This is a genomic window from Mycobacterium sp. D16R24, assembly GCF_002013385.1.
In the GTDB taxonomy this organism is placed as follows: Bacteria; Actinomycetota; Actinomycetes; order Mycobacteriales; family Mycobacteriaceae; genus Mycobacterium.
Genome location: NZ_MAEV01000001.1, coordinates 1 through 57,671, shown reverse-complemented (window position 1 = coordinate 57,671; position 57,671 = coordinate 1). Strand labels below are relative to the sequence as shown.

The 57,671-nt window shown below is 64.7% G+C and carries 50 protein-coding genes (1 of these 50 running past the window's edge); 20 read left to right on the top strand and 30 right to left on the bottom strand.

The window, feature by feature from the left end; translation table 11 throughout:
* A protein-coding gene (locus B4383_RS00255; RefSeq protein WP_078287465.1) for an oxygenase MpaB family protein crosses the window boundary here: on the top strand, positions 1–558 show its 3' portion. Its footprint begins 489 nt before the window's first position; only the last 558 of its 1,047 coding nucleotides appear in the window; the start codon falls outside the window, past its left edge; it ends in the stop codon at positions 556–558.
* 4 nt (positions 559–562) lie between these two features.
* On the opposite strand, the gene B4383_RS00250 is transcribed toward B4383_RS00255, so the two are convergent.
* The 4 genes from B4383_RS00250 to B4383_RS00235 all read right to left on the bottom strand — a co-directional run bounded on the left by B4383_RS00250 (position 563) and on the right by B4383_RS00235 (position 4,546).
* A complete protein-coding gene (locus B4383_RS00250; RefSeq protein WP_078287805.1) occupies positions 563–994 on the bottom strand; it encodes a DUF2752 domain-containing protein in 432 nt (143 codons plus the stop codon).
* A gap of 142 nt (positions 995–1,136) precedes the next feature.
* The gene (gene ilvC / locus B4383_RS00245) at positions 1,137–2,138 is read right to left on the bottom strand and encodes a ketol-acid reductoisomerase (RefSeq protein WP_170914906.1); all 1,002 of its coding nucleotides are present in this window, start codon (positions 2,136–2,138) and stop codon (positions 1,137–1,139) included.
* A 57-nt stretch (positions 2,139–2,195) separates the two neighbouring features.
* Positions 2,196–2,699, bottom strand: coding sequence for an acetolactate synthase small subunit (gene ilvN, locus B4383_RS00240; protein WP_078287463.1), 504 nt, complete (start codon positions 2,697–2,699; stop codon positions 2,196–2,198).
* The gene (locus tag B4383_RS00235) at positions 2,696–4,546 is read right to left on the bottom strand and encodes an acetolactate synthase large subunit (protein ID WP_078287462.1); all 1,851 of its coding nucleotides are present in this window, start codon (positions 4,544–4,546) and stop codon (positions 2,696–2,698) included. The genes ilvN and B4383_RS00235 overlap by 4 nt, the downstream gene beginning before the upstream one ends.
* Positions 4,547–4,845: 299 nt before the next feature.
* On the opposite strand from B4383_RS00235, the gene B4383_RS00230 reads away from it, so the two are divergent.
* The gene (locus B4383_RS00230; protein ID WP_078287461.1) at positions 4,846–5,238 is read left to right on the top strand and encodes a PH domain-containing protein; all 393 of its coding nucleotides are present in this window, start codon (positions 4,846–4,848) and stop codon (positions 5,236–5,238) included.
* Here the strand turns inward: B4383_RS00230 and B4383_RS00225 are convergent.
* Genes B4383_RS00225 through B4383_RS00215 form a run of 3 tightly spaced genes read right to left on the bottom strand, consistent with a single transcriptional unit; the run spans position 5,235 to position 8,352 of the window.
* On the bottom strand, positions 5,235–6,461 hold the full coding sequence (locus B4383_RS00225; protein WP_078287460.1) for a saccharopine dehydrogenase C-terminal domain-containing protein: 1,227 nt from the start codon (positions 6,459–6,461) through the stop codon (positions 5,235–5,237). The two genes, B4383_RS00230 and B4383_RS00225, sit on opposite strands and share 4 nt — an antisense overlap.
* A gap of 2 nt (positions 6,462–6,463) precedes the next feature.
* Positions 6,464–7,849 carry an aspartate aminotransferase family protein gene (locus tag B4383_RS00220; protein ID WP_078287459.1) on the bottom strand — a complete coding sequence of 462 codons (1,386 nt, stop codon included), beginning with the start codon at positions 7,847–7,849 and terminating at the stop codon, positions 6,464–6,466.
* Complete coding sequence (locus tag B4383_RS00215) at positions 7,846–8,352, bottom strand: Lrp/AsnC family transcriptional regulator (RefSeq protein ID WP_078287804.1); 507 nt, start codon at positions 8,350–8,352, stop codon at positions 7,846–7,848. The genes B4383_RS00220 and B4383_RS00215 overlap by 4 nt, the downstream gene beginning before the upstream one ends.
* Positions 8,353–8,474: 122 nt before the next feature.
* On the opposite strand from B4383_RS00215, the gene B4383_RS00210 reads away from it, so the two are divergent.
* Positions 8,475–9,950: a gamma-aminobutyraldehyde dehydrogenase gene (locus tag B4383_RS00210; RefSeq protein ID WP_139360460.1), complete on the top strand. Its 1,476-nt coding sequence runs from the start codon at positions 8,475–8,477 to the stop codon at positions 9,948–9,950.
* On the opposite strand, the gene B4383_RS00205 is transcribed toward B4383_RS00210, so the two are convergent.
* Positions 9,947–10,417, bottom strand: coding sequence for a MarR family transcriptional regulator (locus B4383_RS00205; protein ID WP_078287457.1), 471 nt, complete (start codon positions 10,415–10,417; stop codon positions 9,947–9,949). The two genes, B4383_RS00210 and B4383_RS00205, sit on opposite strands and share 4 nt — an antisense overlap.
* A gap of 77 nt (positions 10,418–10,494) precedes the next feature.
* Between B4383_RS00205 and B4383_RS00200 the strand changes: the two genes are divergently transcribed.
* Positions 10,495–11,667 (top strand): FAD-dependent monooxygenase, encoded by a 1,173-nt coding sequence (locus B4383_RS00200; RefSeq protein ID WP_078287456.1) that lies wholly within the window; start codon positions 10,495–10,497, stop codon positions 11,665–11,667.
* On the opposite strand, the gene B4383_RS00195 is transcribed toward B4383_RS00200, so the two are convergent.
* Both B4383_RS00195 and B4383_RS00190 read right to left on the bottom strand, forming a co-directional pair.
* A complete protein-coding gene (locus B4383_RS00195) occupies positions 11,664–13,358 on the bottom strand; it encodes an APC family permease (RefSeq protein WP_078287455.1) in 1,695 nt (564 codons plus the stop codon). The two genes, B4383_RS00200 and B4383_RS00195, sit on opposite strands and share 4 nt — an antisense overlap.
* A gap of 119 nt (positions 13,359–13,477) precedes the next feature.
* Positions 13,478–14,284, bottom strand: a complete 807-nt coding sequence (locus tag B4383_RS00190; RefSeq protein WP_078287454.1) for a DoxX family protein — start codon at positions 14,282–14,284, stop codon at positions 13,478–13,480.
* 70 nt (positions 14,285–14,354) lie between these two features.
* On the opposite strand from B4383_RS00190, the gene B4383_RS00185 reads away from it, so the two are divergent.
* A complete protein-coding gene (locus B4383_RS00185; RefSeq protein WP_078287453.1) occupies positions 14,355–15,518 on the top strand; it encodes a PQQ-dependent sugar dehydrogenase in 1,164 nt (387 codons plus the stop codon).
* Here the strand turns inward: B4383_RS00185 and gatB are convergent, their stop codons facing one another.
* From gatB to gatC, 5 genes are all read right to left on the bottom strand, one after another.
* Entirely contained in the window at positions 15,519–17,018 is a 1,500-nt protein-coding gene (gene gatB / locus B4383_RS00180) for an Asp-tRNA(Asn)/Glu-tRNA(Gln) amidotransferase subunit GatB (protein ID WP_078287452.1), read from the bottom strand. It lies immediately after the preceding gene.
* A gap of 191 nt (positions 17,019–17,209) precedes the next feature.
* A complete protein-coding gene (locus tag B4383_RS00175; RefSeq protein ID WP_078287451.1) occupies positions 17,210–18,241 on the bottom strand; it encodes an ATP-dependent 6-phosphofructokinase in 1,032 nt (343 codons plus the stop codon).
* Positions 18,242–18,278: 37 nt separating this feature from the next.
* Entirely contained in the window at positions 18,279–19,775 is a 1,497-nt protein-coding gene (locus B4383_RS00170) for a carboxylesterase/lipase family protein (protein ID WP_078287450.1), read from the bottom strand.
* 273 nt (positions 19,776–20,048) lie between these two features.
* Entirely contained in the window at positions 20,049–21,527 is a 1,479-nt protein-coding gene (gene gatA / locus B4383_RS00160; protein WP_078287448.1) for an Asp-tRNA(Asn)/Glu-tRNA(Gln) amidotransferase subunit GatA, read from the bottom strand.
* On the bottom strand, positions 21,524–21,832 hold the full coding sequence (gatC, locus tag B4383_RS00155; RefSeq protein WP_078287447.1) for an Asp-tRNA(Asn)/Glu-tRNA(Gln) amidotransferase subunit GatC: 309 nt from the start codon (positions 21,830–21,832) through the stop codon (positions 21,524–21,526). Before gatC ends, gatA begins: the two co-directional genes overlap by 4 nt.
* Positions 21,833–21,884: 52 nt before the next feature.
* On the opposite strand from gatC, the gene B4383_RS00150 reads away from it, so the two are divergent.
* Both B4383_RS00150 and B4383_RS00145 read left to right on the top strand, forming a co-directional pair.
* Entirely contained in the window at positions 21,885–22,541 is a 657-nt protein-coding gene (locus tag B4383_RS00150) for an amino acid-binding protein (protein WP_139360459.1), read from the top strand.
* An 80-nt stretch (positions 22,542–22,621) separates the two neighbouring features.
* Positions 22,622–24,490 (top strand): glycosyltransferase family 39 protein, encoded by a 1,869-nt coding sequence (locus B4383_RS00145; RefSeq protein WP_078287445.1) that lies wholly within the window; start codon positions 22,622–22,624, stop codon positions 24,488–24,490.
* A 104-nt stretch (positions 24,491–24,594) separates the two neighbouring features.
* Here B4383_RS00145 and ligA read toward each other — a convergent pair whose 3' ends face one another.
* Positions 24,595–26,640 (bottom strand): NAD-dependent DNA ligase LigA, encoded by a 2,046-nt coding sequence (ligA, locus tag B4383_RS00140; RefSeq protein WP_078287444.1) that lies wholly within the window; start codon positions 26,638–26,640, stop codon positions 24,595–24,597.
* Between the two features lie 52 nt (positions 26,641–26,692).
* Here ligA and B4383_RS00135 point away from each other — a divergent pair, with 52 nt between their 5' ends.
* The 6 genes from B4383_RS00135 to B4383_RS00110 all read left to right on the top strand — a co-directional run bounded on the left by B4383_RS00135 (position 26,693) and on the right by B4383_RS00110 (position 31,328).
* Complete coding sequence (locus B4383_RS00135) at positions 26,693–27,100, top strand: MmcQ/YjbR family DNA-binding protein (RefSeq protein ID WP_078287443.1); 408 nt, start codon at positions 26,693–26,695, stop codon at positions 27,098–27,100.
* A gap of 201 nt (positions 27,101–27,301) precedes the next feature.
* Entirely contained in the window at positions 27,302–28,087 is a 786-nt protein-coding gene (locus B4383_RS00130) for a hypothetical protein (RefSeq protein ID WP_078287442.1), read from the top strand.
* 36 nt (positions 28,088–28,123) lie between these two features.
* Complete coding sequence (locus B4383_RS00125) at positions 28,124–28,780, top strand: hypothetical protein (protein ID WP_139360458.1); 657 nt, start codon at positions 28,124–28,126, stop codon at positions 28,778–28,780.
* Positions 28,781–28,929: 149 nt separating this feature from the next.
* Complete coding sequence (locus tag B4383_RS00120) at positions 28,930–29,769, top strand: hypothetical protein (RefSeq protein ID WP_078287440.1); 840 nt, start codon at positions 28,930–28,932, stop codon at positions 29,767–29,769.
* A 5-nt stretch (positions 29,770–29,774) separates the two neighbouring features.
* Positions 29,775–30,455 carry a hypothetical protein gene (locus B4383_RS00115; protein ID WP_078287439.1) on the top strand — a complete coding sequence of 227 codons (681 nt, stop codon included), beginning with the start codon at positions 29,775–29,777 and terminating at the stop codon, positions 30,453–30,455.
* A gap of 18 nt (positions 30,456–30,473) precedes the next feature.
* Positions 30,474–31,328: a crotonase/enoyl-CoA hydratase family protein gene (locus B4383_RS00110; protein ID WP_078287438.1), complete on the top strand. Its 855-nt coding sequence runs from the start codon at positions 30,474–30,476 to the stop codon at positions 31,326–31,328.
* Here B4383_RS00110 and bluB read toward each other — a convergent pair.
* The 3 genes from bluB to B4383_RS00095 are packed head-to-tail and all read right to left on the bottom strand — an operon-like array spanning position 31,325 to position 34,417.
* Positions 31,325–31,948: a 5,6-dimethylbenzimidazole synthase gene (gene bluB / locus B4383_RS00105; RefSeq protein ID WP_078287437.1), complete on the bottom strand. Its 624-nt coding sequence runs from the start codon at positions 31,946–31,948 to the stop codon at positions 31,325–31,327. The genes B4383_RS00110 and bluB overlap by 4 nt on opposite strands.
* Complete coding sequence (locus B4383_RS00100; RefSeq protein WP_286143939.1) at positions 31,948–32,958, bottom strand: methionine synthase; 1,011 nt, start codon at positions 32,956–32,958, stop codon at positions 31,948–31,950. Before B4383_RS00100 ends, bluB begins: the two co-directional genes overlap by 1 nt.
* A gap of 10 nt (positions 32,959–32,968) precedes the next feature.
* On the bottom strand, positions 32,969–34,417 hold the full coding sequence (locus tag B4383_RS00095) for an NCS2 family permease (protein ID WP_078287435.1): 1,449 nt from the start codon (positions 34,415–34,417) through the stop codon (positions 32,969–32,971).
* A gap of 241 nt (positions 34,418–34,658) precedes the next feature.
* Here B4383_RS00095 and B4383_RS00090 point away from each other — a divergent pair, with 241 nt between their 5' ends.
* A complete protein-coding gene (locus B4383_RS00090; protein ID WP_078287434.1) occupies positions 34,659–35,645 on the top strand; it encodes an acyl-ACP desaturase in 987 nt (328 codons plus the stop codon).
* 93 nt (positions 35,646–35,738) lie between these two features.
* Positions 35,739–36,593, top strand: a complete 855-nt coding sequence (locus B4383_RS00085) for an SGNH/GDSL hydrolase family protein (protein WP_078287433.1) — start codon at positions 35,739–35,741, stop codon at positions 36,591–36,593.
* Here B4383_RS00085 and mnmA read toward each other — a convergent pair.
* The 6 genes from mnmA to B4383_RS00055 form a co-directional block, all read right to left on the bottom strand.
* Positions 36,590–37,660 (bottom strand): tRNA 2-thiouridine(34) synthase MnmA, encoded by a 1,071-nt coding sequence (gene mnmA, locus B4383_RS00080; RefSeq protein ID WP_078287432.1) that lies wholly within the window; start codon positions 37,658–37,660, stop codon positions 36,590–36,592. The two genes, B4383_RS00085 and mnmA, sit on opposite strands and share 4 nt — an antisense overlap.
* On the bottom strand, positions 37,657–38,880 hold the full coding sequence (locus B4383_RS00075) for a cysteine desulfurase family protein (protein WP_078287431.1): 1,224 nt from the start codon (positions 38,878–38,880) through the stop codon (positions 37,657–37,659). Before B4383_RS00075 ends, mnmA begins: the two co-directional genes overlap by 4 nt.
* Positions 38,881–38,926: 46 nt before the next feature.
* On the bottom strand, positions 38,927–39,781 hold the full coding sequence (locus B4383_RS00070) for a lysophospholipid acyltransferase family protein (RefSeq protein ID WP_078287430.1): 855 nt from the start codon (positions 39,779–39,781) through the stop codon (positions 38,927–38,929).
* A gap of 2 nt (positions 39,782–39,783) precedes the next feature.
* Positions 39,784–40,659, bottom strand: coding sequence for a GNAT family N-acyltransferase (locus B4383_RS00065; protein WP_078287429.1), 876 nt, complete (start codon positions 40,657–40,659; stop codon positions 39,784–39,786).
* Positions 40,660–40,803: 144 nt separating this feature from the next.
* Positions 40,804–41,184: a cupin domain-containing protein gene (locus B4383_RS00060; protein WP_286143938.1), complete on the bottom strand. Its 381-nt coding sequence runs from the start codon at positions 41,182–41,184 to the stop codon at positions 40,804–40,806.
* Between the two features lie 17 nt (positions 41,185–41,201).
* Positions 41,202–41,945 (bottom strand): SDR family oxidoreductase, encoded by a 744-nt coding sequence (locus B4383_RS00055; protein WP_078287428.1) that lies wholly within the window; start codon positions 41,943–41,945, stop codon positions 41,202–41,204.
* An 83-nt stretch (positions 41,946–42,028) separates the two neighbouring features.
* Here B4383_RS00055 and B4383_RS00050 point away from each other — a divergent pair, with 83 nt between their 5' ends.
* The gene (locus B4383_RS00050; RefSeq protein WP_078287427.1) at positions 42,029–44,869 is read left to right on the top strand and encodes a LuxR family transcriptional regulator; all 2,841 of its coding nucleotides are present in this window, start codon (positions 42,029–42,031) and stop codon (positions 44,867–44,869) included.
* Here B4383_RS00050 and B4383_RS00045 read toward each other — a convergent pair.
* From B4383_RS00045 to B4383_RS00035, 3 genes are read right to left on the bottom strand one after another with little or no spacing between them, the layout of a single operon-like run.
* Positions 44,866–45,636: a hypothetical protein gene (locus B4383_RS00045; RefSeq protein ID WP_139360456.1), complete on the bottom strand. Its 771-nt coding sequence runs from the start codon at positions 45,634–45,636 to the stop codon at positions 44,866–44,868. The genes B4383_RS00050 and B4383_RS00045 overlap by 4 nt on opposite strands.
* An 8-nt stretch (positions 45,637–45,644) precedes the next feature.
* Complete coding sequence (locus B4383_RS00040) at positions 45,645–46,601, bottom strand: electron transfer flavoprotein subunit alpha/FixB family protein (RefSeq protein WP_078287425.1); 957 nt, start codon at positions 46,599–46,601, stop codon at positions 45,645–45,647.
* 34 nt (positions 46,602–46,635) lie between these two features.
* Positions 46,636–47,427 carry an electron transfer flavoprotein subunit beta/FixA family protein gene (locus B4383_RS00035; protein ID WP_078287424.1) on the bottom strand — a complete coding sequence of 264 codons (792 nt, stop codon included), beginning with the start codon at positions 47,425–47,427 and terminating at the stop codon, positions 46,636–46,638.
* A gap of 238 nt (positions 47,428–47,665) precedes the next feature.
* Between B4383_RS00035 and B4383_RS00030 the strand changes: the two genes are divergently transcribed.
* From B4383_RS00030 to car, 4 genes are all read left to right on the top strand, one after another.
* Positions 47,666–48,454, top strand: a complete 789-nt coding sequence (locus B4383_RS00030; protein WP_078287423.1) for a class I SAM-dependent methyltransferase — start codon at positions 47,666–47,668, stop codon at positions 48,452–48,454.
* Positions 48,455–48,497: 43 nt separating this feature from the next.
* Complete coding sequence (locus B4383_RS00025) at positions 48,498–50,021, top strand: glycoside hydrolase family 57 protein (RefSeq protein WP_176126615.1); 1,524 nt, start codon at positions 48,498–48,500, stop codon at positions 50,019–50,021.
* Positions 50,022–50,049: 28 nt separating this feature from the next.
* Entirely contained in the window at positions 50,050–51,294 is a 1,245-nt protein-coding gene (locus tag B4383_RS00020) for a glycosyltransferase family 4 protein (protein WP_078287421.1), read from the top strand.
* 172 nt (positions 51,295–51,466) lie between these two features.
* On the top strand, positions 51,467–54,883 hold the full coding sequence (gene car / locus B4383_RS00015; RefSeq protein WP_286150507.1) for a carboxylic acid reductase: 3,417 nt from the start codon (positions 51,467–51,469) through the stop codon (positions 54,881–54,883).
* 302 nt (positions 54,884–55,185) lie between these two features.
* Here car and B4383_RS26105 read toward each other — a convergent pair whose 3' ends face one another.
* Together B4383_RS26105 and B4383_RS00005 are read right to left on the bottom strand one after the other, a co-directional pair.
* Positions 55,186–55,845 carry a hypothetical protein gene (locus tag B4383_RS26105; RefSeq protein WP_139360455.1) on the bottom strand — a complete coding sequence of 220 codons (660 nt, stop codon included), beginning with the start codon at positions 55,843–55,845 and terminating at the stop codon, positions 55,186–55,188.
* A 523-nt stretch (positions 55,846–56,368) separates the two neighbouring features.
* Complete coding sequence (locus B4383_RS00005; protein ID WP_078287802.1) at positions 56,369–56,980, bottom strand: MspA family porin; 612 nt, start codon at positions 56,978–56,980, stop codon at positions 56,369–56,371.
* Positions 56,981–57,671 lie beyond the last annotated feature (691 nt).

Here is a 57,671-nt window from a genome sequence, read left to right as displayed (position 1 = left end):
CTCTTCGCGCACGTGACGATCATGCATGCGGCGCTACGTATCTACGAGAACACACCCGCGCCGGGGCGTCTTATCCCCCGGCGTCTTCCCAAAGCCGAACGCGACCAATTCTTCTCGGAAGTCAAGACATTCGCCGAGCTCATGGGAGCCGATCCGGACACCGTGCCGGTGACCTCCGAGGAGGTGGAGGCCTACTACGACTCCATCGAATCCGAATACCGGATGGTGAAAGGCTTTGTGCCGGGCGGCATGCGATTCGCCTTGTCGGTGATCAGAAACGCACGGGGCTTCGGCGGGCTGACGGCGGCGGCGGTTGCCGCGATCACCCTGGTCACCGCCGTACCCTCGGTAGCGGTGGTGCCGCCAAAGGTACGGCGCCATTTGGGGATTCCGCGAATCGCGGACCCGATGCTGGCGATGCTCCTGCGCCTTGCCCAGCCCGCCTTTGTACCGTTCACACTCGAGCCGCTGGCCCGCGAGATCTCCCGCCTGTTCATCGGTGACGACGGCATTACGTTGGGAGAGAACGCTCGCGAGCTTATGGAGCAGTCCGCCTAGGCCCTCACACTCGGAGCGCGGTGAACGGCGCGATCGGAATCAGCCTGATGGCAAACCAGGCCACGAATACCACCACGATGATCGTCGGCACCCATCCGTGCAACCATGGCGGATTCCAACCGGTCTCTCCTCGCCAGCGGCTACGCGTCCATGCGACAAAGCACACCGTGAGGAATCCCAAGGCCACCAACGCAACCGCGTTGTAGCGCAACGCACCGAGCACGTCGCCGTGCATCAATGAGTAGACCATCCGCAGACCGCCGCACGCGGGGCAGTCAAGGCCGGTGAGGGCCTTGAACGGACACACCGGAAGCACTCCCCCGGGTGTTGTCGGGTCTCCGAGCCAGATCGCCGCACAACCCGCGACCGCCACCGCACCCACAACGACGGGCGCGGCGAGTCGGGAGGCGACGGAGGTCGAACGGGAGGTGGTCATCGAGTTCCAGTATCCACCGAACCTCGGCATGACTACCGTCGCATACTCGATGGACACCATTCCTATTGAACGTCGACCGCGGAAAACGCAAAAGCCCCCGTCACTCCGAAGAGTGCGGGGGCCTTGCGGTAGCGGCTAGAGACTAGGCGGTTTCGGTGATCGGCCGATCGACCCAGCTCATCAGGTCGCGCAGCTTCTTGCCGGTGACCTCGATCGGGTGCTCGGCGTTCTCCTTGCGCAGGCCCTCGAGCTCCTTGTTGCCGCCCTCGACGTTCGCGACGAGGCGCTTGACGAAGGTGCCGTCCTGGATGTCCTTGAGGATGTCCTTCATCCGCTGCTTGGTGCCGGCGTCGATGACGCGCGGGCCCGACAGGTAGCCACCGAACTCCGCCGTGTCGGACACCGAGTAGTTCATGCGGGCGATGCCGCCCTCGTACATCAGGTCGACGATCAGCTTGAGCTCGTGCAGCACCTCGAAGTACGCCATCTCGGGGGCGTATCCGGCCTCGACCATGACATCGAACCCGGTCTTGACCAGTTCCTCGGTGCCACCGCAGAGCACGGCCTGCTCACCGAACAGGTCGGTCTCGGTCTCTTCCTTGAAGTCGGTCTTGATGACGCCGGCGCGGGTGCCACCGATGCCCTTGGCGTAGGACAGCGCGAGGGCCTGGCCCTCACCCTTCGGGTCCTGGTGCACGGCGATGAGCGCGGGAACACCCTTGCCATCGACGAACTGACGACGCACCAGGTGGCCGGGACCCTTCGGGGCGACCATGGCAACGGTGACGTTGGCCGGGGGCTTGATCAGACCGAAGTGGATGTTCAGGCCGTGCCCGAAGAACAGCGCGTCGCCGTCCTTGAGGTGCGGCTCGATCTCGTTCGTGAAGATCTGGGCCTGCGCGGTGTCGGGCGCGAGGATCATGATGACGTCGGCCCACTTGGCAACGGCTTCGGGGGTATCGACCTCGAGGCCCTGCTCGGTGACCTTCTCGCGCGACTTGGAGTCCTCGCGCAGACCGACCTTCACCTGGACGCCGGAGTCGCGCAGGCTCAGCGAGTGCGCGTGTCCCTGGCTGCCGTACCCGATGACGCCGACCTTGCGGCCCTGAATCAGGGTGAGGTCCGCATCATCGTCGTAGAACATCTCAACTGCCACAGTTCTTTTCCCTTCTTACTTCTTCTTCTGATGTCTTTATGATTTCTACTTCGCGGCGGCGATGGACCGCGGGCCACGCGACAGCGCGACCACGCCGGATTGCACGATCTCCCGAATACCGTACGGGTCGAGCATCCGCAGCAGAGCATCCAGTTTGGACTGGGTGCCCGTCGCCTCGATGGTCACCGACTCCGGCGACACATCCACGACCTTGGCGCGGAACAGGTTCACCACTTCGATGACCTGCGCGCGCACCGTCGCATCGGCCCGCACCTTGACGAGCATCAGCTCGCGGGCGACCGAATTCTCCTCGTCCTGTTCGACGATCTTGATCACGTTGATGAGCTTGTTGAGCTGCTTGGTGACCTGCTCGAGCGGAAAATCGTCGACGGTGACGACGATTGTCATGCGCGAAATACCTTTGAGTTCGGTCGGGCCCACCGCCAGCGACGCGATGTTGAAGCCGCGCCGCGAGAACAGCGCCGAGACGCGGGCGAGTACACCGGGACGGTCCTCGACCAGAACGCTCAGGGTATGGGTGCTGGTCATCGTGACCCTTCCTGCTCCGCAGTTTCATCATCGTCGAACAGCGGCCGGATGCCCCGGGCCGCCTGGATCTCGTCATTGCTGGTGCCGGCCGCGACCATCGGCCACACCTGGGCGTCGGCACCGACGACGAAGTCGATGACCACCGGGCGATCATTGATGGCCCGCGCCTCTTCGATCACCTTGGCCACATCCTCTTCACGCTCGCAACGCAATCCGACGCAGCCGAGCGCCTCGGCCAGCTTCACGAAATCGGGGATGCGACGCGAGTGTGTCGCCAGGTCGGTCTGCGAGTAGCGCTGGTCGTAGAACAGGGTCTGCCACTGACGCACCATGCCCAGGTTGCCGTTGTTGATGAGCGCCACCTTGATGGGCACGCCCTCGATGGCACAGGTGGCCAGCTCCTGGTTGGTCATCTGGAAGCAGCCATCACCGTCGATGGCCCACACCTCGGCCTCCGGCCGCGCCATCTTGGCACCCATGGCCGCGGGCACCGCGAAGCCCATCGTGCCCAGGCCACCGGAGTTGAGCCAGGTACGCGGGTTCTCGTACTTGATGAACTGCGCGGCCCACATCTGGTGCTGCCCAACGCCTGCCACGTAGACCGCGTCGGGACCGGCGATCTTGCCCAGGGTTTCGATGACGAACTCCGGGCCCAGGCTGCCGTCGTGCTGTGCGTCGTAGCCCAGCGGGTAGGTCGAGCGGATACCCGAGAGGTACCCCCACCACTCGGACAGGTCGGTCGTCGCACCGGTGGCGCGATCATTCCGGATGGCCTCGGTCAGCTCGGCGATGACGTTCTTCACGTCCCCGACGATCGGCACATCGGCGTGGCGGTTCTTACCGATCTCGGCGGGGTCGATATCGGCATGAATCACCTTGGCGTCCGGCGCGAACGAGTCCAGCTGCCCGGTGACGCGGTCGTCGAAACGCGCGCCCAGGGTGATCAGCAGATCGCTGCGCTGCAGTGCAGCCACCGCGCCGACGGTGCCGTGCATCCCGGGCATACCCATGTGCAGCTCGTGGCTGTCGGGGAATGCACCGCGCGCCATAAGGGTGGTGACGACGGGGATGCCGGTCAATTCGGCCAATTCCTTGAGTTCCGGGGACGCGTCCGCACGGATGACACCGCCACCGACGTACAGCACCGGACGCTTGGCGGCGGCGATCAGCCGGACCGCCTCACGGACCTGCTTGCCATGCGGCTTGGTGACGGGCTTGTAGCCGGGCAGGTAGATCTGCGGCGGCCAGCTGAATGTCGTCTGCGCTTGCAGGACGTCCTTGGGGATATCCACGAGGACCGCGCCGGGACGACCGCTGAGGGCGATGTAGAAGGCCTCGGCCATGACCCGTGGGATCTCCTCGGCGTTGTTCACCAGGAAGTTGTGCTTGGTGATCGGCATGGTGATGCCGGAGATATCGGCTTCCTGGAAGGCGTCGGTGCCGATGAGGCCCCGCCCCACCTGCCCGGTGATCGCGACCACCGGGATGGAGTCCATCTGCGCATCGGCCAAGGGGGTGACCAAGTTGGTGGCACCCGGGCCGGAGGTCGCCATCATGACGCCGACCTTGCCGCTGGCGTGTGCGTACCCACTGGCCGCGTGCCCGCCACCCTGCTCGTGCCGCACCAGGACGTGCCGAACCTTGACCGAGTCGTACAGCGGGTCGTACACGGGCAGCACCGCACCACCGGGAATGCCGAAGATGACCTCGACGCCGAGCTCCTCAAGCGACCGCACTACCGACTGCGCGCCGGTGACGCGCTGGGGTGCGACGGTGTTCGATTCCGGAGCTGCCGCTGGGGTCAGCCCAGAAGCAGAAGCCGGCTTGGGCTTTGCAGGTGCGCTCATGGTGGTCTGTCCTCTTGTTGTGTCCGTACTGAAAACCTATGGCAACAAAAAACCCCCGCCAGCGGTCTGCTGTACGAGGGTTGCGCGTCGAGTGTGCGCGAGTTGCCTTGGACTCGGGCTACGCGTCGACGCGCATACCGATTACTACGAGCAAGGCGGGGTTGTTCACACCGCGTACGGTAGCCGTTTCTGGAGGTCCGAGTCAAATCCCTGCTAGAAGCGGCTTCGCCGAGCGTGAAGCCACGGCGAGTTCCGGGCCGGATTCTCGCCACGGCCTCGCTGTCGGCGACAATGGGTGGATGACCGAGGAGAAACGCACAGTGATCAGGACATCGCCGATGGCGCATTTCATGTCCGGGTTTCTGGCGCTCGGCATCCTGACATTTGTCCTGTATCTCCCGGTCCTCGCGCCACTGCTGGTCATCCCCGTCGTCTTCTCCTACGCGGTCTTTCGGTATCAGACCGCGGTCGACACGCAATCGGTGCAGGTACGAACACTGACGGCCACCCGCAAGCTGCCGTGGACGCAGGTCAAAGGGATCGGATTCGACAAGCACGCCTGGGCACGGGCAGAGCTGGTGGACGGCACCTCGCTGCGCCTGCCTGCGGTCACCTTCTCGACGCTGCCCATCCTGTCGGCGGCCAGCAATGGCCGGGTGCCGAATCCCTATCAGGGACTCGAGCGGGGTTAAGCGGCCGCACGCTCCTGCATGCCCCACGGCGCGCCGAAGGTATTGAGTCGGTCCAGGAACGGCACGCTGTCGAAGGCCTCCGGCCCCAACACCCCCGTGCCGCTCCACGCACCCTCGGCGAGCAGCTCCAGGGCCACAATCGGGTTCACGGCGGTCTGCCACGCTACACATTGCGCGCCGTCGCGGGCCATCGTCCATTCGTTGTCGACGACGTGGTGCAGATAGACCTCGCGTGGTCTGCCGTCCTTGCCGGTGCCGGTGACCCACAGACCCGCACACGTGGCCCCGCGCATCAGATGCCCCAGCCCCGCCGGATCCGGTAGGCACGCCGCCACCACATCGCGAGGGCTGACGGTGGCGTCACCGCCCTGCGCGTGCACGCTCACCGGGGCGGTGCTATCCAGCCCGACCAGACGCAGAGTGCGCAGCACATTGATGAACTCGGCACCGAGGCCGTACTTGAACGTCACCCGCCGGGCGTTGACCCAGCGCGGCATGAGCACCACTTCCTCGTGCTCGACATTGACGCATTCGACAGGGCCGATGCCTCCCGGGAAGTCGAAAACCTCGGGTTCACTGAAGGGTTCGGTGGTGAAGAACCCCCTATCGCGTTCCCAGATCAACGGCGGATTGAGACATTCCTCGATGGTCGTCCAGATGGAGAACGACGGGGCGAACCGGTGACCCTGTACCTCAAGGTTGGAGCCGTCCCGGGTGCCCAGCTCGTCGATCTCGGAGAACAGGTGGTCGGCGGCGTACCGCGCGAACACATCGCTAAGGCCCGGCTCCACTCCTATGCCCACCAACGCCAACAACCCCGCGGACTCCCACTTTTGGGCCACGGCGAACTGTTCGTCACCGAGCATCACCCCGGGCAGCTCGTAGGGCCTGTCCGGATGGCGATGCGACAGGCTCATCGCCATATCGAGGTAGGTGACCCCCGCGGCGAAACATCCCCCGAAGACGCTCATGACGAATCGAGGATCAACCGCGTTGAGCGCATGGGTGATTCGATGCTCGCGGCACAGCGCCGCGACATCGTCGGCCGAGGAGGCATCGATGCGGGCCGCAGTGAACCGTGGATCGCCGAGACGATCCACCACTGCCTGCGCCCGTGCCATGTCGTAGTCCGCGATCACCAGCGCCTCGAAGAACTCTCGACGGGCCGCGATGAACGCGGCCGCGCTGCCCACTCCCCCGGCACCCACGATGAGGACTCTCATACCTATAACCGCGCCCAAGCATCGGTGAGCACGCCACGCAGGATCTGCTCGATCGCATCGAACTCCGGTTTCCCGGAAATCAGCGGTGGCGCAAGCTGAATCACGGGGTCACCACGGTCGTCGGCGCGGCAGTACAGGCCCGCATCCCACAACGCCGCCGACAGGAAGCCGCGGAGCAGCCGCTCGCTCTCCTCACCGCTGAACGTCTCCTTGGTCCCCTTGTCTTTCACCAACTCGATCCCGTAGAAGTACCCCGCGCCGCGCACGTCACCGACGATCGGCAGGTCGAGAAGTTTCTCCAGGGTGGCCCGGAACACCGGCGCGTTCTCCCGCACCCGGTCGTTGAGTCCCTCGCGTTCGAAGATGTCGAGATTGGCGAGCGCCACCGCCGCCGAAACAGGATGTCCGCCAAAGGTGTATCCATGCGGGAAGGTCGTCTTGCCGTCATTGAACGGCTCGAACAGACGATCCGTGGCAATCATCGCCCCGATCGGCGAGTACCCGGATGTCATGCCCTTGGCACAGGTGATGATGTCCGGCTGGTACCCGAAATCCTCGCAGGCGAACATCGATCCGATGCGACCGAAGGCGCAGATCACCTCGTCGGACACCAGCAGCACGTCGTACTCGTCACAGATTTCGCGCACCCGCTCGAAGTAGCCCGGCGGCGGAGGGAAACAACCGCCCGCGTTCTGCACGGGTTCAAGGAACACCGCCGCGACGGTATCGGGCCCCTCGAATTCGATCGCCTCGGCAATCCGGTCGGCGCAGTATCGCCCGAATGCCTTGGCATCGTGGGCATATGGTTCCGGTGCCCGATAGAAGTTGGTGTTCGGTGCGCGGAACCCACCCGGGGTCAGCGGCTCGAAGGGCGCCTTGAACGCCGGCAGGCCGGTGATGGCCAGTGCACCCTGCGGAGTTCCGTGATACGCGATGGCACGCGAAACAACCTTGTGCTTACCGGGTTTCCCGGTCAGCTTGAAGAACTGCTTGGCCAGCTTCCACGCACTCTCCACCGCTTCTCCTCCACCGGTGGTGAAGAAGACACGATTCAGGTCGCCCGGGGCGTATCCGGCGATGCGGTCGGCCAGCTCGATCGCGGTCGGGGTGGCGTAAGACCACAGCGGGAAGAAGGCAAGCTTCTCGGCTTGCCGGGCCGCGGCCTGCGCCAATTCGGCGCGTCCGTGCCCGGCCTGTACGACGAACAATCCGGAAAGGCCGTCGAGGTAACTCTTGCCGCGATCATCCCAGATCCTCACCCCCTCACCGCGCGTGATGATGGGCACGGAGATGCCCTCACCGTGCCGGGCGAAGTGACCCCAGAGGTGACGGGATGCCTTCTGCTGCAGGTCGCCGAAAATATCATGTGCTACATCGACGGTTGTCACCGGGTACCCCAATTGTATTGCTGCTTCACTAATTTCAGATAGACCAGGGTCTCCGTGGAGGTCACCCCGGGCACCGCACGGATCTGCTTGTTCAGCAGAACCAACAAGTCGTCATCGTCCTCGCAGACCACCTCGACGATCGCGTCGAAGGTTCCGGCCGTCAGCACCACGTAGTCGACGGCATCGAGTTCCGCCAGACGATCGGCCACCTCGGTGGTGTCACCGGAGCATTTGATGCCGATCATGGCCTGGCGCGCGAACCCCAGCTGCATGGGGTCGGTCACCGCCACGATTTGCATGACACCGGCGTCGATCATGCGCTGTACGCGTTGCCGCACGGCCGCCTCCGAGAGCCCCACCGACTTGCCGATGGTCGCGTAGGCACGCCGCCCGTCCTGCTGAAGCTCCTCGACAATCGCCTTGGACGCGTCATCAAGCTGGAATGCCGCAGAGCCGTTACCCGGATCGGCGACCCGCAACAAGCGTCGTTTCGTGTTGGTCACGAGCTCGATTGTGCACGGATTCCATCGTTTCATGCAACGTTTTACGACGAATTACCGCAAATAGCGGACTATTGACGATGGAATCCGTGGCTTCAGGCGCTGGTTTTCGATACCGTAGCCAGGTGATCGTTCCCAGCAGCTGGATCAATGGCCACCCCGTCACGACCCACGGCGAAGCGCACCGCGTCATCAACCCGGCGACCGGCACGACCGTCGCAGAGTTAAGCCTCGCCACCCCTGCCGATGTGGATGCGGCAGTGGCGGCGGCCAAGGCCGCGGGGCCCGCCTGGGCGTCCGCGACACCCGTCGACCGCGCGAATGTCCTGGCCAGACTCGCCGCCGTGATGGCTGCCAGTGCCGACACACTGGTGGCCGAAGAGGTCGCCCAGACCGGTAAACCCGTGCGGCTGGCCTCCGAGTTCGATGTGCCCGGAAGCATCGATAATATCGAGTTTTTCGCCGGTGCCGCAAGGCATCTGGAGGGCAAGGCAACGGCCGAATACTCGGCCGACCACACCTCCAGCATCCGCAGGCAGGCCGCCGGGGTGGTCGCCACCATCACCCCCTGGAACTACCCGCTGCAGATGGCGGTGTGGAAAGTGTTACCCGCACTGGCGGCGGGATGCACGGTGGTGATCAAACCGAGCGAGCTGACACCACTGACCACGCTGACTCTGGCACGCCTGGCCGTCGAGGCCGGACTACCCCCTGGCGTGCTCAACGTCGTCACCGGGCGCGGCGATGACGCCGGTGGTGCACTCGCCGGCCATCCCGACGTGGATTTGGTGACCTTCACCGGGTCCACCGCCATCGGCCGAAAGGTGATGGCGGCAGCGGCAGTTCATGGCCGCCGAACACAATTGGAGCTCGGCGGCAAGGCCCCCTTCGTGGTGTTCGACGATGCCGACTTGGACGCGGCGATCCAGGGCGCGGTTGCCGGAGCGATCATCAACTCCGGTCAAGACTGCACGGCCGCGACGCGGGCCATCGTCGCCCGCGATCTGTACGACGACTTCGTCGCCGGGGTCTGCGAGGTGATGAGCAAGGTCGTCGTCGGCGACCCGATGGACCCCACTACCGATATCGGACCGCTCATTTCGGCCGCGCACCGCGCCAAGGTGTCGAGCATCGTGGACCGCTCCCCCACCCAGGGCGGCCGAATCGTCACCGGCGCAAGCTCTCCTGATCTGCCGGGATCCTTCTACCGGCCCACACTGATCGCCGATGTCACGGAGACGTCCGAGGTCTACCGCGACGAGATCTTCGGCCCGGTGCTCACCGTGCGCTCATTCACCGATGACGACGACGCGCTGCGGCAGGCCAATGACACCGCCTACGGTCTTGCCGCCTCGGCATGGACACGCGATGTCTACCGCGCGCAGCGGGCATCGCGGGAGATCAAGGCGGGTTGCGTATGGATCAACGATCACATCCCCATCGTCAGCGAGATGCCGCACGGCGGATTCGGCGCATCCGGATTCGGCAAGGATATGTCCGACTACTCCCTTGAGGAGTACCTCACCATCAAACACGTCATGAGCGACATCACCGGAACCGCCGAAAAAGACTGGCACCGAATTATTTTCGCGAAACGCTAGGCGCGCGCGTCCACATTGTCATTGATGAGCGCCGCGAGCCGGGTGAGGCTGGCGGTCATGGTACGGCGATCGGCACTGGTCAGTTCCGCGAAGACCCCGTGCTGTCGCGCCCGAAAGGCCGCTTGCGCCTTAATGACCTGCGCACGCCCGGTGGAGGTCAAGCCCACCAGGACCAGCCGGTCATCCGATGGCGATCGAGCGCGCTCGATCACCCCTCGCTCCTCCAGCTGCTTGAGCGCCCGGGTGGCTGTCGGCACCGCCACTCCCGCCGTCCCGGCGAGCTGGCTCACGGACATCGAATCCTGGTCGAGCAGCGGCGCCATCAGCTCAAGCTGAGAGCGGCTCAAGCCCGCCTGAGTACCCGAGGGCGACGTTCGCCCCCGGCGCATCGCGAAGTACAGCGCATCTGTGGCCGCGACAAGCTCTTCGATCTCGCGCGCACTGTTTCCACTCGGTTGTCCTGGCACTCCAACAGTCTAAGGGTTAGCATGGCAATAGTTAGCATGCTAACGTTATGCATCGGAGCCAAGGGAAGGACGAACTCATGCGGGTAGCGATCATCGGCGCCGGAATTGGCGGGCTGACGGCAGCAGCTGCATTGCGCGCCAACGGTAGCGACGTCGTCGTCTACGAGAAGGCACACGAACTGCGCGAGGTGGGCGCGGGCGTGGTCATTGCGAGCAACGGTCTGCGCGCCCTCGACGCAGTGGGCCTTGGCGATCGAGTGCGCGCGGTGGGCACCCCCATCGAACGCACCCTCTGGCGCACGTGGCAAGGAGAAAGCGTGCCGGTGCCCCCGGCGTGGCCATCGGTGAGCCCGGATCGCCCGGTGACCTCCCTACCCGTGCACCGCGGCGAACTGCAGCAAGCATTGTTGAGCGCACTACCCGAGGGAACCGTTCACCTCGGACGCCCCTGCCAGGACATCGTCGAGACGGCCAACGAGGTGCGCATCGTTTTCGCCGACGGTTCCGAGGAACGTGCCGACATCGCGGTGGGAGCTGACGGTATCCACTCGGTGGTGCAGCGCGTGGTGACCGGCCCGGCTGAGCTGTCCAGTGACGGCGTCATGGCCTATCGCGGCCTGATCCCGGTGAAACGCCTCGGTGGCGCGGTCGATCTGGACAGCATGCAGATGTGGCTCGGCCCCGGGCGCAGTTTCCTGATCTACCCGGTCTCCCAACGTCGGCTGCTCAACGTGGTGGCCTTCACCGCGAGCAATCTCGACGCCGAGGAATCCTGGACCGCGCCCGGCGACGTCGCGGAGCTCGCCGTCGAATTCGCGGGGTGGGATCGGCCGGTGCAGCGCGTCGTCGAGGCGATGACCGAGACCTTCCGCTGGGGTCTGTATGACCGAAAGCCGCTGAGCCGATGGACCACCGATCGCATCGCGCTGCTGGGTGACGCCGTGCATCCGATGACCCCCCACCTCGGCCAGGGCGCGAACATGTCGATCGAGGACGCCGTCGTGCTGGCCACCGTGTTGGCAGGAGCCTCGGCCGCTGACGTCCCCCGGCGGCTGGCCCTGTACGAGTCACGGCGGCGTGATCGCACCACCCGAGTTCAACAGAACGCCCGTCAGACAGGGCACGTCTATCGCTCTGTCGACATGACTCCGCGGCAGCAAGCGGCACAGCTCATCGAGATCCTCACCGGCAACTGGATTCCCGACTACGACGCCGCTGCTGCTGCCGGCGCGGCGCTTGCCTCGCTCTAATCCCTGCTGAATTCCTCACCCGTCTGCGGATTCACCGCGACCTCCCCTTCCGGAAGATTGGACAGATCGCCGGCGATCACGGTCTGCTGCGCCTCCACCGCATCGGGCAGTCCAAAGTGTGCCGTGGCCCCGGCAGGAGCAAGCACCAGGTCGGCACTGCGCCGTGGCAGCGTCGTCCCCTGGAAGAACGGCGGCGCCGCCACCCGCCACAGCAGCATCAGCACGACGCCGAGCACCAACGCGCCGATGCCGACTACCGCCACGGCCCCGAATCCGAAGACGGTGACGTTGTTACCGGCGTCATCGATGAGCCAGTTGGGCTTGGCGTACTGAATCAACCCGTAAGCGAAGATGACCGTCAGCGCGATGCCGCCAAGCAAGGGGATCGCACCTCGCATCATGAAATTGCGTGCACTCTGGGTGAGGGTCCGGCGATAAAACCACACACACGCGAAGCCGGTGAGCCCGTAATAGAAGGCGATCATCAGGCCGACCGATCCGATCAGGGCGGTGAGCAGATTGGTGCTGATGATCGTAAAGAGCACGTAGCACGCGATCGAGACCGCACCCATCGCCACGGTGGAGGTAGTGGGCGTCAGATACCTGCGGTGGATCGATGCGAACGAATCCGGCAGCGCCTTGTAGACACCCATCGACAGGGTGGTGCGGGCCGTCGGCAGGATCGTGGTCTGGGTGCAGGCCGAGGCCGACGTGAGGATGGAGGCGGACAACAGCAGCATCCCCACATGCCCAAGGAAGCTATCGCCGAACAGTTCGGGACCGATGGCCGCGAATACATCCGCGGCATTCTCCTGATTGCCCAGGCCTATCCCCTCGGTGCCGACGCCCGCGAACGCCACAGCTGCCACGCTGACCAGTGCATAGGTGGCCAGCAGCAAGAAGGTGGACAGCACCGCGGCGCGCCCGGGTGTGCGTCCCGGGTCATCGGACTCCTCGTTACAGGCCACCGCGGTATCCCAACCCCAGTAGATGAAGATCGTCGTCAGGACGGCGGGCGCGATGACGGTGCCGAAATCCATGCCTCCGGGCCAGAACCAGGACAACGAGGGCAGCAGTGAGTATGCCTCGGCGTTATGGGTATAGACCTTGATCAACGCGATGATCGACACGGCGACCAGCACAACCATCTCGACCAGTAAGAGCCCGTACTGCAGGCGCACCGAGACTTCGATACCGCGGTAACAGATGTAAGTCATGATCACGATCCAAAGAACGCCTGCCACTGTCGACCACAGGGTGCTGTCGGCCAGGCTCGCTGCCGCGGTCCACCCCAGATCACCGACAAACGTGAACGAATAGGCACCTGCGATCTGGGCGAGGTTGGCCATCACGATGACGTCGGCGGCGATGATCCCCCAGCCGCCGAGCCATCCGACTATCGGCCCGAAGGTGCGGGACGCCCAGGTAAAAGTGGTGCCGCAGTCCGGCTCGGCCTTGTTCAGCTCCTGATAGGCCACCGCGATGAGATAAATCGGGATGAACGAGATCAGCACGATGGCGGGTGCCTTGACCCCGGCGAGCAGGGCGCCACCGCTGGCGACGATCAAACCCAGGGTGGCAGCCAGGCTGTAGGCCGGTGCTGTGGACGCGAGCCCAACGACCACGCTGGACAGCAGCCCCATCGCGCCGCCCTTGAGCCCCTTGCTCTCGACGGGGGTGTCTGAACTCATACGCGTCTCCCTGCTCGGCGGAATGCGAGCAGAATACGGTTTCCGTTGAGATTTCGCCCAACATGAGTGGAATCCGTCACCGAAATCGGGTTTAGCTCCGAATTCGGCAGATTTGCAGATTAGGCCAGCGGATTTGTTCCGTTGAGGAACACCCAGATGGCGGCCGCAGCACCCAGGCCCAGCAGCAGTGCGGCGAAGGACCCCACAAACGGCCTGCGAGCCCAGCCCCGTCCGGCGTCAAACCCGTACCGGCCAGGGCCGACGAGGATCACGGCGATGATCGCGACGATCATCAACAGCTCGAACTCGTGCCCATCGGGCCAAAAGATCGCGTAGCGGTTCGCCTTGTCGGACACCATGTCGGACAGCAGCACGTTGACCATGAAGGCCAGCGCGGCCGCACCGGCCAATGGCGTGAGCAGGCCGAGAACCAGCAGTACTCCGGCGCCAAGCTCCGCCGTCACGCCGATATACGTAAGGATGTCGGCGTATTTGAAGCCCCGATCACTCAGGGTTGCTTCGAATCCATTGAGTCCGGTCCCGCCCCACCAGCTGAAAACCTTGCGCAGCCCATGCGCGATGAGCACCGCGCCGACGCCGACACGCAGCAACAGCAGTCCGAGATCTTGAGTGCCGCGACGATCGCCCGTCGGATCCTGAGTGCCCCACGGCGCGGCATGTCGCGCCTGCACCGCCTCAGAGGATATTTGCGTGGTAGCAGGTTCGGCATAGGGCAGCGGCGCTGGATCGTACAACGGTCCAACCTCTTTCACATCGTGGGAGCTCGTCAGCTTCTCCGCCTGGTAATGCGGGATTGCCGTGGTCTCGAAATCGCCGCCATAGGTGGCCGACGGCACATCGTCCTCAGGGTCGACCAGCTCGGGCGGCTTACGCCACGCCTGCGGATCGTCCGAATGACCGGTCACGGGCTCAGCGTAAGTCCATTGGAGCCCCGAATGTGGCGAGCAACGCCGTAAGGTCCGTAATCTTGCGGGCATGCTCATTCGCTCCAGCCCCTCGACGGGACCGATCAATGAGCCATCGGGGAAAAGACTGCTTGTCGGTTCGATGGCGGCGTTGGCCGGAACGGTGACGCTGTTATCGGGATGTGTGCGGTTCGATCCGACCCAGGATCAGCCGTTCACCGAGGTTCCCCGGCGCGGGGTTGCCCAGACCACGACCACCCCGCCGCCGCCATTACCGGGTAAACCGTTCCCCAAGCAGTGCCCCGCCGACGGTGTGATGCAGGGATGCCTGGAGGCCACCAGCGGGCTCATCATGGGCAGCGACGGCAAGACCGCATTGGTCGCCGAGCGCGCGACGGGTGTCATCAAAGAAATCGCGACGAGCGCCGAGCCGAAGGTGAAGACGACCATCCCCGTCGACCCGTCGGGCGACGGCGGACTGTCCGATATCGTGCTCTCCCCCTCCTACCAGCAGGACCGGCTGATGTACGCCTACATCAGCACCCCCACCGATAACCGGGTGATACGTGTCGCCGATGGCGACGTACCCAAGGACATCCTCACCGGAATCCCCAAGGGACCCAACGGCAATGCGGGATCGCTGGCGTTCATCAGCCCCACCACACTGGTGGTACAGACCGGCACCGGCGGCAATGCGGCCGCAGCCAATGATCCGAACTCTTTGGCCGGCAAGGTGATCCGCATCGAGCAGCCCACCACTATCGACCAGGCGGCGCCGACGACCGCGATCAGCGGCCTGGGTGACGGCGGCGCCATGTGCGTGGATGCCGCCAACGGCGCGCTGTATGTCACCGACCGCGCACCCGCGGGCGATCGACTGCAAAAGCTCACCAAGGACGGCAAGATCTCAACGGTGTGGACGTGGCCGGACAAGCCCGGGGTGGCCGGTTGCGCCGCACTGGACAGCTCGGTGATGGTCAATCTGGTGTTCAACCAGACCACAGTCGTGGTGCGCCAGAACCCCGAAACCGGTGCGGTCACGGGCGATCCCGAGGTGCTCCGCCAGAAGGAGCAGCACGGTCATGTGCGGGCGCTGAAGCTCTCTGCCGACGGAAACGTCTGGGGCGGTTCCATCAACAAGGACTTCGGCACCGCCACCCCCACCGAGGACGTGGTGTTCCCACTGTTCCCGAAGGGCGGCGGATTCCCCCGGGCCAACGACGACCTGGACTAGCTAGCCCTGGCCGCAGGCCTTGAGCACCAGGTCCTTGACCAGCGCGGCGTCGGCCTGACCCTTGGTCGCCTTCATCACCGCGCCCACGATGGCGCCTGCGGCTGCCACCTTGCCGTCGCGGATCTTCTGCGCGACATCGGGATTGGCGGCCAGCGCCTCATCGACGGCGGCCTGGATCAGCGAATCGTCGCGCATAACCACCAACCCGCGAGCGGTCATCACCTGCTCGGGCTCACCCTCACCGGTAAGCACCCCGTCGATCACCTGTCGCGCCAACTTGTTGGACAGCTTGCCATCGTTGATCAACGTGACAACGGCGGCCACCTGAGTCGGTGTGATCGGAAGCTCGGACAGCTCGACCTCCCGCGAATTGGCCTGCTGCACTAAGTAGTTGCCCCACCACGAGCGTGCTTCTTCGCTACTGGCTCCCTCGGCGACGGTGGCTTGTACGAGTTCGACCGCACCGTTGTTCACCAAATCGCGCATCACCTCATCGGAGACGCCCCACTCCTGCTGAATACGCCCCAGCCGCAGCCAGGGCAGCTCGGGAAGGGTGCCGCGCAGCCCCTCGATCAGCTCAATACTCGGCGCGACGGGCTCCAGGTCCGGCTCCGGGAAATACCGGTAGTCCTCGGCAGTCTCCTTACGGCGCCCGGCACTGGTGGAGCCATCCTGCTCCAGGAAGTGTCGCGTCTCCTGAATGACTTCCTCACCCGCATCCAGAACAGCTGCCTGGCGGCGCATCTCGTAGCGGACCGCTACCTCGACGCTCTTGAGCGAGTTGACGTTCTTGGTCTCGGTACGAGTGCCGAACTCGCCGGCACCGGTCGGCATCAGCGACACATTCGCATCGCAGCGCATCGACCCGTGATCCATACGCACATCGGAAACATCCAAGGCGCGCAACAGGTCCCGCAACGCCGTCACGTAGGCGCGAGCGATCTCCGGGGCCCGTTCCCCGGTGCCCTCGATGGGCTTGGTCACGATCTCGACGAGCGGCACACCGGCACGGTTGTAATCGAGCAGGGATTCGGTGGCCCCGGAGATGCGACCGGTCTCGCCGCCGATATGCGTCAGCTTGCCGGTGTCCTCTTCCATGTGGGCGCGCTCGATCTGCACCCGCCAGGTGGTGCCGTCGTCCAACGGAACGTCGAGATAGCCGTTGAACGCGATCGGCTCGTCGTACTGGGAGATCTGGTAGTTCTTCGGCTGGTCCGGGTAGAAGTAGTTCTTGCGGGCGAACCGGCCCCACGGCGCGATCTCACAGTTCAGCGCCAGTCCGATACGGATGGCCGACTCGACGGCCTTCTCATTGACCACCGGCAACGAGCCCGGCAGGCCGAGGCAGACCGGGCAGATCTGCGTGTTTGGCTCCGCACCGAACGCCGTCGGGCAGCCGCAGAACATCTTGGTGGCCGTGGACAGTTCGACGTGGACTTCCATACCGAGCACCGGCTCGTATCGGGTCAGCACGTCGTCGTAGTCCAGCAGTTCTGTCATGCTGCGATCCTAATGGGTCGGCTTTGCCTGCCGAGCAGACGCGTGTTGCGGAGAAAACGCAGGTAGCGCCTGCCCCAGGCTGAGCTGGCCGGGTCCAGCAGGCCAATCCTTCGAGCGCATACCGCACGTCGGTGCATCGCGAGAATCATCGACACCAGGTATGCGCTTGGCGACCACACGGGCGCCGTTCCTCAGCCGAAGAAGGCGGCGGCGTCCTCGTAACGATTCTTCGGGACCAGCTTGAGATGGCGGGTCGCCTCCGACAACGGCACTCGCCCGATGTCCTGGCCCCGCAGAGACACCATCACCCCGTACTCGCCGGCATGGGCGGCGTCCGCGGCGTTCACACCAAAGCGGGTAGCGAGCACCCTGTCGAACGGTGTCGGGGTGCCGCCGCGCTGCACATGGCCCAGCACCGTGGTGCGGACCTCCTTGCTGATGCGCTTCTCGATTTCGACGCCCAGCTGCTGGGCCACGCCGGTGAACCGCTGATGCCCGAACTCGTCAATTCCCCCGTCGCGTAACTCCATTGAGCCCTCTGCCGGCTTGGCACCCTCGGCCACCACACAGATGAAATGCGAATCCCCGCGCTGGAAGCGGCCTTTGATCAGGCGGCACACCTCTTCCACGTCGTACGGTACTTCGGGAATCAACGTCATGTGGGCGCCGGAGGCCAGCCCGGCGTGCAGCGCGATCCACCCCGCATGCCTGCCCATCACCTCCACCAGCATGACACGCTGGTGCGATTCGGCCGTGCTGTGCAGCCGGTCGATGGCATCGGTGGCGATGGTCAACGCCGTATCGAACCCGAAAGTGACATCGGTGCAGTCGATATCGTTATCGATTGTCTTGGGCACCCCCACCACGGGCACGTTCTCGTCGGCGAGCCAGCTGGCCGCCGTGAGCGTGCCCTCCCCACCAATCGGGATGAGTACATCGATCCCGTTGTCATCGAGGGTCTGCTTGATCTGGTCGAGCCCGGCACGCAGCTTGTCGGGGTTGGTGCGCGCGGTGCCGAGCACCGTGCCGCCCTTGGTCAGCAGCCGGTCGTTACGATCGTCATTGGCCAGCTGAATGCGCCGGTTCTCCAGCAGCCCGCGCCAGCCGTCCTGAAATCCGACCACCTGGGAGTCGTAGCGGTTGGCGCAGGTTCGAACCACCGCGCGGATGACGGCGTTGAGCCCTGGGCAGTCTCCTCCACCGGTAAGCACTCCGATACGCATAGCCCCATCATGCCCGGGAGCGGGTGAGACGGCAGCACTACGGAGCCTTCGGGAGGCGACTCGGAACGCTCAGCCTGAACCCGGCCCATACCTCGCGACGGTCGGCGCCCAGGTTCTGCTCGACACGTGTCGCACTGTCGAAGACCATCACAGGCCATTCCGGGTCGCGGTACAACGGCCAGTCCCCACTGGGAACACCGTTGCGCGCGAAAGCCACCCAGCGTTGTTGTATGTCGTCAACCACACGTGAAGCATCGCGGTGCGTAAGGCTGCCGGCCAATAGTGGCCCGGCAGGACCGCGATAATTGCCGAATACCGCCAGCAGCTCAGTAGCGTGCGACCCCTTCAAACCGGCGGCCCGCACAGTCCAGGGCGCATAGTCGAATTGGTAGACGTACACCGGTGCGAACTGTTGATGCGCCCCGGCAATCCGCCACACCGAAGACGTGAAGAACATGTCCCCCGCGAGCCGCAACCGCGCTTCCTTCGACGGATATCCCGGATAGGCCGCGAGGATTCGTTCCCGATAACCGGAGCCCCCACCCGCGAGAATTTCCTGCTGCTCAGGCTCGGACAGCGGCATCGCCTTGATCACCTTCGTGAAGAGCCTGGCCTCATCGGCGTTACTGCCAACGATCAACGGAACACGTGGTGCTTCGCCATGTTCCATCGCTTCCACGGGAGGCTTGGGCAGATAGTCGCCGTCGACCGAAGGACCGAACGGGAAACTACCCTCCGCGATCAACGTGCGCTGTGCGCGCAGCAGCCGCCGTGGCGAGGCATTCATGACTGTCGCCGCGGCGTTGTCGGGTGCGGCGCCGAGCAGCTCAGCGAAACGCCGGGCGTCCTGCGCGATCGCATCGGCGTTGGCGGCCAGGCCACTGGCGGTGCTTTGGATAATCGCGCGATGGAACAGCCCCGCGGCGGCCGGGGTGGCCATCAGGGTCTCGACAGCACTGCCGCCCGCGCTCTCTCCGAAGATGGTTACGTTGTCCGGGTCGCCCCCGAAGGCGCGAATGTTGTCACGGACCCACTTCATAGCCAGCACGAGATCACGCAGGTACACGTTGCTTTCGATGACATGCTCGTCGTCAGACAGCGAGGACAGATCGAAGGCGCCCAGAGCGCCCACGCGATAGTTCGCCGACACATAGACGCATCCGCGGCGCGCCAATATCGAGCCCTCATAAGGTGGTGAGGCGCTGGCGCCGAGAAAATATCCGCCGCCGTAGATGTAGAACATGACCGGCAGCGGACCCTCCGGTAGTTCCTCCGGCGTCACCACATTGAGCGAGAGGCAGTCCTCGCTGCGTCGCTTCTGTGGCGTGAACACCTTGGGCTGGTACGGCACCGCGCCAAATCTCGTGCAGCGACGGACGCCCTCCCAGGACTGCACGGGACGCGGGGCCCGCAGCCGCAGCGGACCTACAGGCGGTTCGGCGTAAGGAATGCCACGAAAACGGCGCATTCCACGCCGGACAAAGCCTTCAACGACGCCACTGTTGACTCGTACTCGTTTCGGCGCCATTGCCACGGATGCGAACCTAGCCCCCAGGGTGCACCGTCGTGGGCCCGGGCCTGGTCGTCACGATGGTGGCCGACGGCGGAGCGTTCCCCGGGTCGGGCGCCGACGACACGTGTGGATCGCCGGAGTAATCACAGGTATCCGTCTGTACTGAACATCGGACCGGAACCTGCTGCGTTGCCGGGACGACCTGTGACACCGCCACATCGAGCTCTCATATGCATATGAGACAGCCCTTACGGCTACCGCGCGTACAGAACGCTAGTAGTTACCTGTGAATCTCTAGAGCGCCGAGGGCAGCGGGCCCCGCGCCGTTTCGTACGCCGCCCCCACCCGGTACAGCCGGTCATCAGCGAGTGCGGGAGCCATGATCTGCAGCCCCACGGGGAGCCCGTCATCGGCCGAAAGCCCCGAGGGCACTGACATTCCGCAGTGCCCGGCCAGGTTCAGCGGCAGCGTGCACAGATCGAACTGGTACATGGCCAGCGGGTCATCAACCTTCTCCCCCAGCCGGAATGCGGTGGTGGGCGTCGCCGGAGTGACCAACACGTCCACTTGCTCGTAGGCCTGCTCCAGATCGCGTTTGATCAGTGTGCGCACCTTCTGCGCCCGGCCGTAGTAGGCGTCGTAGTACCCCGCGGATAGCGCATACGTGCCGATCATGATGCGCCGCTTCACCTCTGGGCCAAAGCCCGCGGCCCGGGTGAGCGCCATGACCTCCTCGGCGCTGCGTGTTCCGTCGTCGCCCACGCGCATGCCATACCGCATGGCATCGAACCGAGCCAGGTTCGAGGACACCTCGGACGGCAAAATCAAGTAGTACGCCGGAAGTGCGTATTCGAAGTGAGGACAGGACACCTCCACCACGTCGGCGCCCAGCGCGGTGAGCTGTTCGACGGCCGCATCGAACGATGCCATCACGCCCGGCTGATACCCATCGCCACGCAACTGCGAGACCACCCCGACACGAACACCTTTGAGGTCGCCGGTGGCACCGGTACGAGCGGCGGCCGCGACATCGGGCACCGGCTCGTCGACCGAGGTGGAGTCGCGCGGATCATGCCCGGCGATCACCTGATGCAACAGCGCGGTATCCAGCACCGTGCGCGCGCAGGGCCCGCCCTGATCCAGGGATGACGCGCAGGCCACCAGGCCGTAACGCGAAACCGTTCCGTAGGTGGGCTTGACCCCGACGGTCGCGGTGAGCGCCGCGGGCTGGCGGATCGAGCCGCCGGTGTCGGTACCGATGGCCAGGGGCGCCTGGAACGCGGCCAGCGCGGCCGCGCTACCGCCGCCCGAACCGCCCGGCACCCGCTCGATGTCCCACGGGTTGCGGGTAGGCCCGTATGCGGAGTTCTCGGTGGAGGAACCCATCGCGAACTCGTCCATGTTCGTCTTGCCCAAGATCGGGATCCCGGCCGCGCGCAGCCTCGCGGTGACCGTCGCGTCGTAGGGCGGAACCCAGTTCTCCAGGATCTTCGACCCGCAGGTGGTCGGCATGTCGCTGGTGGTGAAGACGTCCTTGAGCGCCAGCGGAACGCCGGCAAGCGGTGACGGTATCGAGCCGGCCGCTATCGCGTCGTCGGCGTCCTTGGCAGCGGCGAGCGCCTGCTCTCCGGCCACATGCAGGAAGGCTCGATAGGTCTCGTCGGTACTGGCGATCTGATCCAGATGCGCACGCGTCACCTCGACGGATGACACCTCGCCCGCATGAATCAGCGCGGCCAGTGAGGCGGCGTCTTGCCTGATCAGATCGGTCACTCTTCTTCCCCCAGAATCTGCGGCACCGCGAAGCGCCCCTCCGCGACCCGCGGAGCCTGCGCCAGCGCCTGATCGGGGGTCAGGCAGTCGGCAATCACATCGGGCCTTGTGACATTGACCGCATCGAGCGGAGAGCTCGTCGCGTCCACCTCGTCGAGCTCATCGGTGGAAACGGCACTGATCTGGCTGACGTGGCCGAGGATCGCGTCGAGTTGCCCGGCGTATCCGTCCAGCTCAGCGTCAGTTAGCGCAAGCCTGGCCAGTCTGGCCAGGTGCGCGACCTCGTCACGGGATATAGCGCTCACGGCTAGATAGCCTAGAGGGCGGCAGTGCCTGACCTGTGCCACAGTGTTGGACGTGCCGTCTTATCTGCTGCGCCTGCAGCTCGCTGACCGTCCCGGCAGTCTCGGATCGGTCGCCGTCGCGCTCGGCACGGTGGGCGCAGACATCCTGTCCCTCGACGTCGTCGAGCGCGGCCCGGGCTATGCCATCGACGATCTGGTCATCGACCTGCCGCCGGGGGCTATGCCCGATTCGTTGCTCACCGCCGCCGAGGCGCTGAACGGGGTGCATGTGCACTCCATCCGCCCGCATACAGGCCTGTTGGAGGCGCATCGCGAGCTGGAACTCATCGACAGAGTGGCCGCCGCCGGGGCATCCGCCCGTCTGGAGGTACTCGCCCAGGAAGCGCCCCATGTGCTGCGCGCCAATTGGTGCACTGTGGTGCGGCAGGACGGCAGCGGCTTCATTCGAGTGGCCGGAAGTTCCGGCGCTCCGGAGACCCAGGCGACCTCGGCCCCGTGGTTACCGCTGGATCGAGCGCAGGTACTCGACACCGCGGCCGACTGGGTGCCACAGCTGTGGAAAGACATGGACACCACCTTGGCCGCCGCACCGCTGGGCTCGGGTGACACCGCCGTAGTGCTGGGTCGTCCCGGCGGCCCGGAATTTCGGCCCTCGGAGGTCGCCCGTCTGGGCTACCTGGCGGGCATCGTCGCAACCTTGGTGCGGTAGGGGCCGGTTCACAGGAACGGTACAGCCGTCTCCCGGAATCGCCCGGCACACTCACTGGCGTGACTGATATCGACGCGTCCATGAGTAGGACTCGTGAACGACTCATCTTCGCCGCCATTCTGCTGACGATCACCGTGGTGTATCTCTGGGACATCAGCCATAACGGCTGGTCCAACGCCTTCTACGCGGCGGCCGTCCAATCGGGCAGCGAGAGCTGGAAGGCCTGGTTCTTCGGCAGCTTCGATCCGCAGAACTACGTGACGGTCGACAAGCCCGCCGGCGGTCTCTGGCTGATGGGGTTGTCCGCCAGAATCTTCGGCTTCTCCAGCGCCAGCATGCTGATTCCGCAGGCCGTGCTGGCGATCGTGAGCGCCGCCCTGATTCGCGCCACGGTCCGACGCCAGGCCGGTCCGAGCGCGGGCCTGCTCGCGTCGACCCTGTTCGCGCTGATCCCCGTGGTCTCGGTGATGTTCCGGCACTCCAACCCCGACGCACCGATGGTGTTGGGCATGGTGGTGGCCGCGTACTTCACCACGCGCGCAATCGACTCCGAGCGCTCGCGGAACGCGGCCGGGTGGCTGGCGCTGGCCGGCATGGGCATCGGGTTCGCATTCCTGTGCAAGACACTGGAAGGACTGCTGGTGGCTCCCGCCCTGCTCCTCGCCTATCTGGTGTCCGCGAAATGGCCCTGGAAGACGGCGCTCGTACATCTGCTCGGCGCGGGCGCGGCGCTGCTGGTCTCGTCGGGATGGTGGATGGCCGCAGTCGCGCTGGCTCCGGCGGCCAGCCGTCCGTACGTCGACAACTCCACCGACAACAGCGAATGGACCCTGGCAGTCGGCTACAACGGACTGGACCGCCTGCTCGGCGACGAGTCGAATGGAATGGGCGAAGGCGGCCGCGGAAGCGGACCCTCGTTCTCCGGTACCCCAGGCATCTTCCGCCTGTTCCAGGACACCCAGGCCGACCACATCGCGTGGCTCCTCCCCACGGCGCTCATCGCGCTGATCCTCGGGCTCGCCATCGTCAGCGGGACCCCGCAGACCGATGGTTGGCTGGGCCGCGTGCGCGCGGTCACCACCAATCCCGCTGGGGCAGGGCTCATTCTGTGGGGCACCTGGATGGTGTCCAACTACGTGATCCTGAGCTACATGGCCAAGCAGTTCCATCCCTACTACACCTCAGCCATGGCCCCGGCTATCGCCGGTTCCCTGGCCATTGGCACGGTCCTGCTCTGGCGGCATCGATCCGAGCGAATCGGCAAGCTGGGGCTCGGTGCGCTCACGCTCAGCGCCACCATCATGGCGTTCGTCCTGCTCCGGCGCATACCGGCCTGGCTGCCGTGGCTGCGCTGGGTTCTGCTGATCGGCGGTATCGCCGCGGCCATTGCCCTCGCGCTTGGCGCGCTCGAGCGCAACGCCCGGCTGCGCCATACCATTGCCACACTGGCCCTTGCTGTTTCGTTGGGCGGGCCAATCGCGTTCACCATCGCGAACGTCACCACGCCCAAGCTCGGTGGGCTGTCCACCTCCGGCCCGGCAATGCCCGACGACGACAAGTTCGGTGGGCGGGAACCCAAGCCGCTCGATCCCGCACTGGCGGCGCTGATCAGGGATTCCGATGCCAGGTGGCCGGTGGCGACCACCAATACCCGCACGGCCGCCCCCATTCAGTTGGAGACCAACGCGCCCGTGATGGCGATCGGCGGGTTCTCCGGGCGCGACAATCCCATCACCCTGCAGCAGTTCATCGACTACACGCAGGACGGCACCGTCGAGTTCTATGCCGAGTCCGTCAAGGACAAGGACAAGCAAGAGGAGCAACCGAAGAACGACGGCGACACCAAGCGGGTGGCCGACGAGGTCCAGAAGTGGGTCGAAACCCACTTCTCCTCAAAGGATTACGGAGATCTTCGGGTGTTCGACCTGTCGGTGCCGCCGAAACTCTAGAACTTCGGGCCAGGCGGTCTGATGCTCCACCGAGTGTGAAGCTGTGGCGAGATTCCGGGCGATTTCTCGCCACAGCTTCACACTCGGCGTCGGACTTGTCGCCGCTAGGCGGGCGGGCCGTCGGCCAGTAGCTCCCGAAAGCCGTCCTCGTCGAGGATCGTCAACCCCAGCTCAACGGCCTTGTCGTACTTGGACCCCGGCGCGTCGCCGACAACGACGAATGCCGTCTTCTTGGACACCGAGCTCGCGGACTTGCCACCCCGCGCGATGATGGCTTCCTTAGCCTCATCACGTGAAAACCCTGGGAGTGAACCGGTTACGACGATTGACAAGCCTTCCAGATTGCGCGGTATGGACTCATCGCGCTCATCGGCCATCCGCACGCCCGCGGCGCGCCACTTGTCGACGATGGCGCGATGCCAGTCAACGCTGAACCAATCCACCACGGCCGCGGCGATGGTGGTTCCCACACCCTCGACGGCGGCGAGTTGTTCGACAGAGGCACTCTCGATGGCTTCCAACTCACCGAACTCGGTGGCCAGGGCGCGTGCCGCGGTCGGGCCCACGTGGCGGATCGACAGCGCCACCAACACGCGCCAGAGCTGCTGCTGTTTCGCCTTATCCAGGTTGTCCAGCAATCGGCTTCCGTTGGCGGACAACGATCCATTCTTGGTCGTGAACAGATCGGTGCGCAGCAGGTCATCGGCAGTGAGGCTGAACAGGTCGCCCTCGTCCTCGATGACCCCGGCCGAGAGCAGCGCGATCGCCGCCTCATAACCGAGCGCCTCGATATCGAAGGCCCCACGTCCCGCCACATGGAAAACCCGCTCACGCAACTGCGCCGGGCAGCTACGCGAATTGGGGCAGCGGATGTCGGCGTCGCCCTCCTTCTCGTGGGCCAACGTGGTCCCGCATTCCGGACACGTTGTGGGCATGATGAATTCGCGTTCGGATCCGTTGCGTAGATCGGCGACCGGCCCCAGCACCTCCGGGATGACGTCCCCGGCCTTGCGGATCACCACGGTGTCACCGATCAGCACACCCTTGCGTTTGACCTCGGAGGCGTTGTGCAGGGTCGCCAGGGACACCGTGGACCCGGCCACCTTCACCGGGGTCATGTACGCGAAGGGCGTGACCCGACCGGTACGGCCCACGCTCACCCGGATGTCGAGCAGTTCGGTCGTCGCTTCCTCGGGCGGATATTTGTACGCGATGGCCCAGCGCGGTGCGCGCGAGGTGCTACCGAGACGACGCTGCAACGCCACCGTGTCGACCTTCACGACAACGCCGTCAATCTCGTGTTCCACATCGTGACGATGCTCGGCCCAGTAGTTGACGCGTTCCTGGACCTTCGCGATGCCCCGCACCTTGGTGGTGTGAGTGGACACCGGTAATCCCCACTGTCCCAACGCCACATAGGCGTCATGCAGGCTCTTCGGCGCGAAGCCCTCGGCACGGCCAAGTCCGTGACAGATCATCCGCAGCCGACGTCTGGCGGTGATGGCCGGATTCTTCTGCCGCAAGCTGCCCGCGGCGCTGTTGCGCGGGTTGGCGAACGGCGGCTTGCTCTCCTCCACCAACGAGGCATTCAGCGCCGCGAAATCCTCCAGCCGGAAAAACACCTCGCCGCGGACCTCCAGGAGCGCAGGTATCGGGTATTCCTTTGACCCCGTGAGCCTTTCCGGCACATCCTCAATGGTCCTGGCGTTCAGCGTGACGTCCTCACCGCTGCGACCGTCCCCGCGGGTCGCGCCGCGCACCAGGACCCCGTCCTCGTACACCAGCGAAAGCGCCACCCCATCGATCTTCAGCTCACACAGAAACTCCGGCTCCTCCCCAATGTCGCCGCGCACCCGGGCATCCCAGGCCGTCAACTCCTCAAAACTGAATGCGTTGTCCAAGCTCAGCATCCGCTCCAAATGATCAACCGAATGGAATTCGGTGACGAAGCCCGCCCCACCCACGAGCTGGGTCGGCGAATCCGGAGTGCGCAGCTCCGGGTACTGCTCTTCCAGCGCTGTCAGCCTCGTCAGCAGCTCGTCGAACTGGCCATCGGAAATGACGGGTGCGTCCTTGACGTAGTAGCGGAACTGGTGGCCGCGCACCTCTTCGGCCAGCTCACCCCATTGGCGCTGGATGTCGGGATCCATACCGGCAGGCTAACGGACCCGCCCGACAGCACCGGAACCTTACGATGTGCCTATGGGCACACACCCGATCATGTTCACCGAGGACGATCCGGGTCTGGCCGAACTACGCGAGCTGGCTCTCGCACTGCCCGAGGCCGCCGAACAGATCTCCTGGGGCAGACCTGTCTTCAAGGCCGGAAAGATCTTCGCGATGTTCGGCGGGAACGCCAAGGGCGCAACGCGGGGCGACATGATCGCCCACCCCTACTCGGTGCTGGTCAAGGTGGACGATTCGGAGCGCCCCGCTCTCTTGCAGGACGAACGCTTCTATTACCCGGCGTACATGGGCCCCTTTGGCTGGCTCGGACTGGATATCAGCACCGACGTGGACTGGGACGAGGTTGCCGAACTTCTCGATGCCTCCTATCGACTGATCGCAACCAAGAGGCTGATCAAGCTGCTCGATGCGCAGACCAACTAGCAGAAAAATCGCACGGAGGCGTTAACCAACGATCGGTGGCCTCCCTCACACCCCCGAGCTTTTGACAAAGCTCGGGGTCTGACTGAGAATTTGCTAATCCGGATTATTACCTGGTGGGTCGATAATGATGGATTACCAGTAGAGTCACAACGGGGCGGTTGGCCGCGCTAAAGCCACCAGCACCATAAAGGGGGAGCACCAATCTTGAATGTTGCTGACAGGTTTCAACGTGCCGCAGTTCTACTCGCCTTGGTCCCCGGGCTATTCATCGTCTGGACTGCGTCCGCCACAGCCACCGCGCATGCGGACGGGCCTTTGATATATCCCGGCATGAAGATCAACCAGGGCAAACTCAGTTGCACCCTAGGATTCGTCGACCCGGGCGCTCGGATCGGACTTACCGCGGGACACTGCGCACTCGATTCCGAGGGACCGGTTTTCGACGACAACGGCAACCGCATCGGCGCAGCCGATATAGCGCACTTCCTACCGACTCCCGAGGACAAGACCCTCGCCGAGCAACCCCCCATAGACTACGAAGGCATAGCCTTCGATGAAGGCATACCCATTAACAACATCCTACCTAACGGGCTTGTGCTGGAATCTAACCCAAAAATCGTGCCCGCAGCAGGTATGCCGGTTTGCCGTGTCGGCATTACCACCGGGGAGGCGTGCGGCGTCATCGTTGGCTCGACAGACAGCGTGTTCGTCATCGATGGGCTGCCCGCCGACTACGGGGACTCGGGCAGTCCCGTGTATGCGATCACGGAACCCGGGCGGGCCGCCATCGTGGGGATAGCCACCGAAGCGCTACGAAGCAAGAAAACAGGCCAGGAGCTGACACTGGCAATCTCGTGGCGTGCACTCTGGCGCCAGATCAAGACCGATATCGACCGCCTGGAGCGTGAAGAACCCCATCAGCAGCGCCAGAACGTGCCCGCGCCGACAGAAGACGCACCCGCCGAGCCACCGATTACTGGCGTCTAAGCCATGCAAGGCCAACTCGCAAACATATGCGTCGCGATGCTTACCGCCGTATCCGCACTGACTTTCACCGTTCTGGCCCCCGCCACCGCACGTGCCGACGATGTTCTCGTCTACCCGGGTATGGAGATCGTGCAAGGAAACACCACCTGCACACTCGGGTATGTCGACCCCAAGAGCCGAGTAGGGATCGCCGCCGGACAATGCAGCGCGAACTCAGACGGACCGGTGTATGACACGAATGGCAACCGTGTCGGCAAGATGGTCATCGCCCACAGCAACTGGAGCGACGGCTCCACCGTCACGGGCAATGTGTACATGGTCGATTATGAGGGAATCATTTTCGATCCCTCGGTACCTATAAACGACATCCTCCCCAACGGGATTCGGCTGGGCCTCGACAACACCGCACTTACCCGCGGACTACCCGTCTGCCGCAATGGCATAGGTAGCGGCGAAGCCTGCGGCCAGGTCACTTGGGTCAACAACGGTTGGTTCATGGTCGACGGCCCACCATGCGATCGAGGCGACTCGGGCGCGGCTGTCTATTCCATCACTTCACCAGGACACGGTTCGGTCATTGGCATCGTGGCAGCTAGATACACCGACAACCGGTCAGGCGATATTCAAACCCTAGCAATCTCCTGGAATACCATAGTCCAGCAGTTACGCAAAGATACGCATAAAGGTGCGTGAGGTGTCCTCCGCCTTTTGACATGCGGTTCCACCGGCGACGCCCTCCCAATTCGCATAGGCTTCTAGCGACACGGAGAGTCGTGCCGCGTGCTCTCCTCACACTGGTCGGGCTTTGTTGACGGTGAACGTGGCAGACAGAGGGCTATCGCGTGACCGGTGTCGGCGAGAACGGTCGACGGACCGACCCGTGGGGTCGGTGGACCGTGTGGGTCTCGGCCCTGGCCGTGCTGAGCGGTCTTGGTCTCGCGAACCCGGCTGCGGCACATGCGGATCCGCTGATTTACCCGGGTATGGAGATCATCCAACGCCCACCCGGTAAGGAATCGCTGAGTTGCACCCTCGGGTTCGTTGATCCCACCGCGCGCGTCGGCGTCACCGCAGGTCACTGTGGCGGGAATGGGCCGGTGTTCACCAACGACGGCGTGCGTATCGGACAGCTGGCGGTGGCCCAGTCCAATATCAAGCCCGAAGGGCCGCTGGCCCGCGACGACTACCGAATCGACTACGAGGGCATCGCCTTCGACGAGGGCGTGCCGATCAACAACGTGCTGCCCAACGGGCTACGGCTCGGGGTCGACCCCGCCGTCGTTCCCCGGGACGGCCTGGCGGTGTGCCGAATCGGGATCACCACGGGTGAGGCGTGCGGCGCCATCGCCGGATTCGGCAACGGCTGGTTCCTCGTGGACGGCCTGCCCGCCGACCACGGCGACTCCGGTAGCGCCGTGTACACCGTGACCTCGCCCGGCAACGCCGCCATCGTCGGCATCGTGAGCGCGCGATTCACGGCCAATCAGACCCGCCGGGAGTCCACCGTGGCGTTGTCCTGGCCGACGGTGCAACAGCAGATCCGAGACGACATCGCGGCGGCCGCGCGCCGCCCCGAGGCCGCAAGCCCCGCGGCCATCAATCCGCAGGCGCCGCCGATGGTCCTGCCTCCGGCGCCCTCCGATGACCGCCCGTCTGGTCCCGCGAGAATGGTTGTCCCCTAGCCGTCATGCGCCCGTTCTTGTGGATAACGACCATCGTCGCTGTGCTGTGCGCGCTTCCCGCCACGAACCCCGCACCTGCACATGCCGACCCGCCGCTGGTGTACCCCGGCATGCTCATCTATCAGGGCTCCCTGAGCTGCACGCTCGGTTATGTCGATCCCGCGCTTCGCGTGGGCATCACAGCAGGGCATTGCTTCAACGGTGACGGCATAGTTCGCAATGGAGACTTCGCTGCGGTGGGACACAAGATCCTGGCGCACGACAACCGCCCGCCCGAGGGCCCGGTGTACGAGGACGAGTACACCATCGACTACGAGGCCATCTCGATCGATGACGGATTGCCCGTCAACGACGTCATGGCCAACGGTCAACGGCTCGAACGTGATGACATGGTCACTCCCGATGTGGGCATGCCGGTCTGCCGCACCGGCTTCACCACGGGCGATGCGTGCGGATCGGTGACCCGACTTGGCAACGGCTGGTTCAGGTTTAACGGCCCGGTGATCGCCAAGGGCGATTCCGGAGGCCCGGTGTACACCCATGTCGGCGACCGCACCGTGCTCGTCGGCATCATTCGCGGTTTCATGACCAGCCAGTCCGGCGATGACGTGCAGTCGTGGGCGATGTCGTGGCCGTCGGTGGTCAAGCAACTCCGCGAGGACCGCAAGGGCCTACTGCCCGGCTGAGCCCGTAGGCTCACGCCCATGTCTGATTCTCTTCGCGCAAGCGGCTCATCGGCGAGCGACTGGAAAGCCTTCACCGTTGAGACCACCGGGCACATCGCCCAGGTCACCCTCATCGGGCCCGGCAAGGGTAATGCGATGGGACCGGATTTCTGGCGGGAACTGCCGCTGATCTTCACCGAACTGGACGCGGACCCGGAGGTACGGGCGATTGTTCTCGCCGCCGCCGGCACCAATTTCAGCTACGGATTGGACCTGCCCGCGATGGCAGGCACCTTCATGCCGTTGATGGCCGAGAAGGCATTGGCGAAACCGCGCACCGACTTCCTCGACGAGATACGCCGACTGCAGGCCTCGGTGACCGCCGTCGCCGACTGCCGCAAGCCGGTGATCGCCGCGGTGCAGGGCTGGTGCATCGGCGGTGGCGTCGACCTCATCGCGGCCACCGACATCCGGTACGCAAGTGCCGAGGCGAAGTTCAGTGTGCGCGAGGCCAAGGTCGCGATTGTGGCCGATATTGGCTCACTGCACCGTCTTCCACCGATCATCGGCGACGGCCACCTGCGTGAACTGGCGTTCACCGGCAAGGACATCGACGCCGCGCGGGCCGAGAAGATCGGACTCGTCAATGACGTGTTCGACACTGCGGAGGCAACGCTGGCCGCCGCCCACGCGACCGCCGCCGAAATCGCAGCCAATCCGCCCCTGGTGGTGCAGGGCGTCAAGGACGTGCTGGGCCGCGAGCGCGAGAGTGTCGTCACCGACGGCCTCAAGTACGTCTCGACGTGGAATGCCGCGTTCCTGCCGTCGGAGGACCTGCAGGAAGCCATCGGCGCGGTCTTCGAGAAGCGTGATCCCGACTTCAAGGGACGCTAAATCTCCCGGTAGCGACCCCAGTGCACGGCGTCCTCCAGGGGGCGCCCGCTGCGCCAGCCGAAGCGCTCCAGGTCGGGGCGCTCGGCGAACTCACGCACCGGTCCGACACACAACCAGGCGATCGGCCTGATATGCGTTGGTGCGTCTATTAACTCGGCCAGGAACTGTTCCTCATAGAACGACACCCAGCCGACGCCGATCCCTTCGGTGACCGCGGCGAGCCAGAGGTTCTGGATGGCGAGCACCGCCGAGAACAGGCCCGCATCGGCGATGGTGTGCCTGCCCAGAACGTGCGGGCCACCACGGCCGTGGTCGTAGGTGACCACCACGCCGGTGCCGCTTTCGCAGATGCCTTCAATCTTGATGGGGTCAAAGGTGGTTCGCCGTTCCTCCGGAAGGCTGTCGGCGAATCTCTGGCGCTGCTCCGTCACGTGCGCTGCGAACTTCTCCAGCGTCTGCGACTCGCGCATCACCACGAAATCCCAGGGCTGGCTGTTCCCGACACTGGGGGCGCGATGCGCGGCCTGTAGCAGCTTCATCAACGTCGCGTCGTCGACAACCTGTCCGGTGAACTCGGCACGCACGTCCCGGCGGGTGGCAATGGCCTGATAGACGTCCATCACAGCGCATCCGGGTCGGCAGCGATCAGATCGCTGACCTTGCGGGTCAATTCGGTTGCGGTACGTGCCCATGGGAGGTCTGCACCGGCCAGCCCACATCCGGCGCTGATGCCGATCCGATCGCGCAGCACGGCACGCCCGAAGCCCAGTTTGTCCGCTAGCGCCGCGGTACGCGTTGCGAGCACGTCGGACGATATCGGCAGCGACGGTGGCGAGCCGGGAATCACGCCGAGCAGCGCGATCTTCCCGGTGTCCAGCACCGAGGCCAGTCCATCGAGCGCCTGTGCATCCGTCAGGTATGCGGCATCCACCGCGATCCCGCGAATATTGGTCCCTCGCAACAGCTCCCAGGGAGGATCTGTGGCGCAGCAATGCACCACCAGTTCACCGCCTACCGCGGCGGCGCACTGGTCCAACAGCGAAGTGGCTGTCGGTACGTCGACCGGATGTACCGGCGAGAACATGCTGGTTCCGGACAGCCTGCCATCCAGGGCGGCGGACAGGGACGGTTCATCGAGCTGCACCACCACGGGAACACCGAGCCGTCGAGACAGCGTGGCTTGGTGCAGCGCCAATCCCTCTGCCAGAGAAGCCGCCAGGTCCCGCACCGCACCGGGATCGGTGATCGCGCGGTGACCGTTGGGAAGCTCCAATTGTGCTGCCAGCGTTACCGGTCCGGGGCCCTGCACCTTCACCGCGCGATCGCTACCCCGATGCCCGCCACGCTCCCACTCCTCCTCGAGCGCATCCATGTCTTCGTCAAGGAATCCGCGGGCCCGTCGCACCACCGCCCCGGGCCGGGCAGTGGTGCGGTAGCCCGTGGGCACAACATCGACGGCGATATCGACCAGCAGCGCCGCGGCCCGTCCGATCAGATCGGCACCGATTCCGCGCGCAGGCAGCTCCACGATATGGGGCAGCGGCAGTTCGGCCACCACGATCTCGGTCGCGACACGCGCCTCTTGACCCGGCCACGAGCCGACGCCAGTTCCCTTCGCCCATACATTCACATGCAGAACGTTAGGTGATGAGCGACTCGATCGGACCCTTGGCGAAATAGACGACAAACAATCCGGCCACCACATACAGCAGCGGATGCACGGCACGACGTCGAGCCCCGCGCTCCGCTGACACGACGGCGAGCACCACCCAGCTGATGAATCCGACACCGATGCCGTTGGCGATCGAGTAGGTAAAGGGCATCGTCACCACGGTCAAAAAACAGGGCAGCGCGTAGTCGAACCGGGTGAAGTCAATGCTGCGGAGCTGGCCGATCATCATCGCACCCACCACCACCAGCGCCGGTGCCGCGGCCTCCAGCGGTACAACCGAATACAGCGGGGTGAAGAACATGGCCGCCAGGAACAGCAGCCCGGTAACCACATTGGCCAGCCCGGTCCGCGCACCCTCGGCGATGCCTGACGCGGACTCCACGAACACGGTGTTGGAGGACGAGGACGAGACACCACCAACGACCGCACCGACGCCCTCCACCGACAGCGCCCGTCCGATACCCGGCAGGGTGCCGTGTTCGTCGGTCAATCCGGCCTCCTTGCCCAAACCGGTCATGGTTCCCATCGCGTCGAAGAAGTTCGAGAGCACCAACGCGAACACCAAGACCGTGGCCGACAGCACGCCCACCCGAGTGAACGCACCGAACATGTCCACCTGACCGAGCAGACTCAGATCCGGGATGCCGCCTGCGGACGCCGGCCAGTCGGGCACCGTGAGATTCCATCCCTTGGTGTCGACGGGCTGCGCACCGCGTTCGGTCAACGCCTGCGCGATCATGGAAATCCCCGTCATCACGACGATTCCGATGAGCAGTCCGCCACGAACCTTGCGCACCACCAGGATTCCCATCAGCAGCACACCCGCGGCGAAGATCAGGGTCGGGACGGTGGCTACCGAGTTGTCGATTCCCAAACCGACCGGCACCGTGGTGTTGGCAGCGTCGGGGATCCGCCGCACGAAACCCGCGTCAACAAACCCGATGAACGCGATGAAGCAGCCGATTCCCGCAGCGATCGCCGCCTTCAGCTCGTCGGGAATGGCATGAAACACCGCGGTGCGAAAACCAGAGATGCCCAGCGCCACAATGACGAGGCCGTCGACGATGACCAATCCCATGGCCTCGGGCCAGCTCATCTGCGACGCGAACGACACCGCGAGCAGACTGTTGATGCCCAGCCCGGCCGCAAGGGCGAAAGGGTAATTCGCGATAAATCCGAACAGGATCGACATCACTCCGGCAGCCAGCGCCGTGACCGCCGCTACCTGCCCCACCGGCAGCACATGGCCCAGCACGTCGGCGTTATGCGTGCGTCCCGGCTCGCCACCAATGATGAGCGGGTTGAGCACCACGATGTAGGCCATCGCGAAAAAGGTGACGATCCCGCCGCGAACTTCCCGTCCCAGCGTCGACTGCCGCTCGGAGATCCGGAAGAACCGGTCGACTAGACCATTCATAGCCGTTGAAAGTACAGGCCCCGGTTGCCAGTCGCCTGCCGCAATCGAGCGCGAGCCTGACGCGGGATCTCGCGGCGATTTCCGCATCAGGCTCGCACTCGGCGTCAGGTTCAGGAACCAGCGGGGCGAGGGACTTTCCACCCCAGAGAGATGACCTTTGTCACTAGAGGCGGGTGCGGCCACCCGGTCAAATGTAAGTGTCACTTTTAGACACAGATAACTAGCCCCGAGGACCGTATACATGCCGCAGAAGGAATTCACCGACCTTGAGTTGCTCCATGAGCTCGAGCCCGTGGTCGAGGAAAACACCCACCGCCACCTCGGCGTGTTCAAAGAGTGGAGCCCGCATGACTACATCCCGTGGTCCGAGGGCAAGAACTACAAGGCATTGGGTGGGCAGGACTGGGATCCGGAGCAGTGCAAGCTCTCCGAGCTGGCCAAGGTCGCGATGATCACCAACCTGCTCACCGAGGACAATCTGCCCGCCTACCACCGCGAGATCGCGATGAACTTCACCATGGACGGACCCTGGGGCACCTGGGTCAACCGGTGGACCGCCGAAGAGAACCGCCACAGCATTGCCATCCGCGACTACCTCGTGGTCACCCGCGCGGTCGATCCGGTGGAACTCGAGAAGCTGCGCGTGGAGCAGATGACCCGCGGCTTCTCCCCCGGACAGAACCGTCAGGGCGGGGATCACATGTTCGCCGACAGCCTGTTCGACTCGGTGGTGTACGTGTCCTTCCAGGAGCTGGCCACCCGTGTCTCACACCGCAATACCGGCGTCGCGTGTGCCGAGCCCATCGCCCAGGAACTCCTCAAACACATCTCCAATGACGAGAACCTGCACATGATCTTCTATCGCAACATGGTGGAGGCCGGTCTCGAGATCGCGCCCAACCAGGCCGTGAAGTCGATCCACAAGGTTCTCGACAACTTCACCATGCCCGGCTACACGATCCCGGGATTTCGCCGCAACGCCGTCACCATCGCCACCGGCGGCGTCTACGACCCGCAGTCGCACCTCGCCGAAGTCGTTCTGCCAGTGCTGCGCAAGTGGCGCATCTTCGATCGTGACGACATCACCGGCGAGGGCGAGTGGTACCGCGAGGACCTCGACCGTCTCATCACCGACCTCAGGAAGACCGCCAGCGACTTCGAGGAAGTCAAGGCCAAGTACCTGGATCGCCAGGCCAAGCGTGCCGTGCGCAAGGCCGCCAAGGTGTAGCCCTTCCGTAACGCCGACGTGGGCAAACGGCGATATGCCGTTCAGTACCATTGATCGGGGCCGCCTGCCGGCCAGCCGGGAGGAGAGGGACTTATGCGCGCGTTCAGAACGCTCTCGACGGTGATCGGCACTGTGGTGGCGGCGACAGTGGTCGGCCCCTCGATCGCGTCGGCCGAACCTCTCGCGGGCGCCCAGCTGGTGGCGATCGGAGACTCGTTCATGGCGGCGGGCTCAAACGCCGCGGGTATCACCGGGCCCGTCGGCACCGCCTGTAACCAGGCGACCGACAATGTCGCACACCTGGTGGGCACGTCGTTCCCGCAGATGACATTCGCCGACTACTCCTGCGTGGGCGCACTTTCTACCGATGTCTACACGCCTTCCACGCGCGGCCCGCAGAACACGGGGCTGTCTCCCGCCACCAAGGTGGCGGTCGTATCCATCGGCGGCAACGACGCCGGCTTTGAGCAGATCGCCACCGACTGCCTGTTCGCGTTGAGCTGCCCGCCGGAAAAGAAGGCGCAATTCAGCGCCAACGTGGCCTCGGTGGGCCCGAAACTCACGGGTGCGTACGCCGCCATACGCCAGGCCGCCCCGAACGCACGCGTCTTCACGGTGGGCTACCTGCCGATCCTGCCCCCGGATGCCAAGGGGTGCCTGGTTGGGCTGATCAACACCCAAGAGACCATCACCTTCCTCAATGGTCTGCAGCGTCAGCTGAACGACACGATCATCACCGAATCGTCAAAGGCCGGGTTTACCCCCGTCATCCCGGCGACCAGCAGCGATCACAGCGTGTGCGCGTCCGATTTTCAGCGCTACGTGTCGATGACGGGTAGCGGCGCGGGCGATGAGGGGATTCCGATGCATCCGACCGCACCGGGACGGCAGTACGTCGCGGAGCGCGTGGCCATCGCCATGCGCTCCGCAGGGATTCAGGGGACCTAGTCGCGCGTGATGATGGCGCTGCCGAGCACCTCGTCGCCGTCGGCATCGGGCTGGTACAGCACCACCGTCTGCCCAGGTGCCACACCGCGCAGGGCGGTGCGCAGCCGGACCTGAATCCGCTCGGCCGCCGGGTCGACAACCGCGTCCACGACCGATCCATGCGCGCGGACCTGCACCTGGCACTCAACGGGCCCGTCCGGAACCTGACCGGAGGTCCACACCACGGGCTCTCCCCCGAACTCCCAAATCTCAAGGTCCTCAACGGTTCCCACGCGAACAGTGGAGGTCTCGGCGTCGATCGAAGTGACATAGCGGGGACGGCCGTCCGCTGCAGGACCGACCAGCCCGAGCCCCTTGCGCTGACCGATGGTGAACTCGTGCACCCCCGCGTGGGTGGCCAGCACACTCCCGTCGGAGTCCACGACGTTTCCGCGGCGCACGCCGATGCGTGCACCTAGGAACGCCTGGGTGTCTCCGGAAGGGATGAAGCAGATGTCGTGGCTGTCGGGCTTATTCGCGACGAGCAGACCGCGCTGCTCGGCCTCGGCCCGGATAGCCGGCTTGGAACTGTCGCCGATCGGGAACAGCGCACGGCTCAGCTGCTGCGGTGTCAGTACCCCCAGCACATAGGACTGGTCCTTGTCCTCGTCGACCGCGCGGCGCAACCTGCCGTCCCGCAGCCGCGCGTAGTGGCCGGTGGCGACGGCATCGAAGCCCAACGCGATGGCACGATCGGCCAGCGCCGCGAACTTGATCTTCTCGTTGCACTTCACGCAGGGATTAGGTGTGCGTCCCTCGGCGTACGCCTCGACGAAGTCGTCGATGACGTCTTCCTTGAATCGATCGGCAAAATCCCAGACATAGAAGGGGATTCCGAGCATATCGGCAACACGACGGGCGTCGGCGGCATCTTCTTTCGAACAGCACCCCCGGGAGCCCGTGCGCAGTGTGCCGGGTGCCGCGGACAGTGCCAGGTGCACACCAACCACATCGTGTCCGGCATCCACCATGCGCGCGGCCGCGACCGAGGAGTCCACTCCCCCACTCATGGCGGCAAGCACTCTCATGACCGGCTCCCAGCACTGGCGAGGGCGGCAGCACGTGCACGCGGAACGGCGACCTGCAAGGCCTCGACCGCACGCGCAACATCCGAGGGAAGGGAGGTGTGGCCGAAGGTGAAACGCAGCGATCCGCGCGCCACCTCGGGGTCGATGCCCATTTCGATGAGCACATGCGAGGGGCGCGCGACGCCTGCCGTGCACGCGGACCCGGTGGAGCACTCGATGCCGTTGGCGTCCAACAACATCAACAAGGAGTCGCCCTCGCATCCGGCGAAGGTGAAATGTGCGTTTCCGGGCAATCTGCCGCTGCCGACCGCACCGTTGAGTACCGAGCCCTCGACGCTGGTCAAGACCTGATCGATCAGCCCGTCCCGCAGTGTCTTTAGTGTGGCCGCACCCTCGCACCGCTCTGCGACGGCTTCGACGAGTGCGGTCGACATCGCCACGATGGCGGCAGTGTCTGGAGTGCCCGAACGAATATCGCGTTCGTGGCCGCCGCCATGAAGCAATGGGACACAAACTGTTTCACGTCGCAGTAGCAATGCTCCGACACCCATGGGGCCGCCGAACTTGTGCGCGGCCACGCTCACCGCCGACAGTCCACTGACGGCGAAATCGACATCGAGCTGACCAACCGCCCCAATGGCATCGCTATGCATGGGGATGTCGAATTCAGCGGCTATGGAAGCCAATTCACAGATGGGGTTGATGGTGCCGACCTCATTGTTGGCCCACATCACCGTGATGAGCGCTACGTCGTCATGGTCGATGAGAGCCGCGCGCAATGCCGCGGGAGTGACGGTGCCGGCGCTGTCCACCGGCAGCCACGTCACCTCGGCCCCCTCGTGGTCGGCGAGCCACTGCACCGCATCAAGCACGGCATGGTGCTCGACGGCGCTGGCGATGACGCGTGTCCGTCGCGCGTCCGCGTCTCGGCGGGCCCAGTAGATGCCCTTGATGGCGAGGTTGTCGCTCTCGGTGCCACCGGCGGTGAAGATCACCTCCGACGGTCGGGCGCCCAGAGCCGCGGCGATCGACTCCCGCGATTCCTCCACCCGTCGCCGCGCATCGCGCCCGGATCCGTGCAACGACGCGGCGTTCCCGGTCCGTGCCATGACCGCTGCCATCGCCTCGATGGCAGCGGGGCGCATCGGGGTGGTGGCGGCGTGGTCCAGGTACACCGCGGACGAGCCATCCGGGCGAGCTGGGGTTCGAGCAGCAGACATAACGCATCCAGGATAGGTCCCACCCAGGTGGGCTCGTCCAATCGCGTCAGGCAGCGATCGGTTCCGGGCGCTCCGGGTGGCTGTGGATCTGCGGGGTTCGGTCACCGGCCCGAACGGCGGCCTCACAGCGGTTGGCCAGATCACGGCGGCTCTCGCCGGGCAATTGCAGCCCCGCCACCTGGATATGCGCCACGGTTACGCGCGTCGCGGTGATCCGGCGGATGGACGCCATCAGGGTGTCCTCGCCGACGTAGGCCGGAACCGTCGACAGCTCGCCACCCCGGTGATGGTACGTCAGCCGCAGCGGCTGTACCGGCCGCTGCGCGTCGATCGCGGCCTGGAACATCGCGGGGCGGAATGACCCGTACGCACGACCGCACCAGGTGGTGCCCTCCGGGAACGCCACCACGGTCTGACCGGCCTGGAGCCGCGCCGCGACGGTGTCGACCACTCGCGGCAGGGTGCGCAGGTTTCCCCGCTCGATCGGGATGACCCGCATCATCCGGGCGATGATGCCCAGACCGGGCCAATCGATCAGGTCCGCCCGAGCGACGAACGACCCCGGAAGCACCGCCCCGATGGCGAAGACGTCGACCCAGGACACATGGCCCGCCACCACGAGGGAACCCCGGATATCGCGGATCGGACCACCGGAGACGGAAATGCGTACGCCGAGGCACCGCAGCATCAGCCGGCAGTAGCCGCGCTGCCAGCGCACCCGTCCGGGAATCGGTATCCCCAGCAGTGGCGCAAGGGTCAACAACGTGATCGCCAGGGCGATCCGCGTCGTGGTCCGCAGGGTTCGCGTCAGCCGCCCTGGCTCGTCGATGTGTGTTGCCCGCATGCAGCTGTCGTCACAGGTTGCCTTCGGCAGCCAGGCGTGAGCGAATTCGGGTGCCATCGCTATTCCTGGCCGGCCGCCGCCGCGCCGATTTCCGACGCCGCCCCCACGGACCTCAGCCGTTTGAGGTAGCGCACATCGGCTTCGTCCTTGTTGAGCAGTGCCATGAAGTCGGCCACGCCGAAGTCGGGATCGTGCGCGGGTTCGCCGAGAACCTTTGCGCCCAGCCGCAGATATCCACGCATCAGTGCGGGCACCTGCACCTTGGCGGGCGGGGCGATGTCATCGAGCCCCATCCCGTCGACAACGACCGGGTTGTAGGGGCGCACCGTGTACTCCGGCGCCGCGGCATGCCGCTTCATGACGAAGTCGCGCACGGCACGCACCTGGCTACCTGGCGCCTGCTCCGGGTTGTCCTGCATGGGAACCGATACGCATCCGGTGACGTAGGTGTAGTCGCAGCGGTCCAGGTAGGCCAGAATTCCGGCCCACATCAGCAGCACTACCGCACCATTGCGGTGATCGCCCCGCACTACCGCCCGACCCATCTCCACCAGCTGTGGACGCAGCGAGTCGAGTCCACTGATGTCGAATTCCGTTGCGCTGTACAGCCCGCCAGCGGCAATAGCACCGGGCGGAGGCAGCATCCGGTAGCAGCCCACCACATCACCCGAGGTGTCCTCGCGTACTAGCAAGTGATCGCAGTGCTCATCGAAGCGGTCGGCGTCGCGTCCCTCGAACGCGGCCGGGGTGCTCGCGAGCTGGAATCCCGGCTCGCTGCTGAACACGTCGTATCGAAGCCGTTGCACGGCATCGATATCGGCGGGATCGTTCGACAGCAGCAGGGTGTACCGAGGACCCGGCGGAGCTTCCCCGACCTCCCCCGCTACGTCTGAGATGGATTGATCTGCGGCGATGAGAACTGAAGCGGTACTCATGACTGCGAGATTCGCGGAGTTATGCGGCGGAACGGCATCGGAAGCGTGTCGTGTCCATGCACGATCCGTTAATTGCGGCGTTCAGTACACCCAATGCATGCTTGCGTCAGTGAATCGCTCAGGCAAACACGGAGCTAACGGACGCTACGCGGACACTCGCGCATCGGCTCGCTGCCGAAGTTCCTCCTCCTCGACCAGCACTAACATCGGCGCGCCGGGTGTGCACATCATGGTCACCACGAAGCGCAGCGCCGCGTCCGCACGGTTGTTGGCGTCCGAGTAATGGATGACATCACCTCCCGGCTCCCAGAACGCTTCACCGGCTTTGACCACCCGCGGTGCTTGGCCTTCGAGTTCGAAGAGCATCTCTCCCTCGACCACATATCCGAACGCCGGACCACCTGGATGACGATGCGGTGGCGTACCGGAACTGCCGGCCGGCCACTCGATCTCCACCGTCATCACGTGGGCATCGGACGGGATCACCGGCGGCGTCACGGTCTGCAGCACCGTGAGTGCACTCATCAGGTCGTCGTTCGCCATCATCGGCGGGCCATCCAGTCGGCGAATCGCGTCTGGGTCAGCACGCCGTCATCACCGGTGACCAGACTGAAGTCGTCCACAGGAGTCCCGAAGTAGGTGGCGGCGGAGTCGACCACCACCGGCCTCTCGTCACTGCGCGCGTCAAGCACCGCCTGTGCCATCTCGGCGAACGAAAACTTCTCTGGCCCACCGATGTTGATGATACCGTCGCGAGGCTCGGCCTCCGCGGCATGAGCCACCTGTACGGACACATCATCGACGGCGATCAGCTGAATTCTCGCATCGGGTACGCGAACCTCATCTCCGACAACGAGCGTGTCGGTGATGGCCTCGGCAAATTCCTGGAACTGGGTGGCCCGCACGATCGTGTAGGGCAATCCGGATTCGGTAATGATGTTCTCCTGCGCCACTTTCGCCCTCATATATCCGCTGTCCGGCAGACCATCCGCGCCGACGATGGAGAGCGCGACGTAGTGACCGACGCCCGTCTGGTTCGCCGCGTCAACGAGATTGCGCGCCGAGGCGGTGAAGAAATCCATGACCGCCCCGTCCTCGAACGAGGGAGAATTGACAACGTCGATAACCACATTCGATCCGGTGAGCGCGTTCACCAACCCCTCGCCGGTCAACACATTCGCGCCAGAGGACAACGATGCCGCGACCACGTCATGGCCGTCGGCGGTGAGCAAAGAAACCACCCGGGAACCGATTTGGCCGGTGGCACCAACAACTGTGATTTTCATTCTGCGATTACCTTTCTCGTCTCCCGTGCAATGTTCGCAGCTCGGTGCGGGATTCGAACCCTGGAAAGCACGTAGTCGTTGAGATGAATCGGCAGCTCGGTAAACTGCCACCCTATTCATCGAATTCGGCGGAGCACTTGGTCAACAGTTACCCGGGATCGCGTTTGCGTGGTCGAGCGCCCGAGTGCGCGTCACTCGGGCGGCTCATCGCGGCCGCACGGTCGGGCCCCAGTCAGATACTCGTCCTACGGGGTGAAGCCGGAATAGGCAAGACCGCGCTCCTCGCGCACGCAATCGAAGAAGCGCAAGGACTTCGCGTCGTGCGCACCGCAGGCGTCGAATCCGAGATGGAACTCGCATTCGCCGGTTTACAACATTTCTGTGGGCCGCTGTCGAGCCACCTCGAGGCGTTGCCCAGTCCACAACGCGAGGCGCTCGACATCGCCTTCGGGATACGCAGCGGACCTGCGCCCGACCGGTTTCTGATCGGACTTGCCGTATTGAGTCTGCTGGCCGCGGCAGCCGAACATCAGCCCGTGCTGTGTGTGGTCGATGACGCCCAGTGGCTCGACCGAGTCTCGTTGCAAACACTGGCCTTTGCCACCCGGCGTTTGGCCAGTGAACCGGTCGCCGCGCTCTTCGCGGTGCGCGGTGGTTCCGACGACGAGCTCACCGGACTGCCAGAGCTTACGGTGAGCGGCCTGCGGGCGGCCGACGCCGGCGCGCTGCTGGACTCCGCGATTCCGGGACTCCTCGATGATCGGGTTCGTGACCGCATCGTCGCCGAGACGCACGGCAATCCGCTGGCCCTGTTGGAACTCCCGCGGGATCTGACCACCGAGGAACTCGCGGGCGGATTCGGGTGGCCCGACGGCGGTCGCCTGACCGGACATATCGAGCAAGCGTTCCTGCGGCGGGTCCGGCGGCTGCCCGCCGAGACGCAGACGTTGCTCCTCACCGCGGCGACCGATCCGCTGGGCGATGCGGCGTTACTGGCTCGGGCGTCCGAACAGCTCGGAATCTCGATGGATGCGCTCGCACCCGCCGAGGGCGCCGATCTGATCGAGTTGGGCACCCGGGTCCGCTTTCGCCATCCATTGGTGCGGTCCGCCATCTACAGAAGCGCAGAATCGTTGGAACGCAGAAGAATTCATGGCGCGCTGGCGGAGGCCACAGATCCGGTAACCGATCCGGATCGGCGAGCATGGCACCGCGCGCACGCCGCGGCGGGCACCAATGAGGCAATCGCCGCCGAACTTGAGCAGTCGGCCGACCGCGCACAGGCCAGGGGCGGCATCCTGGCGGCTGCGGCCTTTTTGCAGCGGGCCACCGAACTCACCTCGGATCCGGCACAACGCGGGTTACGGGCGCTGGCCGCGGCCCAGTCAAAACACGATGCGGCGGCCTACGACGCCGCCCGCGAGCTGCTCGCCATCGCAGACGTGGCCCCGCTGGATCCGCTGGCGCGGGCACGAGCAGCCCGCCTACGCGCGAAGATCGCCTTCGCGGAAAGCCGGGTGGGCACGGATGGCTCCACGGCGGTGTCCAGCGCCGCGATCGGCCTGCTGGATGCCGCCAAGGACTTGGAGAATCTGGACGACGACCTGGCTCGGGAGACCTACTTGGATGCGGTAGGGGCGGCCATGTATGGCGGCCGGCTCTGTCCGCGCGGTGGCGCGGTGGAGGTGGCTGAACCCGCGCGGCTGGCGCCGGCCGGGTCGCAGCCCCCACGGCCGACCGATCTTCTGCTCGATGGCCTGGCGATGCGGATCACCCATGGCGCGGCGGCAAGCGCCCAGACGCTGCGGGATGCCCTCTCTCTGATCAGCCGTGAGGCCGACCGTCCGGGCAATACGAGCTGGATGTGGCAGGCGTTCCCCATTGCCCTCGAATCGGCCACACATGAGGTGTGGGACGACCAGATGTGTCATCACTTAGCAACCCGTGCGGTACAAATCGCCCGTGATGTCGGTGCGTTGTCGGTTCTCCCGTCGGCACTGATCTACCGCGCCGGAGTGCACGTGAACGCCGGCGAGCTCGATGCGGCCGCAGAGCTTGTCCAGGAGGCCGACGCCATCTCCGCGGCGACAGGCCACGCACCGATCAGGTATCACTCGTTGATCTTGGCGGCCTGGCGGGGTACGGAACCCGAGGCGATACCACTGATCGATGCCGCCATGCGCGACGGCGCGGCCAGGGGCGAGGGCAGGCTACTCGGCGCAATGGGTTATGCGGCAGGCGTCCTCAACAACGGCCTCGGTCGCTACGAGCTCGCGTTTCACGCGACGCGAAGGGCCTGCGAGCACGAGGATCTCGGGTTGTACTGCTGGTGCCTCACCGAACTGATCGAGGCGGCCGCACGCTGCGGCGAACAGGACACCGCCGCCAAGGCGCTCGGCCAACTGGAAGAGCGGGCGCTGGTCGGCGATAGCGATTGGGCCGTGGGCATGGTGGCGCGTTCCCGGGCGCTGCTCGCCGTCGACGATGACGCGGAGGCCTGCTACCGCGAGGCCATCGAACGGCTATCCAGCACAAGGATTTCCGTCCACCTGGCCCGGGCACACCTCATCTACGGAGAATGGCTACGCCGCTGCCACCGGCGAGCCGATGCCCGCACGGCTCTCACCGTGGCGCACGAGAGTTTCGTGGGTATGGGCGCCGAGGCTTTCGCCGGGAGGGCGCAGCGCGAGCTTCTCGCGACGGGCGCGAAAGTGCGGAAGCGTTCCGCCAGTTCATCTTCCGCCTCAGCCCAAACACTGACGGCTCAGGAGGCACAGATCGCCCGGATGGCCGGGCAGGGTCTGACCAATCAGGAGATCGCCGCTCAGCTCTTCATCAGCTCGCACACCGTGGAGTGGCATCTGCGGAAGGTCTTCGCCAAGCGCGGCATCACCTCACGCAGGCAGCTGCGCAACGGACTCTAAGCCGGAATTCGCGACCGTAGTTCGTTCGCGATCTTCTGCAGGGTGTCCTCGGTCTCGGGCGGCCCGGTGAGCATGGCCACCGCCAGGGTGTCGCGCGATCCGCCGGAGGTCGAAGCGAAGGCACATGTCATCGCGATGCGGACCACACGCATACCGTTTCCGAGGGTGCCCGTCATCCGCGCGTACGACGTGGCATCGTCGATCGGCTTCCAGGACTGCACATCGACCGGCAGTTTCGCGCGCACCTTGTCCTGCGTGGACTTCCCGCACCCGTCCGCACACCGATTCGACCCGATCCAGCCGGCCGCTCCGCCCTTGTTGGCCTCGTCCATACAGGTGACGCGCTTATCCAGTGGTTTGTTCTCGGTGTGCATGCACCCCCACCCCGCGGGCAGGTTGAAATTGAACGGCACGTAGGTGGGCATCGAGATGGGCTGGAGTTTCTCGCCCGGCCCGTACGTCGCGCCGCCGAGTGGCCCTATGGACCCGTTGGGAGGAGGGATCACCCCCGACGTCGGCGCGGGAGGCGCCGACATCCGGGTCATCGGGGACTCTCCCGGGGCCATGACGGCCACACCCACGATGCTGCGCTGAGAGCCGACGGCGACGACGGCAACCACCAGCCCCACGACGAGGAGGCCCAAAAACGCCGAAAGGACTATCCAGGGCACTCGACGCGGTGGTCGAGGCTCCGGATAGTCCAGTGGCGTACCGTAAGCCGCCCCCTGAGGTTGGATGTCGCCGGCGGGGCGGCTCCAGGGCTGCATGGGGTGGTTTAGCCCTTGCGAGCCTTCACGGCCTCGGTGAGCTGCGGTGCGACGTTGAACAGGTCGCCCACCACACCGAAGTCGGCGATCTCGAAGATCGGGGCTTCCTCGTCCTTGTTGACCGCGACGATGGTCTTCGAGGTCTGCATCCCGGCGCGGTGCTGGATAGCACCCGAGATACCCAGCGCGACGTACAGCTGCGGCGACACGGTCTTGCCGGTCTGGCCCACCTGGAACTGGCCCGGGTAGTAGCCGGAGTCGACCGCGGCACGCGAGGCACCGACAGCGGCACCCAGCGAATCGGCGAGCTCCTCGACCACGCTGAACTTGTCAGCGCTACCGACACCACGACCGCCGGACACGACGATGTTGGCCTCGGTGAGCTCTGGACGATCTCCACCGACCACAGGCTGGCGCGAGGTGACCTTGGTGGCGTTCTCGGCGGGTGCGGGCACCTCGACGGCAACCTGCTCACCCGCACCGGCGGCCGGTGCGGCCTCGACGGCACCCGGACGCACGGTGATGACCGGGGCATCGCCGTTGGCCTGGGCCTCGACGGAGAACGCGCCACCGAAGATCGAGTGCAGGGCCTTGCCGCCCTCGCGCACCTCGATCACATCGGTCAGCAGGCCTGAGCCCAGGCGTGCGGCCAGCCGACCGGCCACCTCCTTGCCCTCGGTGGTCGCGGCGATCAGGATGCCGGCGGGGCTGGCGGTCTCGGCCAGGCTGGCCAGCAGGTCGACCTTGGGGGTCACCAGATAGTTGTCGACGACGTCGGACTCGGCGACGTAGATCTTGGCGGCGCCGGCCTCCTTGAGACCGTCGATCAGCGGGGCGGCGGTGCCGGCAGGACCGGCAACCACGGCCGAGGGCTCGCCCAGGACGCGGGCAGCGGTAATGAGCTCGGCACTCACCTTCTTCAGTGCGCCCTCTGAATGCTCAACGAGCACAAGTACTTCAGCCATAACTTTGCTTTCTCGTTTCTGTATTTAGGGGGTCTTAGATGATCTTTTGCGCAACCAGGAACTCGGCGACCTTGGAGCCACCCTCGCCCTCGTCGGTGATCTTCTCGCCCGCGGTCTTGGCGGCCTTGGGGGTCGAGGACAGCACGGTCGAACCGGCGTTCGCGACACCCACCTCGTCAGCCTCAACCCCGATCTCGGCGAGGGTCAGTACGGCGACTTCCTTCTTCTTGGCGGCCATGATGCCCTTGAAGGAGGGGAAGCGCGGCTCGTTGATCTTCTCGGTGACGCTGACGATCGCCGGCAGAGTCGCCTCGACCTCGAAGACGCCCTCATCGGTCTCGCGCTCACCCTTGACGACGCCGCCCTCGACGGTCAGCTTGCGCAGGTGCGTCAGCTGCGGAAGACCCAGGTACTCGGCGATGATCGCGGGGATGGCGCCCGAACGGCCGTCGGTGGCCTCGTTACCGGCGATGACCAGCTCGACACCCTCGACCTGACCCAGCGCGCGGGCCAGGGCCCAGCCGGTCTGGATGGCATCGGACCCGTGCAGGCTCGGGTCGAGCAGGTGAACTGCCTTGTCGGCACCCATGGACAGAGCCTTACGGATGGCCTCGGCGGCCTTTTCCGGACCCGCCGAGACGACGGTCACGACCGAGTCGCCACCCTCGCGCTCCTTGATGAGCAGCGCTTCCTCGACGGCACGCTCGTTGATCTCGTCGAGCACCGCGTCGGCGGCTTCCCGGTCGAGCGTGAAGTCACCGTCGGTGAGCTTGCGCTCTGACCAGGTGTCTGGGACCTGCTTGATCAGGACCGCGATATTCGTCATAAGTCTCCGATCATCCTTCCTCTTCGCTGTCTGCTAGCTATCTACGTGGTAGTTCCGTGCGCGCCCGTACTACGCCGGTCGCACTGTCACGTTTCGTGACTAATCCGGCGAACAAAGTTACTCACGGGTAATATACGGAGTTCGCCCGTACACCATAACCGGTTCACTCCTGGTTTCCGGCCTGTGATCTGGGCCACCAGTATTAAGACACGGTGTTCACCCGATAGCCTGCCAAACGATGAACTCGCACCTGACCGACCCGCCCACCGATGACCCGGACGCCCTGGCGCTGACCGGGGAGCGGACCGTGCCCGGGATCGCCGAGGAGAACTACTGGTTCCGCCGCCACGAAGTGGTGTACGAGCGGCTCAGTAACCTCTGTGCGGGCCGCAGGGTGTTGGAGGCCGGCAGCGGTGAGGGCTACGGCGCCAACATGCTGGCCAGAGTGGCCGGGCACGTCATCGGTCTGGACTACGACGAGTCCGCGATCGCGCATGTGAAGGCTCGTTATCCCCGCGTGGATATGCGCGCCGGAAACCTGGCAGACCTGCCGCTGGCCGGCGGCGCCGTGGATGTGGTGGTGAACTTCCAGGTCATCGAGCACCTGTGGGATCAGGGCCAGTTCATCCGTGAGTGCGCGCGTGTGCTCAGCCCCGGTGGCTCGCTGCTGATCAGCACCCCGAATCGCATCACCTTCTCCCCCGGGCGCGATACCCCGCTGAATCCGTTCCACACCCGCGAGCTGAATGCCGCCGAGCTCACCGAACTCCTTGTAGACAACGGCTTTTCGGTGCAGTCGATGAATGGCGTGTTTCACGGACCACGACTTAGCGAGCTCGACGCCAAGTACGGCGGTTCGATCATCAACGCGCAGATCGAGCGCGCGGTCGCCGGCGCGCCGTGGCCGCAGGATCTGCTCGCGGACATCACAGGTTTGACCACCGAGGATTTCGAGATTATCGATGCGGCGGAACGCGACATTGACCAGAGTCTGGATCTGGTTTCAATAGCGGTGATAGACCGGTGATCGCGTGACGGAGTCGAAGAAGCCTATTCCAGGCCTGTTCACCATGGTGCTGCACACGCACCTGCCGTGGCTTGCCAATCACGGTCGCTGGCCGGTCGGCGAGGAATGGCTATACCAATCCTGGTCGGCTTCGTATCTGCCGTTGTTCAAGGTGCTGCGGACACTGGCGGCCGAGGGCCGGGAGAGCCTGATCACCCTCGGCATCACCCCGGTGGTAGCCGCGCAGCTCGACGACCCACACTGCCTGACCGGGCTGCACAGCTGGCTGGCCAACTGGCAGTTACGCGCCTTTGAGGCGGCCACCATCACGAGCACCGACGCAGAGCCCGGCACTGCTTCGAGCCCGGAGATGTTGCGGGCCTTTGGCGTTCGCGAATACCGCAGTGCCACAGACGCCCTCGACGAATTCGACCGGTACTGGCGCCACGGCGGCAGCGGCCCGCTGCGCGGCCTCATCGACGCGAAAGCCATTGAACTGCTGGGCGGCCCGCTCGCACACCCGTTCCAGCCGCTGCTGCACCCCCGGCTGCGCGAATTCGCGCTGCGCGAGGGGCTGGCCGATGCCGCACAGCGTTTCGGCCATGCACCCTCCGGCATCTGGGCGCCCGAATGCGCCTACGCCCCGGGCATGGAGGAGGGCTACGCGGCCGCCGGGGTCAACCACTTCATGGTGGATGGTCCGTCCCTTCAGGGTGATACCTCACTGGGCCGCCCCGTGGGCGACTCCGATGTGGTCGCGTTCGGCCGCGATCTGACGGTGAGTTATCGCGTGTGGTCACCCAAGTCCGGATATCCCGGTCATGCCGCATACCGCGACTTCCACACCTATGACCACGACACCGGCCTCAAACCCGCCCGGGTCACCGGGCGCAACGTGGCTCCGGAAGCCAAGGCGCCGTACGACCCTGAGCGTGCCGATGCCGCGATCGACGTCCACGTCCGCGACTTCGTGGATACCGTGCGCCAGCGCCTCATCGCCGAGTCCGACCGCATCGGGCGGCCCGCGCATGTCATCGCCGCCTTCGACACCGAACTGTTCGGCCATTGGTGGTACGAGGGGCCGATGTGGCTCGAGCGTGTGCTGCGCGCCCTGCCCGAGGCCGGTATCCATGTGGGCACCCTGGAACAGGCCCGTGAACAGGGCTACGTGGGCAAGCCCTTCGACTTACCTGCCAGCTCATGGGGTTCCGGTAAGGACTGGCATGTGTGGAACGGCGAGAAGGTGGCCGACCTCGTACAGCTGAACAACGAGGTGGTCGACACCGCACTCACCGCGGTGGACAAGGCCCTGGATGAACAACCGGCGCCCCATACCCGGAATCGGGTGGCCGATCAGATCCTGCGCGAGGCACTGCTGACGGTGTCCAGCGACTGGCCGTTCATGGTCAGTAAGGATTCGGCCGCCGATTACGCGCGTTATCGCGCTCATCTGCACGCACACGCCACCCGTGAGATTGCCGACGCGCTGGCCGGCGGACGGCACGATGCGGCGATCCGGTTGGCGGACGGCTGGAACCGTGCGGACGGGCTGTTCGGCGCGCTTGATGCTCGGAGGCTGCCACGATGAACACGATCTTCGCCCGAGAGGCTCATCAATGAGAATCCTGATGGTCTCGTGGGAGTACCCACCCGTGGTTATCGGCGGGCTGGGCCGGCATGTGCATCACCTGTCGACCGAGCTGGCCGCGGCCGGGCACGACGTGGTGGTGCTCACCCGTCGCCCGTCAGGCACAGACCCGGCGAGCCACCCGACATCCGACGAGATTTCCGAAGGTGTCCGGGTGGTCGCGGCCGCCGAGGATCCACACGATTTCGACTTCGGCACCGACATGATGGCCTGGACACTGGCCATGGGGCATGCGATGGTCCGCGCCGGACTGGCCTTGGGCTTCAAGGGGTCCGGCGATTGGCGGCCCGATGTCGTCCATGCACACGACTGGCTGGTGGCCCACCCGGCGATCGCCCTGGCCGAGCACTTCGACGTGCCGCTGGTGTCGACGCTGCACGCCACCGAGGCCGGCCGGCACGGCGGCTGGGTATCCGGACGCATCAGCCGGCAGGTGCATTCGGTGGAATGGTGGTTGGCCCGCGAATCCGACTCGCTGATCACGTGCTCGGCCTCGATGCTCGATGAGGTAACTCAGCTGTTCGGGCCCGAACTGCCGCAGGTTCACGTCATCCGCAACGGAATCGATGTCACCCGTTGGGTGTTCGCTCCCCGACTGCCCTCTGATGGGTCCGCTCCGGTGCTGCTTTTCGTCGGACGGCTCGAGTACGAGAAGGGCATCCACGACGCTATCGCGGCGCTGCCCAAGATTCGCCGCTCGCACCCGGGAACGGTGTTGGTGGTCGCGGGTGATGGCACGCAGCAGGATTGGCTCCTCGAACAGGCGCGCAAGCATAAGGTCGTCAAGTCCGTTCAGTTCCTGGGCAACCTGGACCACGAGGGTCTGTTGCAGTGGCTGCATCGCGCGGACGCCATCTTGTTGCCCAGCCATTACGAGCCGTTCGGCATCGTGGCGCTGGAGGCCGCGGCCGCCGGTACTCCCCTGGTGACCTCGACCGTCGGCGGGCTGGGCGAAGCCGTCATCGACTGCGAGACCGGATTGTCCTTCGCCCCACGCGATGTGGCAGGCATCGCCGATGCGGTCAAACGCACCCTCGATGACCCGGCCGCTGCCGCCGAGCGGGCCGTGGCGGCACGGGCCCGGCTCACCGCGGACTTCGACTGGGCCACCGTAGCCGACGAAACAGCTCAGGTTTACTTGGCCGCCAAACGCCGGGAACGGGAGCCGTTGGGCCGCAGCGTTATCGTCGAGCGTCCGCTGCCAGACCGCTAACCTCCATTCCGCGAGCAGACAACTGTTGCACGCAAAATCCTGAGACACCTGTGCGATGCATGTCTGTTCAGCGAGAGAAGGGACTCACACCGTGACCGATGCGGCGGCACTGGCGGCGAAGCTGGTCGAGTCCGACCCCCAGTTCCAGGCGGCCATTCCCGACCCTGAGGTGATGGATTCCCTGCTGGTACCCGGACTGCGGTTGTCGCAGGTACTGCACGCTCTACTGACCGGCTACGCCGACCGGCCGGTCATGGGTTTCCGGTCCCGCGAATCGGTCGTCGACCCCGCCACCGGCCGCACGGTCGATCGGCTGCTCCCCGCCTTCCAGACGATCACCTACGGAGAGCTCCGCGAGAACATCTCAGCCATTCTCGCCGAGTGGCAGCACGGCCCCAACGCCGTGGGTGCCGACGACTTCGTTGCCACCATCGGCTTCTCCAGCCCCGACTACGTCACCCTCGACCTTGCCACGCTCATGAACGGGTCAGTGTCGATTCCGCTGCAACACAACGCATCAGTGGCCCAGCTGCGCATGATGCTGGAGGAGACCAGTCCTCGGCTGGTGGCGGCGAGCGCGGACAGTCTCGATCTCGCGGTGGAGGCAGCACTCGGGCTTACAGATCTGCGGCGGGTGGTGGTATTCGACTACCGGCCCGACACCGATGATCATCGCGAAAAGCTCGCCGCGGCAAGGGGCCGCCTACAGGAAGCCGGCATGAAGGTCGTTGTCGAGTCACTCGCGGAAGTCATCGCGAAGGGACGACGGCTGCCCGAGCCCGTGCTGTACACGGCCGGCGATGATCAGCGCACGGCGCTGATCATGTACACCTCTGGCAGTACCGGCGCGCCCAAGGGCGCGACGTTCACCGAGTGGACGGTGACCCGTTTCTGGTCCTCGGGTGCGGCACCCAACCGGGACACCCCGATCATCAACGTCAACTTCCTGCCGCTCAACCACCTCGCAGGCCGAGTGGGGCTACTGACCGCCTTCATTCCCGGCGGCACGTGTTACTTCGTTCCGGAGAGCGATTTATCCACACTCTTCGAGGACTGGCAGCTGGCACGCCCCACCCACATGGGCGTGGTGCCGCGAGTGGTCGACATGCTCTTCCAGCATTACCAAACCCGTGTCGACGCACTCACGGCCGCAGGAGCCGATGCAGCGTCTGCCGATCGCACGGCCAAAACCGAGCTGCGCGAAGACGTTCTCGGTGGGCGCGTGGTCGCGGGCATGCTCGCCACGGCGCCGCTGTCCCCCGAAATGAAGACCTTCCTGGAGTCCTCCCTCAACTTCCACCTACTCGATCTGTATGGCTTGACCGAGGTGGGCGGCGTGTTCCGCGATGGCAAGATCTCCCGCCCGCCGGTACTCGACTACAAACTCGTCGACGTCCCCGAGTTGGGGTACTACACCACCGATAAGCCCCATCCCCGTGGCGAATTGCTGGTCAAGAGCGCCACCGCGACGCCCGGGTACTACAAGCGTCCCGATGTCACCGCCGAGGTGTTCGACGCCGACGGCTATTACCGGACCGGTGACGTCATGGCCGAGATCGCGCCCGACGAGCTGGTGTACGTGGACAGGCGCAACAACGTCATCAAGCTCGCCCAAGGCGAGTTCGTCGCGGTGGCCAACCTGGAGACGGTGTACGTCGGCGCACCGCTGGTTCGCCAGATCTTCGTCTACGGCAACAGCGAACGCGCGTACCTGTTGGCGGTCATCGTGCCCACCGAAGAGGCACTGCAGCGTTACACCAATTCGCCCATCGACATGAAGAACTCGATCCGGGAGTCGCTACAGCGGACCGCCCGCGCCAACCATCTGCACTCGTACGAACTTCCGGCCGACTTCATCATCGAAACCACCCCGTTCACGATCGAGAGCGGCATGCTCGCGGCCGTAGGTAAACCGATACGGCCCAAGATGATCGAGCACTACGGCGGTCGGCTTGAACAGCTCTATGCCGACCTCGCCGAGGCCCGCGTCCAAGAGCTACGGCTGCTGCGCGATACCGCACAGCAGCGACCGGTCATCGAGACCGTCACCGAGGCCGCCCAGGCACTGCTCGGCATGTCCTCGGACGCGGTGCGTCCCGACCATCACTTCATCGATCTCGGCGGAGACTCGCTGTCGGCGTTGACCTTTTCCAACCTGCTGCGCGATCTGTTCGACGTCGAAGTACCGGTTGGTGTGATCACCGGTCCCGCAGCTGATCTGCGCAAGCTCGCCGCTTACATCGAGGCTGCGCGTGAGAGCAACATTGCCACGGCGACCAGCGTGCACGGGCCGGACGTGGCCGTCATCAACGCCAGTGAACTCACGCTCGACAAGTTCATCGACGCCGAGACGCTCGGCAACGCCTCCATACTTGCCGCGCCCTCCGGCGCCGTGAACACGGTGCTACTCACCGGCGCCAACGGGTATCTCGGAAGATTCCTGTGCCTGGAGTGGCTGCAGCGGTTGGCACAGTCCGATGGACAACTGATCTGCCTGGTCCGCGGTGACGACAACGGCGACGCCCTCGCTCGTCTCGAGGCCGCATACGGCGATACCGACCAGGCACTGCTCGACGAATTCCGTGCGTTGGCTCGGCGCCATCTGCGAGTAGTCGCCGCCGATATCGCCCAGCCTCGCCTCGGGGTAGATGACGCGACGTGGGAGCAACTGGCCCGCGAGGTCGACAAGATCGTCCATCCGGCGGCACTGGTGAACCACGTGCTCCCCTATAACCAGCTGTTCGGTCCCAATGTCTTTGGCACGGCGGAGGTTATCCGTCTGGCACTGACCACGCGAATGAAGCCGGTGACCTACCTATCGACAATGGCAGTCGCCATGGCGGTGCCCGACTTCGACGAGGACGGCGATATTCGCACGGTCAGCCCGACTCGCCATATCGGCGCGAGTTACGCCAACGGTTATGCCAACAGCAAGTGGGCCGGCGAGGTGCTGCTGCGGGAGGCACACGATTTGTGTGGCCTGCCGGCCAGCGTCTTTCGCTCCGACATGATCCTTACCCACCGCCTGTATAGCGGTCAGCTCAACGTCACCGATGCCTTTACCCGCATGCTGCTGAGCCTCGTACTCACCGGAATCGCACCGCGCAGCTTCTACCAGGGAAGCTCCGACGGAGACCGTCCACGAGCGCATTACGAAGGGCTGCCGGTAGATTTCGTCGCCGAGGCAATCACCACCTTGGGTCTGGCCAACTCCGAGGGATTCCGGTCGTACGACGTCATGAACCCACACGACGACGGCATATCCGTGGACACCTTCGTCGACTGGCTTATCGAAGACGGTCACGCCATCGACATCATCGACGACTACGCCGAATGGCTATCTCGCTTCGAGACGGCGCTACGGGGCCTGCCGGACGAACTGCGGCGCAGCTCAGTACTACCCCTCCTGGACGCCTATCGGGCGCCGGGCCACCCGCGGCGCGGCGCCGATATACCTACCGACATGTTCCGGAAAGCAGTGCAGGACTACAAGATCGGGAGCGACTGCGACAGCGCCGACATTCCACATCTCGACCGCGCGCTCATCTCCAAGTACATATCGGATCTGCGCGCGCACGGGTTGCTCTGAACGCGTACGCGGCCCGATCAGCTGAACGGTGAGCGCGTCGTTAAAGCGACTCGTGAACAGCTCGGCTGGTGACTTGCAGGCCGATCTTCAGAAGTGTGGTGGTGGTGGCCCGCTGGTCATCCATCATTGCGAACAGATCTTCGATCACTCTATTTCGATGCCATGTTCGTTCCCGTGCAACCATTCGAACGCAAAGCCGCCAGCGGGACTTAGGGTCAGTGCATGCCACGCCTGTCGTAGCCCAGCCCGCCGGCCCGAACTCGGATGATCTGGCGTTTCGTGATGAAAGGCCACCCACCACATCAGATATAACAGCTGTTCAAGATCAGAGCGTAGGCCTTGGACCAAGAATCCAGAAGCTGTGCCAGACGAGCCGCCCATTCCGCAGTGGCTGGCTTGGTGAGGTCCTGACTGCGGCGTTCGGTGTACAGCGTGCTCATCGCGATCACCGTGTTTTTGAACATTTCAAACTTGTTCTTCTCGCGGGCATTCTCAAGGTTCACACTAGCGCTCACCGCCAAGCTGACGATGCTATTGAACAACCGAAGATCGCTCTCGACAACCAGCTCCCCTGATTCCTTCGTTGGAAAAGGATCCGAGGCGGGAGCGATCCTGATCGCCAATGCGTCGATTCTCCCGGACGCGGACCGAATGATCTGGCAATCCTGCGGCGAAGCCGGATCATCGGGTCGAGTGTCAGCCGGTGCCGGTGGCGCACCAGAATCATCAACTGGCGCCGGTGATACAGGCGCCGGTAGCTGGCCCGGAGCATCTTCGGCGCGCGGCGTTGCCGAGCCTCCCGGAGGAAACAGTCCGGGACTAGGGTCCGGTAGAGGATCGATCGGTGGATCAGCCAACCAGCCAGACAAGTCGCGGAGGGCTGGAGACGACGCTTTGGCCACGTTGCCTCCAATCCCTACCTGGACACCACCTAAGGCAAGCGAAACCACACACACCGCCATGCAACGGACGGTGTGGGCCAATATCTGACTCAACCGGCCTGCGTGCTGCATATTAGTTGCCCGGGAGCTTTAGCGGCGGTGCCTGAATGTGATTCGCGGGGAAGTCGGGCATAGGAAGACCTGTCATGTATCCCGGAAGGGTTGCATTCGTCCCCGGACGATATCCGCTTGACCCCGTGCTGATTTCGCTAGCCAGCGGACCCAAACCACCGGGCACGTATCCCGGCACGATGCCGGGCTGCGGCGAGCTAACACCGGGAGCCCGCCCCCCGGCATATGGGCTCATCTCGCCATAAATCGCCGCCCCAGGCGCGCTGGAATTGTACGGATTGAGATATGGATTGGGCGCTGGCGCCGGTGCAGGCGCTGGTATCGGGTCCGCGTGAGCGAGCGCCGAACCAACCCCTAATCCAACCAAGCTCACCGACATAACCGCGAACGCCGACCTCGCTACTAGCTTGTGCATAGTGCTCCTAATCGCATTACAGGAATTGAACTTCTGGCGACCAAAGGCTTGCCCACACTAGATCTGAATGGGCTCGCCATAAGTTGCCAACGAGGAGTGCGTGAAATCGGTCGTGATACTCAGCAGCGTGAAAGACCGAACGGTGACCGGGCCTCCGCATGCGTCGATCTTGATATGCATGTTCCGCACCCGCAACCGCGCCTCACTGCCTCTGAGAGCCATACTGTCCATCGGAATAGCGACAATTCCGCCGGGTCGCAATGTGAACTGCAACCCTCCATTGATGCCCGCACCCGCGCCCACTGCGCCGAAGCCCGCACCAAACGGCCCCGGCCCACCGAAGATCCCGCCGACTCCACCGCCCACGCCAGCACCTACACTCCCACCCAAAGTGATGCCCTGACTTAGATCGATCTGGCATCCCATCTGGTAGCCGATGGTGAGCGATGCTGAGGTCACGGGGTTGCTTCCCTGACCGTTAATCTTTCCAACACCCGTGAACTGCACGAATGCTTCCCTCGAAAACGCCGTCGCAGCCAGATTCGGAACTGGGTTAACTTCCTCGTCGAGAGTGCTTACTTCAATGCCCCAGCCATCTTCGGTCCGATCAAGCAAATTCGAGTCAGGCAGACCCTGCGCATTCGCAGCCACAGCGCTCGTGGAGAGCATCGCCAACACCGCGAAGAGGCCCGAAACCGCCCGGATAGCCGTGTGCGCCGATCCCCATCGCCGAGTTGAATTCTTTAGCGGATTCATCGTCACCTTTCCCGTCACCTTTCCGAAATTCTCGACTAGAAAAACTCTTCACATAACCTAAATGCACGGCAACTCAAAATGAAAACATGTCCGTTGCCCCCCATGAAGCACCTACAACATGTTTGAAGCGCGCAGTATCACCGTCTTGCACTTCGCGGTTCATCCATCAGGCAACTGGCGAGGACGATATATAGCAAATATAACGGCCGCAAATTATTGGTGTGTGACAAGGATCATAGATGCTCGATTCATGATTGCTTGGAGATAGCTGGTAGATGGCGTTATTACAGGTCAATGACCATTACACTGATCGCCACACAGCAACGCCCTCGATAAAATGACTATTGCTTTCTGAGCAATAGTCATTACTTAGCAAACAACATTGCGTGCGATTCAGTTTGATACCTCCAAGCAGTCGGCGGATCATTCCCGACGCTCCAATATTGAGGTACGTGATCAATCGATCCGCGCCCTCATCGATACTCATGGCCAGAGCCCGCAAAATTGTCCATCCCTTACTTGGATATAATCGGCAACGTGGATGTAAGAGGCCTCGAGATACACGACTTGCGCTGCTTCGTCGCAGTGGCAGCGAGGCTAAACT

Coding starts and splice junctions, on each gene's coding strand:
- B4383_RS00085 (WP_078287433.1), top strand. CDS start 35,739: ATGCGCGCGTTCAGAACGCTCTCGACGGTGATCGGCACTGTGGTGGCG.
- B4383_RS00110 (WP_078287438.1), top strand. CDS start 30,474: ATGTCTGATTCTCTTCGCGCAAGCGGCTCATCGGCGAGCGACTGGAAA.
- B4383_RS00115 (WP_078287439.1), top strand. CDS start 29,775: ATGCGCCCGTTCTTGTGGATAACGACCATCGTCGCTGTGCTGTGCGCG.
- B4383_RS00095 (WP_078287435.1), bottom strand. CDS start 34,417: ATGAATGGTCTAGTCGACCGGTTCTTCCGGATCTCCGAGCGGCAGTCG.
- B4383_RS00055 (WP_078287428.1), bottom strand. CDS start 41,945: ATGAAAATCACAGTTGTTGGTGCCACCGGCCAAATCGGTTCCCGGGTG.
- ilvN (WP_078287463.1), bottom strand. CDS start 2,699: ATGACCAGCACCCATACCCTGAGCGTTCTGGTCGAGGACCGTCCCGGT.
- B4383_RS00225 (WP_078287460.1), bottom strand. CDS start 6,461: ATGAGAGTCCTCATCGTGGGTGCCGGGGGAGTGGGCAGCGCGGCCGCG.
- mnmA (WP_078287432.1), bottom strand. CDS start 37,660: ATGAGAGTGCTTGCCGCCATGAGTGGGGGAGTGGACTCCTCGGTCGCG.
- B4383_RS00175 (WP_078287451.1), bottom strand. CDS start 18,241: ATGCGTATCGGAGTGCTTACCGGTGGAGGAGACTGCCCAGGGCTCAAC.
- ilvC (WP_170914906.1), bottom strand. CDS start 2,138: ATGTTCTACGACGATGATGCGGACCTCACCCTGATTCAGGGCCGCAAG.
- B4383_RS00020 (WP_078287421.1), top strand. CDS start 50,050: ATGAGAATCCTGATGGTCTCGTGGGAGTACCCACCCGTGGTTATCGGC.
- bluB (WP_078287437.1), bottom strand. CDS start 31,948: ATGGACGTCTATCAGGCCATTGCCACCCGCCGGGACGTGCGTGCCGAG.
- B4383_RS00195 (WP_078287455.1), bottom strand. CDS start 13,358: ATGAGTTCAGACACCCCCGTCGAGAGCAAGGGGCTCAAGGGCGGCGCG.
- B4383_RS26105 (WP_139360455.1), bottom strand. CDS start 55,845: ATGGCGGTGTGTGTGGTTTCGCTTGCCTTAGGTGGTGTCCAGGTAGGG.
- B4383_RS00060 (WP_286143938.1), bottom strand. CDS start 41,184: ATGAGTGCACTCACGGTGCTGCAGACCGTGACGCCGCCGGTGATCCCG.
- B4383_RS00070 (WP_078287430.1), bottom strand. CDS start 39,781: ATGGCACCCGAATTCGCTCACGCCTGGCTGCCGAAGGCAACCTGTGAC.
- ligA (WP_078287444.1), bottom strand. CDS start 26,640: ATGGATCCCGACATCCAGCGCCAATGGGGTGAGCTGGCCGAAGAGGTG.
- B4383_RS00230 (WP_078287461.1), top strand. CDS start 4,846: ATGACCGAGGAGAAACGCACAGTGATCAGGACATCGCCGATGGCGCAT.
- gatB (WP_078287452.1), bottom strand. CDS start 17,018: ATGACAGAACTGCTGGACTACGACGACGTGCTGACCCGATACGAGCCG.
- B4383_RS00090 (WP_078287434.1), top strand. CDS start 34,659: ATGCCGCAGAAGGAATTCACCGACCTTGAGTTGCTCCATGAGCTCGAG.
- B4383_RS00145 (WP_078287445.1), top strand. CDS start 22,622: ATGAGTAGGACTCGTGAACGACTCATCTTCGCCGCCATTCTGCTGACG.
- B4383_RS00005 (WP_078287802.1), bottom strand. CDS start 56,980: ATGCTCTCCACGAGCGCTGTGGCTGCGAATGCGCAGGGTCTGCCTGAC.
- B4383_RS00185 (WP_078287453.1), top strand. CDS start 14,355: ATGCTCATTCGCTCCAGCCCCTCGACGGGACCGATCAATGAGCCATCG.
- B4383_RS00045 (WP_139360456.1), bottom strand. CDS start 45,636: ATGCAGCCCTGGAGCCGCCCCGCCGGCGACATCCAACCTCAGGGGGCG.
- B4383_RS00235 (WP_078287462.1), bottom strand. CDS start 4,546: ATGAGCGCACCTGCAAAGCCCAAGCCGGCTTCTGCTTCTGGGCTGACC.
- B4383_RS00025 (WP_176126615.1), top strand. CDS start 48,498: ATGGTGCTGCACACGCACCTGCCGTGGCTTGCCAATCACGGTCGCTGG.
- car (WP_286150507.1), top strand. CDS start 51,467: ATGGATTCCCTGCTGGTACCCGGACTGCGGTTGTCGCAGGTACTGCAC.
- B4383_RS00065 (WP_078287429.1), bottom strand. CDS start 40,659: ATGAGTACCGCTTCAGTTCTCATCGCCGCAGATCAATCCATCTCAGAC.
- B4383_RS00040 (WP_078287425.1), bottom strand. CDS start 46,601: ATGGCTGAAGTACTTGTGCTCGTTGAGCATTCAGAGGGCGCACTGAAG.
- B4383_RS00200 (WP_078287456.1), top strand. CDS start 10,495: ATGCGGGTAGCGATCATCGGCGCCGGAATTGGCGGGCTGACGGCAGCA.
- B4383_RS00030 (WP_078287423.1), top strand. CDS start 47,666: ATGAACTCGCACCTGACCGACCCGCCCACCGATGACCCGGACGCCCTG.
- B4383_RS00075 (WP_078287431.1), bottom strand. CDS start 38,880: ATGTCTGCTGCTCGAACCCCAGCTCGCCCGGATGGCTCGTCCGCGGTG.
- B4383_RS00250 (WP_078287805.1), bottom strand. CDS start 994: ATGACCACCTCCCGTTCGACCTCCGTCGCCTCCCGACTCGCCGCGCCC.
- B4383_RS00135 (WP_078287443.1), top strand. CDS start 26,693: ATGGGCACACACCCGATCATGTTCACCGAGGACGATCCGGGTCTGGCC.
- B4383_RS00050 (WP_078287427.1), top strand. CDS start 42,029: ATGAATCGGCAGCTCGGTAAACTGCCACCCTATTCATCGAATTCGGCG.
- B4383_RS00125 (WP_139360458.1), top strand. CDS start 28,124: ATGCTTACCGCCGTATCCGCACTGACTTTCACCGTTCTGGCCCCCGCC.
- B4383_RS00035 (WP_078287424.1), bottom strand. CDS start 47,427: ATGACGAATATCGCGGTCCTGATCAAGCAGGTCCCAGACACCTGGTCA.